We start from the raw sequence: 45,900 nt of genomic DNA, 5'->3' as shown, positions 1-45,900 counted from the left end.
GGGGACCCTGTGGGAGAGTAGGACGCCGCCGAACAATCATTCACAGAGAACCCCCATCCGGGAAACCGGATGGGGGTTCTCTGCATTTCCGGGGCTTTGGGACTTCAAGGCCTCAGATCGGATCGAGTCGGAAGATCGAAGGCGCCCCCTCGCCGTTTACCGGGTGGGCGGGGTGACGATGGGGAACTTCGGGTCGGGGAGGGTCAGGGTGGCGAAGACGGCGTCGGCCGCCTGCTGGGCGTTCGCGCCCGTCAGCGCGATGTGCCGGTCCTCGACGGCCTGGTCGAAGTTGTGTCGGAAGCCGGGGGTCTGGGCGAGGTCGTCGAGGGTTTGGCGGCTGAGCGTGATGGTGGCGTCCGGCACGTCGACGAGGCGGTCGCCGCCGGCCACGAACACCAGCACGCCGTTGCGCAGGGTGGTGGTGCAGGTGTCGCCGGTGTCGGTGAACACCCAGTTCAGGGTGATCGGGAGGCGGTTCCGCTCGGCGGCCGTCGGCCCGTCCACGCTGCGGGCGAGGGCGGAGAAGTACTGGTCCAGAGTGGTGCTGCGGATCAGGTCGGCGGAGGTCTGGCTGGTGATCAGCGGCTGCGGGCCGTCGACGACCTCCCGGGCGCCGGTCAGGTAGGCGTTGCGCCAGGTCCCGTTGGCGCTGCCGTAGCCGAGCTGGGTGAAGACCTTGGCCTGGAGCTCCTTGGCCCGGGTGACCTGCGGCTCGGCGAGCGGGCTGCCCGAGTCGGCGGCGGCGCCGAAGATGACGTGGTCGAGGAGTTCGGCGGCCCAGCGGAAGCCGTCCGTGGTGTCGGTGTCGTAGGCCCGCTGGGCCGCCGTGACGACGGCCTCGGCGCCGCCCATCGCCTCGACGTACGCCGCGCCGGCCTTGACGGGCGGGAGTTGCCACAGGTGGGCCGGGTTGGCGTCGTACCAGCCCATGTACCGCTGGTAGACCGCCTTGAGGTTGTGGCTCATCGAGCCGTAGTAGCCCTGGTTGTACCAGTGGTCGTCCAGGCCCGGCGGGAGGGTCTCCAGCTCCTCGGCGATCTCGATGCCGGTGCGGCCGGCGTTGATCAGCCGCAGCGACTGGTCGTTGAGGTAGCCGTACATGTCGCGCTGGGTGTTGAGGAATTCGAGGATGCGGGCGTTGCCGGGCGCGCTGCCCTCGCCCGCCTCGCTCCACATCGGCCAGTGGTGCGAGGCGAACAGGACGTCGGTCTCCTTGCCGAAGGTCTGGATCGCCTCGGTCAGGTACTTCGACCACGCGTGCGCGTCCCGCACCTGCGCGCCCCGCAGGCTGAGGATGTTGTGCATGGTGTGGGTGGCGTTCTCCGCGATGCACAGGGTCCGGGCGTCCGGGAAGTAGATGTTCATCTCCGCCGGGGCCTCGGTGCCCGGCGTGAGCTGGAACACCATCTGCACGCCGGCCAGGTTGAACTGGTACAGCCCCGGCCGCCAGGGGATGACGTACGTGCTGTCGCTCCACTGGTCCTTGGGGACCGGCTGGTGACGGGGCCCGCCGATGTAGTCGGTCGGCGGGATGAGGGTCACCTCGCCGGTGGAGATGGTCGTGCCCAGGCCCGAACCGACCTGCCCCGTCGGGCTCTTGTCCAGCTGCGCCGCGTACATGTACTGCGCGCGCCGCGCCATCGCGGGGCCCGCGTAGACGTTCTCGCTGATCGCGTGCTCCAGGAAGCCCTCCGGCGCGACCACGGGGACGCCCGGCTCCAGCGGGTCGCCCTGCTCGGCGAACAGGCCCCGGGAACCGCCGAAGTGGTCGACGTGGCAGTGGGTGTAGACGACGCCCAGGACGGGCCGCTGCTCCCGGGTGAGCTCGGTCCTGTCCCGGAACAGCCGGAGCGCGGCCTGCGCGGTCTCGTAGCAGGCCAGCGGGTCGATGATGACCAGGCCCGCGTCGCTCTCGATGATCGTCATGTTCGACAGGTCGTAGCCGCGTACCTGGTAGATCCGGTACGCGGGACAGCTCGTGACGTGGAACAGCCCGGCGATGGCGGTGAGTTCGCCCTGCCGGTGCAGGCTGCCGTTGACCGTGGGCATCTCGGTGCGCAGGTCCGGCTGGAGGAACTCGTACGCGGTGAAGTCCCAGACCACCTCCGACGGGTTCTTGCGGGACATGATGACGGGCACGTCCGGCGGGGCGATCATGAACCGGCTGGCGTCGGCGAAGTCCCGGCCGTCCTTCTCGTCGGCGATCCTGGCCGCCTCGGCGGCCTTCCGGTTCGCTTCGGCGGTGGCGGGCGTGGGCTCGATGGGCTCGGTGTACGAGGACGTTCCGGACATGGCGAAGCCACCTCCATGGGTAGGTGAGGGAACCGCCGCACCGCGGCAGGGCAGTCACGCTATGTGTGTATACGACTACAGACAAGGGGGTGATCTAGCCATCGCCCTGACCTGAACCTGTCGGCAAAATGTTCGATGGGCGTGCTGCCCTCGGGCTCCCACGCCCCCTGACGTGCACTGTCGTGCCCGCCGTTCGAACCCGGGAGGGGGTGCCGGCCGTGATACCGGCCGAGGCCGGTCGGCGGTCGGCGGCCGGCACGAGGACGGATGGAGGAGGACAGCGATGGCCTGGTATCAGGGGCGGAGCCGGATCACGGTGACGGCGGTGGAGGGGCAGTGGCCGCAGCGGGCGGTGGTGACGGTGCGCGGTGGCCGTCCGGTCGAGATTCCCGGGACGGTCGGGGCGAGCCACCTGGTGGACGCCGAGCGCTGGGAGCTCGACCTGGAGCACCGGCGCGAGGGCGAGTGGTGCCCCAACATCCGCGCGGTGCAGGGGCGCTGGCAGGAGGTCCGGGGTGTGCTGACGCAGCTGGTGCACAGCCGCAACCGGGACGGGGGCGGTGACCGCAGCGACCGGAACCTGGTGCTGCGGATCGAGCGCGTCGAACCGGGCGACGGCGCGCCCGTGGGCGTGGCCGCGCAGGGCCGCGCGACCGCGCCGCGCACCTCGACGGGCCAGTCGGCGGGGTCCGGGGCGTCGGCCCCGCGGACTTCGGCCGCGCCGGTGCGCGGGACGTCGACCACCTCGTCGGCGCCGACCGTGCGGACCAGCGGTTCGGGGACCGGGTCGGCCGGGCCGGGACCGTCCGCTCCGTCGCGCGCGGTGACGTCCACCGGGGGTACGGCGACCCGGCCCTCGACCGGCAGCTCCTGGCGGGACTGATGGGCGTTCTGAGCTGACGGATTTCCTGAGCTGACGGATTTCCTGAGCCCTGAGTCCGCCCGCGTTCCGGCGCGTGGCGGATCCGCTCGGCCGCCCCGCGCCCCGGGGCGGCCGATGTGAACCAGAGCATGCGTGAACCAGAGCATGCGTGAAACAGGGCACACGCGCACCACGGCACAAGCGCATCGGGGCACACGCGCATCAGAGCCCTCATTGATTCACTCACAACGCACCTGATCTATTCCGTCGCATTCCTGCACAACCGCCCCAGGCGTCAGGGGAATCACTCGGATATTCCCCGCGGAAACCCGGCCGGGTGGCCAGGGGGATCGGGGTGTCACAGTTTCGGCCAAAGAATTCACACCCGTCATCAGGCGTTCCGGGCGTGGCCGGGAGTCACACCAGCGATTTTGCGGGTCCGATTCCGGGGAGAGTTGCTTTCCGTTCAATCGCCAGGGGTTGCGAGCGGGTGACCCGCCGTGAAGACTGTTCCGCGTTCGTCGTTCCGAGTGTTCGGGCCGTCAAGGTATTGCCCGGTCCTCGCGACGGTTGTGGCAGGTTCCGCACGGTGGCTGCGGGGAGGGATCGCAGGGGGGATAGGCATGCCGGGCGCAACGATCGCGCAGGTCAGGGCCGTCGGAGCGGCCGACTGGAGCGTTCGGGATTCCTGTCCGGCCCCGCCTGCGGGGTGAGGTCATTCGGCGGTCGGCCGTTCGCCGCCCTCCGTTCCCGCTCACCGTTCCCCTGTTCGCCGTTCCGGGGTGGCGTGGAATTCGGGTCGCATTCGCACCGTCCGGTCGGGGAGCGCCGAAGCGGCCGGGAACGGTTCCCCTCGGGCGGGTGCGGCGCCTTGCCGGGAGCGGTCGGGGATTCCCGTTCACACCCAGCCGGCCGTCATCGGCAGACTTCCGTCGATTCCCGTTGTTCCCGCGAGTCTTGAGTCGAGGAGCGCAGGTGGCAGGAAATTTCACGGTGTGCTCCACAGTAATCCGGAATTCATCCGCGGACGCTTGCCGCGCCCGCATCTGAGAACCAGTCAACGGGAGCGTCCGCCCATGCCGTACCCCAGCTCCGCGCCCGTCCGCGAGCGCGCGCCGTTCCTCTTACGCCGCTCACGCCGCGAACTGCAGCACCGGCTCGACACGCTCGCGCGCACCCACCGGGTGCCCGGCGCCCAGGTGGTGCTGGACACCGGCTCGGAGGTCGTGGCCCTGCACACCGGTGTGGCCGACGCCGCCACCGGTGCGCCCTTCACCGGGGACACCGTCGTGCCGGTGGGGTCGCTCACCAAGCCCTACACGGCCGCCCTGGTGATGCTCCTGGCCGACGACGGCGACCTCGACCTCGACGATCGGGTCGCCGATCACCTGCCTGAGCTCCGCCGGATGCCAGCAGTAACGATTCGCCAACTCCTCAGCCACACCGGCGGACTGCCCACCGGGCCGGACTCCGACGCCGCCGCCCGGACCACCGCGGCGCACTACCTGTCGTCCGTGTGCACGGCCGGGGACGCGCTCTTCCCGCCCGGGACGGACTTCTCCTACTCCAACGCCGGCTACATCGCCGCCGGGCGCCTGGTGGAGACGGTGACCGGGATGCCCTGGCACGAGGCCGTGGCCGCCCTGCTGCTCGAACCGCTCGGTACCGTGCCCGTGTTCGTCGACGCGAGCGCACCCGCACGCCCGGTCGCCGCCGGGCACGCGCTCAACGCCGCGACCGGCCGGGCCCGGCCGGTCCGGCAGAACCTGGCCCCGCTGGAGGCCCCGGCCGGCGCCCTGCTGGCGAGCGCCGCGGACCTCGCCGCGCTCGGCGGCGCCCTGGTCGGCCGGGCCAAGGCCCTGCCCCCCGCCGTCGCCGAGGAGATGCGCCGCCCGCAGCCCGGCGCCCGGCCGGGTGCGCTCGCGGACGGCTGGGGCCCGGGGCTCGCCCTCTACCAGCAGGACGGCCGGCTGTGGTGCGGCCACGACGGCAACGCCATGGGGACCTCCTGCCACCTGCGGGCCGACCCGGACAGCGGCGTGGTGGTCGCCTTCGCGGGCAACTCCGGCACCGCCACCGCGCTCTGGCGCGAGCTCGCGGCCGATCTGGCCGAGCTGGCGGGTGTCCGGGTGCCCGCCGCGATCGCGCCCGTGGGCGCGGGCGAGCCCGCCCCCCTGCCCGAGTGCGCGGGCACCTACCGCAACGGGTCGATCCGGTACCGCGTCGAGCCCGCGGGCGACGGATCGTCCACGCTCTCCGTGGACGGCGACCTGCCGCTGCCCCTGCGCTGTTTCGCCGACCTCTCCTACGACCTGCTCGCCCCCGACACCGGCCGCCCCGAGCCGGGCGGGCGCTTCCACCGCGATCCCGCCACGGGCGTGATCGACCGGGTGCAGGTGTCCGGGCGCACGGCGCGTCGCGCCGACCCCGCCTGAGGCGCCCGGCCTCGTCCTGGCCGCCTGCGGCCCCCCGCCGGCGTCGCTCCACCGGGCTCACCCCCGGCTCGTTCCGTTCCTCCGGCCCGGTTCCCCCGGGCCCGAGGGCCGGCCCCCGCCTGCCCCGGCGCCCGCATCGCCTCCTCCCCGTCCGGAAGGACCTTCCGCCATGACCGACCGGCCTGCCCAGCCCGTGCGTTCGTCCGCTCCGCCGCAGGCCGGCGACACCCCTGGCGCCCCGGGGACCGGTGCCGCCCCGGGGACCGATGCCGCCCCGCCGCCGGCGCACCGGACGCTCGACGCGCTGTTCGCCGCCCAGGTGGCCCGCGCGCCGCACGCGCCTGCGGTGACGGACGGCCGGCGCAGCTGGACGTACCGGGAACTGGCCGACCGGGTCGGGCGCCTGGCCCGCGACCTCGCGCGGCACGGTGCCGGGACGGACCGGACGGTGGCGCTGGTCCTGCCGCGCTCGATGGAACTGGTCGCGGCGGAGCTGGCCGTCGCCCGGACGGGCGCCGCCTTCCTGCCCGTGGATCCGGCCTACCCCGCCGGGAGACGGGCGCTGATGCTCGCCGACGCCGCCCCCGCCGTCGTCCTGGACGATCCGGCCCGGATCCGCGCGCTGCTGGAGACGGACCGGGCCGACACCACGGACCGGGCCGACAGCACGGACACGCCCGGCGCCGCAGACACGCCCGACACCGGCCTGCCGGGCCCGAGCGGCATCGACCACGCGGCGTACGTGATCTACACCTCGGGCTCCACCGGGACGCCCAAGGGCGTGGTCGTCACCCACCGGGGCATCGGCGGCTTCGCGGAGGCGGCCCGCGCGCACTACGCGGTGCGCCCCGGCGACCGGGTGCTGCAGTTCTCCTCGCCCAGCTTCGACGCCTCCGTCCTCGAACTGTTCATCTCCGTCCTGGCCGGCGCCACGCTGGTGATCCCCCCGCACGGCCCCTGGCTGGGCGAGGAACTCGCCGCCGTGCTCGACGAGCACCGCATCACCCACGCCCTCATCCCGCCGGCCGCCCTGGCCACCGTGCCCGGCGGCGCGGGCCGCCACCTGCGCACGCTGATCGTCGGAGCCGAGGCCTGCCCCGCCGACCTGGTCGACCGCTGGGCACCCGGCCGGCGCATGATCAACTCCTACGGCCCGACCGAGGCGACCATCGTCGCCACCTGGACCGGCCCGCTGACCGCAGGCAGCGGCGCACCCCCCATCGGCGGCGCGCTGCCGCACGCCCGGGCGTACGTGCTCGACGCGGCCATGCGGCCCCAACAGCCTGGCACCGACGGCGAGTTGTACGTCGGCGGCGAGGGCGTGGCCCGCGGCTACCTGGGCCGCCCCGGCCTGACCGCCGGGCGCTTCGTCGCCGACCCCTTCGGCCCGCCCGGCGCCCGGCTCTACCGCACCGGCGACCGGGCCCGGTGGACGGCCGACGGGGAGCTGGAGTTCCTCGGCAGGCTCGACCGGCAGGTGAAGATCCGCGGCTTCCGGATCGAGCCGGGGGAGATCGAGGCCGCCCTGCGGGCGCACCCCGCCGTCGACCAGGCCGTCGTCGTGGTCCGGGAGGACGAACCGGGCCGCGAACGCCTGGTCGGCTACGCCACGCCCGCCGACCACGAGCACGCCCCGGATCCGGCGGAGCTGCGCGCGGCACTGGCCGCCGCCCTGCCGGCCCACCTGGTGCCGTCCGCCGTCGTCGTCCTGGCCGCGCTGCCGCTCACCCCGCAGCACAAGATCGACCAGCAGGCGCTGCCCGCGCCCGCCCGCCCCGGGGCGGCCGGATCCGTCGCCCCGAGCACCGAGCGCGAACGCGCCCTGGCCGCCATCTGGGCCGAGGTCCTCGGCGTCGACGCGGTGGGCGCGACGGACGACTTCTTCGACCTGGGCGGCGACTCGATCCTCGCCGCCCGGACCTTGGCCCGGGTCGCCGAACGGCTGGGCGTCCGGCTCACACTCCGGGACGTCTTCACCGCGCGGACGGTCGCCGCCCTGGCCCCGCTGGTGGACGAACGGCACACCGCCGCGCCGCCGGAGCCGATCCCGCCCGCCCCGCGCGAGGAGCCGCTGCCGCTGTCCAGCGCCCAGCGCCGCCTGTGGTTCCTCGACGACCTCACCGTCGGGGGGACGGAGTACAACACCGGCGTCGCCCTGCGGCTGCACGGAACGCCGGACCCGGAGGCCCTTCGCCGGGCCCTCGGCCGGCTCGCCGCCCGTCACGACTCGCTGCGCACCACCTTCGCCACCGTCGACGGGCAGCTCGTGCAGCGCGTCGCGGCGGCGGGCACCCTGCCGCTGCGCACCGCGGACGTCGGCGACCGGCGGGCCGGGGAGCGCGCCGAGGCGGCCGAACGGCTGCTGACCGAGGAGCTGAACCGGCCCTACGACCTGACGGACGGCCCGCTCGCCCGGGCGCTGCTGGTCCGGCTCGCCGCCGACGAGCACCTGCTGCTGCTGGCGCAGCACCACATCATCACCGACGGCTGGTCGGTGGGCGTCCTCACCCGTGAACTGGCCGCGCTCTACCGGGCGGAGGTCTCCGGCGAACCGGACGCGCTCGCCGCCCCCGCCCTCCAGTACCCCGACTTCGCGCGCTGGGAGCAGCGCCGGCGGACCGAGGGCGCCGGGGCGGAGGACGCGCCGGACCTCGCCTACTGGAAGCGGAACCTGGCGGAGCTGCAACCCCTGCAACTGCCCACCGACCGGCCCCGGCCCGCCCAGCGCACGACGAACGGCGCGGCGCACCGCCACCGCCTCCCGGCCGAACTGGTGGCCCGGCTGCGGCACCTCGCCGCGGGCCGCGGCACGACGCTGTTCACCCTGTTCGCGGGGGCGTCCGCGCTGCTGTTCTCGCGCTACTCCGGCCAGCGGGACGTGGCGTTCGGCACCGTCACCACCGGGCGCGACCGGCGGGAGCTGGAGGAGGTGACCGGCTTCTTCGTCAACACCGTGGTGCTGCGCGGCGACGTGGACGAGCGGGCCACCGTCGACCGGTTCGTGGAGAGCGTGCGCACCACCCTGCTGGACGCCTTCGCCCACGCGGCGGTGCCCTTCGACCGGGTGGTCGAGGAACTGGCCCCGCCCCGGGACCCGAGCCGCACCCCGCTGGTCCAGGTCATGGTCGTCCAGCAGAGCCCCACCACCCCGCCGCCCGCCGGAGGCCTGCGCTTCGAGGACCACCCGCTGCCCCGCCCGGCCGCCCGGTTCGACCTGGTGCTGGAGTTCACCCCGGAGGACACCGACGGCTGCGCGCTGACGGTGGAGTACAACACGGACCTGTTCGACGCCCGGACGGTGGCCCGGATGGCGCGCCACCTGCACCGCCTACTGGCGGGCATGGCGGACGGCCCGCAGCGCATCCTCGCCGAACTGCCCATGCTCTCCGAGGAGGAGCAGCGCACGCTGCTCGACTCCTGGAACCCGCCCGCGCGCGGCGCCCGCGACCTCCCGGACACCGTGCTGCCCGTGCTGCCAGTGCTGCCCGCGCTGTTCGAGGCGCAGGCGGCCCGCACGCCCGGGCGGACCGCCGTCGGCTGCGGCCCGGTGCGGCGGGACTACGCGGAGGTCAACCGGCGGGCCAACCGCCTCGCCCGGCTGCTGGTCGCCCGGGGCGCGGGCCCCGAGCGGCTGGTCGCGCTGTGCCTGCCGCGCTCCGCCGACCTGCCGTCGGTGCTGTGGGCGGTGCTCAAGTCGGGTGCGGCGTACCTGCCGGTGGACCCGGGCTACCCGGCCGAGCGGATCCGCTTCATGCTGGCGGACGCCGGGCCCACGCTGGTCCTCGCCACCCGGGAGACGGCGGCCGCGCTGCCCGAGGGGTGGCCCGTCCTGCTGCTGGAGGACGGCGCCGGCCTGGTCGCCGACGCCGACCCGGAGGACGCTGATTCGGCGGACGCCGATCTCACGGACGCCGACCGCCTCCGGCCGCTGCTGCCGGAGCACCCCGCCTACGTCATCTACACCTCGGGGTCGACCGGCCGCCCCAAGGGCGTCGTGATCACCCACCGCAGCGTCGTCGCCCTCGCCCGCTGGGCGGCCGAGCGGTTCGGGCCCGGCGGGCTGGACCACGTGCTCGCCGCCACCTCGCTCAACTTCGACGTGTCGGTCTTCGAACTGCTCTGCCCGCTGCTGGCGGGCGGCAGCGTCGAGGTGGTCGCCGACCTCGCCGCCCTCGCCGAGGAGCCGGCCCCGCGCCGCGTCGGCCTGGTCAGCGGCGTGCCCTCGGTGATCTCCCGACTGCTCGCCGGGGGCGCCGCCCCGGTCGACGCGGGCACCGTCGTGCTGGCCGGCGAGGCCCTCTCCGCCCAGGCGGTGGGCGACCTGCGGCGCGCCCTGCCCGGCAGCGCGATCGCCAACATCTACGGCCCCACCGAGGCCACCGTCTACGCCACCGCCTGGTTCGCCGGTGACCGGCTGCCGGAGCAGGCGCCGCCGATCGGCAGGCCGCTCGCGCTGACCCGGACGTACGTCCTCGACCCCGGGCTGCGCCCGCAACCACCGGGCGTGGTCGGCGAGTTGTACCTCGGGGGCGGCGGCCTGGCGCGCGGCTACCTGGGCCGCCCCGGGCTGACCGCCGCCCGGTTCGTCGCCGACCCGTACGGCGCGCCGGGGGAGCGGATGTACCGCACCGGAGACCGGGTGCGGTGGAACGCCGACGGCGAGCTGGAGTACCTCGGCCGGATCGACCAGCAGGTCAAGGTGCGCGGCTTCCGGATCGAACTGGGCGAGGTGGAGGAGGCGCTGCGGCGCTGCGAGGGCGTGGCGGAGGCGGCCGCCACCGTCGCCGACGGCGAGGGAAACCGGCGCCTGGTCGGCTACGTGGTCCCCGTCCCGGGCGGCCGGGTGGAGCCCGAGGCCGTGCGCCGGGCGCTCGGCCTGGCCCTGCCCGACTACCTGGTGCCCTCGGTCGTCGTGCCGCTGCCCGCGCTGCCGCTCAACCCCAACGGCAAGCTCGACCGGAGCCGGCTGCCCGACCCGGGGCCGGCCGTGCCCGCCGTACGCCACGTCGCCCCCCGCACCCCCGCCGAACAGGCGCTCGCCACCATCTGGGCGGAGGTGCTGCGGCTGGAACGGGTCGGCGCGGACGACAACTTCTTCGACCTCGGCGGCGACTCCATCCTCGGCATCCAGGTGGTGGCCCGCTCCCGGCAGGTGGGGCTGGCGGTGACGTCCGGGGACCTCTACCGGCACCAGACGGTCGCCGCGCTGGCCCGGTGCGCGGACGACGCCGAACGGCCGGCCGTGACCGCCCGGGTGGCCGCCACCGGGGCGGGCGTCCTGACCCCGATCCAGCGCTGGTGGCTCGACCGGGCCGCCGGGCGCGCCGGGCACTTCAACCAGGCGCTCTCCCTCCTGCTGGGCGCCGACGTGGACCGGGCGGCGCTGGAGGACGCCCTGAACGACGTGGTCGCCCACCACGACGCGCTGCGCTCGGCCTTCACGGCCGAGGTTGGAGAGCCCGACGCCGGAGAGCCCGAGGTCGGAGAGCCCGAGGTCGGAGAGCCCGGTACCGGCCCCGGCGTGCGCTGGCGGATCGACGACCGGGCGCCCCGGATCCGCCTGGGCCGGCACACCGGCCCGGACGGCGACACCCCGCACTTCGGCCCCTTCGACCTGGGCGGCGGCGACGGCCCGCTGCTGCGCGCCGTGCTGCACGAGCGCGGTGCGGGGCAGCCGCCGGTCCTGCACCTGGCCGTCCACCACCTGGTGGTCGACGGGGTCTCCTGGCGGGTGCTGGCGGAGGACCTCGACACGGCCTACCGCGCCCGCCGCGACGGCCGGGACGGGGCGGCGGCCCTGCCGGCGAAGTCCTCGCCGCTGCGGCAGTGGGGGCAGCGGCTCGGCGCGTACGCGGCGGCCGGCGGCTTCGAGGACGAGACGGAGTACTGGGCGCGGGCCGTCCCCGCGCAGGACGGTGACGCCCCGGTGGACCCGTTCCCGGCCGACCTCGCGGGGGCCGACACCCACGCCTCGGCCCGCTCCGTCACCGTGCGCCTCGACGCCGCCGACACCGCCGCCCTCCTGCGCACCCTGCCCGACACCTACCGCACCCAGGCCAACGACGTGCTGCTGAGCGCCCTCGGCCGGGCCCTGTGCGGGGCGAGCGGGCTGGAGCGGGTCGTGGTGGACGTCGAGGGGCACGGGCGCGAGGAGCTGTTCGCCGACCTCGACCTGAGCCGCACGGTCGGCTGGTTCACCACCCGGCACCCGGTGGCGCTGGCCGTGCCCGCCGGGGCCGACTGGGACGGCGTCCTCAAGCGGGTCAAGGAGCAGCTGCGCGCCGTCCCCCGACGGGGTCTCGGTTTCGACGTCCTGCGCCACCTGGGGCGCCCCGGCACGGCCCCCGACGCCCCGGCCGCGCGGATCAGCTTCAACTACCTCGGCCGGATGTCCTTCCCGCAGGACGCGGCCGGGCTCTACCGCGGCACCTTCCGGCCCCTGGAACTGGACGCCGACCCGCACGTCGAGCGCCCGCACGCCCTGGAGGTGGTCGGCCGGCTCGACGGCGACGCGCTGGAGTTCAGCTGGTTCTACTCCGGTGCCGTGCACCGGCGCGACACCGTCGAGGCCCTGGCCCGGCGCTTCGCCGCCGAGCTGGCCGACCTCGCGCGGTACGCGGCCCGCCCGGGCGCCGCCGGGCGCACCCCGTCCGACTTCCCGCTGGCCCGGCTCGACCAGGCGGCCGTGGACCTGATCACCGGCGACGACCCGGGCGCGGTGGAGGACGTCCTCCCGCTGACGCCGACCCAGTCCGGGATGCTCTTCCACGGCCTCGCCGAGGAGGACAGCGGCGCCTACTTCCAGCAGCTGGACTTCGTCCTGGACGGCGTGCCCGACCCGGGGCGGCTCGCCGCCGCCTGGCAGTGGGTCACCGACCGCACCCCGGTGCTGCGCGCCCACGTCCGCTGGCAGGAGGTGCCCGAGCCGCTGCTGGTGGTGCGGCGGCGGGCGGCCGTGCCGGTCACCCACCTGGACTGGCGCGAGCTGCCCGAGCCCGAGCGCGGGGGCCGGCTGGCCGAGCTCCTGGACCGCGACCGGGCCCGCGGCCTGGACCTGGCCCGGGCCCCGCTCCAGCGCCTGCTGCTCATCCGCCTCTCCGACACCCGGGTGCGCGTGCTGTGGTCCTTCCACCACCTCGTCCTGGACGGCTGGAGCCTCTTCCAGGTGCTGTCCGACGTGTTCGCCGTGCACGCCGCGCTGACCCGCTCCGGGCCGGAGACGGGAGAAGTCCCGTCCGGCACCCTGCCCTCCGGCACCGAGTCCTTCGGCACCGTGCCGTACGGCACGGTGCCGGAGCGCCGGCCCTACCGCGACTTCGTGGCCTGGCTGCGCGAGCGCGACCCGGCGGAGGCCGAGCGGCACTGGCGTGGGCGCCTGGCCGGGCTGGCCGAGCCGACGCCGCTGCCGTACGACCGCGAGCCGCGCCAGAGCCACCGCGCGGAATCCACCCGGGCCGTGCCGTTCACCCTGCCCGCCGCCGCGACCCGGGCGCTGGAAGGCCTCGCGCGCAGCTCCGGCCTGACCCTGAACACCCTGGTCCAGGGCGCCTGGGCGATCCTGCTGGGCCGTCAGGCGAACCGGGACGAGGTGGTGTTCGGCACCACCTCGTCCGGGCGGCCGCCCGAGCTGCCCGGCGTCGAGACGATGACCGGCCTGTTCATCACCACCCTGCCCACCCGGACGGCCGTGCCCGCCGACGGCACCCTGCTCGACTGGCTCCGCACGCTGCAACGGGAACAGGGCGAGGACCGGCGCCACGGCTTCGTCCCGCTCACCCGCCTGCGGGCCGCCACCGTCCTCCCCGAGCAGACCGCCCTGTTCGACAGCATCGTCGTCTTCGAGAACTACCCGGTCGAGGACGATGCGGCCGCCGCGCACGGCCTGCGCCTGCGCGACCTGGACGGCATCGAGACCACCAACTACCCGCTCGCCCTGCTGGCCTATCCGGGGCCGGAGCTGGCCCTGCGGCTGTGCTACGACCCGCGGCTGTTCGACGAGGCCACCGTCCGGCGGATGGCCGGGCAGCTCACGGCCGTCCTGACGGGACTGCCCGGGGGCGCCGGGGGCCCGCCCGCGCGCGTGCCGCTGCTGACCGCCGGGGAGCGCCGACGGATCCTCGTCGACTGGAACGCCACCGCCGTCGAACGGACCGAGCGCGACATCGCGGACCTGTTCGCCGAGCAGGTGCGCCGCCGCCCGGACGCCGTCGCCGTGGAGGCGGGCCACGAGCGCCTCGGCTACCGCGACCTCGACGCCCGCGCCGCCGCCCTGGCGGGCCGGCTGGCCGCGCTCGGTGTCGGCGCCGAACGCCCGGTCGGCGTGCTCATGGACCGCTCCGTCGACCTGGTCGTCGCCCAGCTGGCGCTGGTCCGGACCGGCGGGGTCTACGTGCCGCTGGACGGCAGGGCGCCGCGCGAGCGGCTGCACCTGATGCTGGCCGAGGCCGGCGCGGACCTGCTGCTCACCGACGCGCACGGGGACCGGATGGCCCGCGAACTGCGGCCGGACGGGCAAGTGCTTCGCGTCGACGGGCAGACCTTCGCGGCCCGGCCGGCCCCGGCCCCGGCGCTCCACCCCGACAACGTTCAGTACCTGATGTTCACCTCGGGCTCCACCGGCACCCCCAAGGGCGTCGCGGTGCGCCGGCGCGACGTCGCCGCGCTCGCCCTGGACCGCGCCTTCACCGGCCACGACCGGGTGCTCGTGCACTCCCCGCACGCCTTCGACGCCGCCACCTACGAGCTGTGGGTGCCGCTGCTGCGCGGCGGTACCGCCGTGCTGGCCCCGCCGGAGGACCTGGACGCCGCCGCCGTCCGCCGCGCCGTCACCGAGCAGGGCGTGCAGTGCCTGTGGCTGACCGCCGGCCTGTTCCGGCTCCTCGCCCAGGAGGACCCGGGCTGCCTGCGCGGCGCCCGGGAGGTGTGGACCGGCGGCGAGGCGGTGCCCGGCGCGGTCGTGCGCCGCGTCCTGGAGGCCTGCCCCGACCTCACCGTGGTCGACGGCTACGGCCCGACCGAGACCACCACCTTCGCCACCCGTCGGGCCTTCCGCCCCGGTGACCGGCTGCCCGCCGTGCTGCCGATCGGACGCCCGCTGGACGACACCCGGGTGTACGTGCTGGACGGCGCCCTCCAGCCGCAACCGCCCGGCATCACCGGCGAGTTGTACATCGCCGGCGCCGGAGTCGCGCGCGGCTACGCGGGCCGGCCCGGCGAGACCGCCGCCCGCTACCTCGCCGATCCCTTCGGGCCGCCCGGCGGCCGGATGTACCGCACCGGCGACACCGCCCGGTGGAGTGAGGACGGCGAACTGCACTTCGTGGGCCGCGCGGACGACCAGATCAAGATCCGCGGCTTCCGCATCGAACCCGCCGAGATCGAGGCGCGGCTCACCGCCCACCCGGCCGTCGCGGAGGCCGTCGTCTCGCTCCACGAGGACGCGGGGCGCAAGCGGCTGGCCGCCCACCTGGTGCCGGCCGGCGGCGCCGAGCCGCCCTCCGCCACGGCGCTGCGCGCCCACCTGGCGGCCGACCTGCCCGACTACATGCTGCCCGCGGCCTTCGTCACGGTCTCCGAACTGCCGCTGACGGCCAACGGCAAGGTGGACCGCCGGCGGCTGCCCGCCCCCGACTGGTCGGCGGCGGGCGACCGCGCCCACCGCGCCCCGACCACCGACACCGAACGCGTCCTCACCGCGATCTGGGCGGAACTGCTGGGCGTGGAGCGGGTCGGGGTCGACGACGACTTCTTCCTGCTCGGCGGCGACTCGATCCTGAGCATCCAGGTCGTCTCCCGCGCCCGCGCCGCCGGTCTCGCGCTGTCCCCCCGCGACCTGTTCCGGCACCCCACCGTCGCCGCGCTGGCCGCCGTCGCCGGCACCGCCGCCACCGTCGCCGGCACCGAACCGGTCAGCGGCGAGGTGGGCCTGACGCCCATCCAGCACTGGTTCCTCGACCCGCACCCGCCGTACGCCGCGTCCTTCGACCAGTCCGTCGTGGTGGAGGCGCCGGCCGAGGTCGACCCGCAGGCCCTGCGCCGCGCCCTGACCGCCCTGTGGGCCCACCACGACGCCCTGCGCTCCCGCTTCACCACCGGGGCGGACGGCGCCTGGCAGCAGCACTGCGCCCCCGCGGACGCCGCCGCGCCCGAGCTGCTGGAGGTCGTCGACCTCGGCGCCCTGGACGGGGCGGCGGCCGAGGCCGCCGAGGCCCGGGCCACCGAGGCCGCGCACGCCGCGTTCCGGCTGGACACCCTCCCGCTGCTCACCGCCCGCCTGTTCACCACCGACGGCACCCGGCCCGCCCGGCTGCTGCTGGCCGTCCACCACCTGGTCGTCGACGGCGTCTCCTGGCGGATCCTGCTGGAGGACCTGGAGACCGCCTACCGGCAGGCCGTGGAGGGCCGGCCGCTGCGCCTGCCCGCCCGCACCACCTCCGTGCGGGAGTGGACCCGCCGCCTGCGCGAGCACACCGCGGCCGGCGGCTTCGCGGGCCGGCGCGCCCACTGGGCGGCGGCGGCCCGGCACTGCGCGGCCGCGCTGCCGGTGGACGGCGACGGCGGCAACACCGCCGCCGACCTGCGCGCCGTCACCGTCCGGCTGGACCGCGAGCGCACCGGGAGCCTGCTGCGCAAGGTCCCCGGGGTCTACCGCACCCGGATCGACGACGTCCTGCTCACCGCCCTGGGCCGGGTGCTCGCCGAGTGGACCGGGCGGAGCACCGTCGCGATCGGCCTGGAGGGGCACGGCCGCGAGGACCAGCTGTTCGAGGACGTCGACCTGTCCCGCACGGTCGGCTGGTTCACCTCGCTCTTCCCCGTCGCCCTCGACGTCCCGGACGGGGACTGGGGCACCGCGCTGAAGGCCGTCAAGGAGCAGCTGCGGGCGGTGCCGGAGCGCGGCCTCGGCTACGGCGCGCTGCGCCACCTCGCCCGGGACGAACAGCTCGCCGACGCCCCGGCCCCCGGGATCAGCTTCAACTACCTGGGCCGCTTCGACTGGTCCGCCGACGGCGCCGCCCTGGTGCGCGCCGTCCCCGGCGGCCTCGGCGGCGCGGAGGCGCCCGGCACCGAGCGCCCGCACCTGCTGGACGTCGTCGCCCGGGTCGAGGACGACCGGCTGGAGATCGGCTGGTACTACAGCGCCGGCCGGCACCACGAACGGACCGTCACCGCGCTCGCGGACGCCATGCTGCGCGCCCTGGAGGACCTCGTCGCCCACTGCGCCGAGCCCGGCGCCGGCGGCCGCACCCCCGCCGACTTCCCGCTGGCCCGGCTGGACCAGGCGGCGGTGGACCGGATCGCCGGGGACGGCCGCTCCGTCGCGGACGTGTACCCGCTGACGGCGATGCAGGCGGGCATGCTCTTCCACAGCCTGCTGGACCCGGACGCCCACACCTACGTCAACCAGGTCCAGCTGGTCCTCTCCGGGGTCACCGACCCGCACGCCCTGGCCGCCGCCTGGCAGCAGACCGTGGACGCCAACGCGGTGCTGCGCACCCGGCTCGCCTGGCAGGACACCGCCGAGCCGCTCCAGGTCGTGCAGCACCGGGCCGCCGTCCCGGTGACCCACCACGACTGGACGGGCCGCCCGGCCGACCGGATCGAGCGGGACACCGCCCGGCTGCTCGCCGAGGACCGCGCGGCCGGCCTCGACCTGGCCGCCGCACCGCTGATGCGGCTGTCCCTGGTCCGGCTGTCGCCGACCCGGGTGCGGGTGGTGTGGACCTTCCACCACGTCCTGCTCGACGGGTGGAGCGCGGCCCAGGTCTTCGACGAGGTGTGCGAGCGCTACGCCGCCCTGGCCGCCGGGCGCCGGCCGAACCCGGTCGTGCGCGCCCCCTTCGCCGACTACCTGCGCTGGCTGTCCGGGCAGGACCCGGCGCGGGTCGAGCGGTACTGGCGCGACACCCTGGCCGGGTTCCCCGCCCCCACCGAACTGCCCCGCGACCGGCGCCCGGCCGAGGCGCACCGCGCCTCCTCCTCGGCATCGGTGCGGGTGACCCTCGACAACGACCTGTCGGAGCGGCTGCGGACCACCGCCCGGCAGGCCGGGTTGACCGTCAACACCGTGCTCCAGGGCGCCTGGGCGCTGCTGCTCTCCCGCTACGGCGGCGGGGACGACGTGGTCTTCGGCACGATCGTCTCCGGCCGGCCCGCCGAACTCCCGGGCGTCACCTCGATGGTGGGGCTGTTCATCAACGCCCTGCCCACCCGGGTGCGGATCGACGTCGGTCGCTCGCTGCTGGAGTGGCTGCGGGAGCTCCAGGACGCCCAGTCGGAGGCCCGCCGGTACGACGCCGTCTCCCTGGCGCAGCTCCAGAACTGGAGCGAACTGCCGGGCGGCACAGCCCTGTTCGACAGCATCGTGGTCTTCGAGAACTACCCGTTCGACGCGCAGGCGCTGACCCGGCACGGCCTGGGCGTCGAGACCGAGTACGTCCTGGAGCCGACCAACTACCCGCTCGGCGTGGTGGTCGCCCCCGGTGACGCCATCGCGGTCAGCCTCGACCACGACCCGGCCGTCTTCGACACCGCGACCGTCGAGGCGCTCGGGGCGGGCCTGCACACCCTGCTGACGGCGATGGCGGCCGGCCTCGACCGGCCGGCGGCGCAGCTGCCGCTGCTCGACCCGCTGCGAGGACGCGAACTCGTCGACCGCTTCGGCGGGGCGGTGGTCGAGGCACCGCAGGACACCGTGCCCGAGGCCTTCGCCCGGCAGGCCGCCCGCACGCCCGACGCCCCGGCCGTCCGCTGCGGCGACGTGCTGCTGACCTACCGGGAGCTCGACGAAAGGGCCAACCGGCTGGCCCGGCTGCTGATCGCGGCCGGCGCCGGGCCCGAGCGGTTCGTCGCGCTCGCGCTGCCCCGCACCGCCGACCTGGCCGTGGCGCTGCTGGCGGTGCTCAAGAGCGGCGCCGCCTACCTGCCGGTCGACCCCGGGTACCCGGCCGAGCGGATCGCGTTCCTCTTCGCGGACGTCCGCCCCGACGCCGTGGTCACCGACACGCAGACCGGAGGGCGGCTGCCGGCGGGCCCGTTCACCCGGATCGTGCTCGACGACCCCGGGTGCGCCGAACGGCTCGCCGCCGCCCGCCCCGACGCCGTGCGCGACGACGAACGGCTCGGCGCCCTGCTGCCACAGCACCCCGCGTACGTCATCCACACCTCCGGCTCGACCGGCCGCCCCAAGGGCGTCGTGGTCGCCCACGCCTCGGTGCTGGCCCTGACCGACTGGGCCGCCGCCGAGTTCGCCGACCACGGCCTGGCCCACGTGGTGGCCGCCACCTCGCTCAACTTCGACGTGTCGGTGTTCGAGATCTTCTCGCCCCTGCTCGCCGGCGGCTGCGTGGAGCTCGTCCGGGACCTGCTGGCCCTGGCCGAGCGCCCCGGGCCGTGGCGGGCCGGCCTGCTCAGCGCGGTGCCCTCCGCCCTGGGCGGCCTCCTCGCGGAGGACGCCGTGCACCTCGGCGCGGACACCGTCGTCCTGGCCGGCGAGGCCCTGCCCGCCCGGACCGTGCGCCGGCTGCGCGAGGCCGTCCCCGGCTGCCGGGTGCTGAACATCTACGGCCCCACCGAGGCCACCGTCTACGCCACCGCCTTCGCCTGCGACCCCGCCGACCCCGACCGGGACCCGCCGATCGGCCGCCCGGTCGGCGGCGCCCGGGCCTACGTCCTGGACGACCGGCTGCGCCCGGTGCCCGTCGGCGCGCCGGGGGAGCTGTACCTGGCCGGCACCGGCGTCGCCCGCGGCTACCTGCGCCGCCCGGGCCTGACCGCCGCCCGGTTCCTGCCCGACCCCTTCGGCCCGCCCGGGCGCCGGATGTACCGCACCGGGGACCTGGTGCGCTGGACGGCCGACGGCGACCTCGGCTACCTCGGCCGCGCGGACGACCAGGTCAAGGTGCGCGGCTTCCGGATCGAACTCGGCGAGGTCGAGGCCGCCCTGGCCCGCCACCCGCAGGTGTCGGCCGCCGCCGCCCGGGTCGTCGACCACGACGGCCACCGGCGCCTGGTGGGCTACGCGGTGGCCCGCGACGGCGCACTGCCCGACCCCGTCGAGTGGCGCGCCTTCCTCGGGAGCACCCTCCCCGACCACCTGGTGCCCGCGCTGGTGGTGCCGCTGGAGCGGCTGCCGCTCGGCGCCACCGGCAAACTCGACCGCCGCGCGCTGCCCGCCCCGGTGTGGGCCACCCCGGCCGCACGCGGCGACCGACCGCCGCGCACCGCGACCGAACGCACCCTCGCCGCGATCTGGCGCGAGGTGCTCGGCGTGCCCGAGGTGGGCGCGGACGACAACTACTTCGCGCTCGGCGGCGACTCGATCCTGGGCATCCAGATCGTCTCCGCGGCCCGCCGGGCCGGCCTCGCGCTCACCCCCCGGCACCTGTTCGCCCACCAGACCCTGGCCGAACTCGCCCTCGCCGCCGAGGAGTCGCCGAGCCCGGCGGTCGCCGCCGAACAGGGCGCCGTGGTCGGCGACGCCCCGCTCACCCCCGTTCAGCACTGGCTGCTGGACACCCTCGGCGGGGACACCGCCCAGTTCACCCAGTCGGTCTCCTTCACCCTCGCCCCCGACACCGAGGAGCCCCTGCTGCGGGCCGCGCTCGCCGCCGTCCTGGACCGCCACGACGCGCTGCGCCTGCGGTTCCAGCCGCTCGGCGACGGGCGGTGGCGCCAGCACGGCACCGCGCCCGGCGACCTGCCGGAGCTGCGCACGCATCAACTGCCCGCCGCCCCGGCGCAGGAGCGCGAGGCGACGCTGCGCGAGCTGGGCGAGCGCCTGGCCGCAGGCTTCGACCTGGCCGAAGGGCCGCTGCTGCGGGCCGCGCTGTGCCGCTTCGACGGCGAGCGGCACCCCGTCCTGCTGCTGGCCGCGCACCACCTGGTGGTCGACGCGGTGTCCTGGCGCGTCCTCCTGGAGGACCTGGACACCGCCCACCGCGCGCTGAGCGCGGGCGGGCGGCCCGACCTCGGCCCCAAGACCACCTCCTTCCGGGCCTGGGCCGAACGGCTCGCCGAGCACACCGCGGCCGGCGGCTTCGACGACGAGCACGCCCACTGGTACGGGCTGGACGACGGCGCCGCGACCGCCTTGCCGACCGACCTGGACGGCGCCAACACGGCCGCCACCGAGGAGTCGCTGGACCTCGCCCTCGACGCCGAGGACACCCGCCGGCTGCTCCAGGACGTCCCGGAGGTCTACCGCACCCGGGTCAACGACGTCCTGCTCTGCGCCCTGGGCCGGGTGCTGGCCCGCTGGACCGGCCGGGACCGGGTCACGGTCGCCCTGGAGGGCCACGGCCGCGAGGAACTGTTCGACGGGGTCGACCTCTCCCGGACCGTCGGCTGGTTCACCACGCTGTACCCGGTGGCCCTGGACGTGCCCCGGGACGCCGACACCGGCACCGCCCTGAAGACCGTCAAGGAGAACCTGCGCGCCGTACCGCGCGGCGGGCTCGGCTACGGCGCCCTGCGCCACCTGCGGCCCGCCGCCGACCCCCGGCTGCCCGACCCGCCGCAGCAACTGCCCGGCCTGCCGCAGATCGGCTTCAACTACCTGGGCCGGCAGGACCGGACCCTTACCCCCGGCGGCCTGCTGCACGCCCCGGCCGGCCCGCTCACCGGCGGCATGGACCGGGCCGCGGACCGGCCGCACCTGCTGGACGTGCTCGGCCGGGTGAGCGACGGGAAGCTGGCGTTCACCTGGTCGTACTCCCGCGCGGTGCACCACCGCGCCACCGTCGCCCGGCTCGCCGCCGAACTGCTGGACGAGCTGCGGGAGATCGTCCGCCACTGCGCCCAACCCGGCGCGGGCGGACGCACCCCCGCCGACTACCCGCTGGCCAACCTGGACCAGGCCGCCGTCGACCGACTGGCCGGCACCGGACGGGACGTGACGGAGATCCAGCCGCTCACCCCCACCCAGACCGGCATGGTGCTGCACGGCCTGGACGAGGCCGAACACGGCCTGTACGTCGAGCAGATCACCTTCGTGCTGGACGGCGCCCGCGACCTGCGGCCGCTGGCCGCCGCCTGGCAGCACGTCGTCGACCGCACCCCCGTGCTGCGCACCGCCGTCGTCCTGCGCGACGTGCCCGTACCCCTCCAGGTGGTCCACCGGGAGGCGACGCTGCCGGTCACCGAACACGACTGGAGCGCACTGCCAGAAGCCGAGCGCGAAGCCCGCCTGGAGCGGCTGCTCGCCGACCAGCGGGCCCGCCCGCCGGCCCTGGACCGGGCCCCGCTGCTGCGGCTCGACCTGATCCGGCTCGGCCCGGACGCGGCGCGCGTGGTGTGGACCTTCCACCATGTGCTGCTCGACGGGTGGAGCGTCTTCCACGTCCTGTCCGACGTCCTGGCCGCCCACGCCGCGCTCGCCCGCGGCGACCGGCCGGGCCTGCCCGAGCGCCGGCCCTTCGCGGACTACGTCGGCTGGCTCGCCGCCCGCGACACCGCCGCCGCCGTGGAGCACTGGCGCGGCGTCCTGGCGGACCTCACCACCACCGCGCTGCCCTACGACCGCAGGCCCGCCCAGGGCGACACGGCCCGCTCCGGCGCCTGGCTCTCGCACCGCCTGGCCGAGGCCGAGACGGACCGGCTCCAGGAGTTCGCCCGCCGGCACCGCCTCACCCTCAACACCCTGGTGCAGGGCGCCTGGGCGCTGCTGCTGTCGCGGTGGAGCGGGGAGCAGCGGGTGTGCTTCGGCACCACCGTCTCCGGGCGCCCGGCCGACCTGGCCGGCTCCGACGCCATCGTCGGCCTGTTCATCACCACCCTGCCCGCCCGCGTCACCGTCGACGGCGCCCAGCCCTGCGCCGCCTGGCTGCGCGCGCTCCAGGAGGAGCAGGCCGAGGACCGCCGCTTCGACCACCTGCCGCTGGCCGCGATGCACGGCCTGAGCGGGCTGGCGCCCGGGACGGCGCTGTTCGACAGCCTGGTGGTCTTCGAGAACTACCCGGTCGGCGACGCGACGGCCGGCGCCCACGGCCTGCTGATCCGCGAACTGGACGCCAGGGAGGCCACCAACTACCCGCTCACCGTGGTCGTCTCGCCCGGCGACCGGCTCGCCGTCGAACTCGGCCACGACCCCCGGTACATCGACCGGGACACTGCGGAGAAACTGGCCGCCCAACTGCTGCACACCCTCGCCGCGCTGGCCGGCTCGGACGGCGCCGCCCGCCTGGACGACCTCGACCTGCTGCCGCCCGGGGAACGCGAGCGGCTGCTGCGCGGCCCGGCCCGCCCGGCGGGCGCCCCGGTGCCCCCGGCGGCCCTGCCCGCCCTGGTCGAGGCCGCCGTGGACCGCCGGCCGCACGCCCCGGCGCTGAGCGCCCCCGGACTGGAGCTGACCTTCGCCGAGGCCGAGGCGCACGCCAACCGCCTGGCGCACCGGCTCATCGCGCGCGGCGCCGGCCCCGGCGAGGTGGTCGCCCTCCTGCTGCCGCGCTCGGCGGACATGGTGCTCGCCCAGCTGGCGGTGGCGAAGACCGGCGCCGCGTTCCTGCCGGTCGACCCCCACTACCCCGACGAGCGCGTCGAGTTCATGCTGCGCGACGCGGCGCCCGCGCTCACCCTGGACGCCAAGGAGGTCGCGGCGCTGCTGGCCGCCCCGCCGGACGGCGCCCCCGACCACCGCCCCGCCGACCCCGACCGGATCCGCCCGCTCGACCTGGACGACCCCGCCTACGTCATCTACACCTCCGGCTCCACCGGCACCCCGAAGGGCGTCGTCCTCACCCACCGCGGGCTGGCCGCCTTCGCCGCCGCCGAGGCCGAGCACTACCAAGTCGCCCCGGGGGACCGGGTGCTGGCCTTCGCCACCCCCAGCTTCGACGCCTCCGTGCTCGAACTGTGCATGTCCCTGCCGCACGGCGCCCGGCTGGTGGTGCCCGCACCCGGACCGCTGCTCGGCGCCCAACTGGCCGAGGTGCTCCGGACGGAGGCGATCACCCACACCTTGCTGCCGCCGGCCGCCCTCGCCACCCTGCCCGCCGACACCCCCGGCACGCTGCCCGCGCTCAGGACCCTGGTGGTCGGCGCCGACGCGTGCGGCGCCGACCTGGTGGCCCGCTGGGCCCCGCACCACCGCATGGTCAACTCCTACGGCCCCACCGAGGCCACCGTGGTCGCCGCCTGGTCCGCGCCGCTGGCCCCGGACGGCGCCGCGCCGCCGATCGGCCGCCCGCTGCCCGGCACCGGCGCCTACGTCCTGGACGCCCGCCTGCGGCCGGTGCCCGACGGCGTCACCGGCGAACTGTGGCTGAGCGGACCGGCCCTGGCCCGCGGCTACCTCGGCCGGCCGGGCCTGACCGCCGCCCGCTTCACCGCCGACCCGTACGGGCCGCCCGGCACCCGGATGTACCGCACCGGCGACCTGGTGCGCCGCGACCACCGGGGCGAACTGCACTACCTGGGCCGCACCGACCACCAGCTCAAGCTGCGCGGCCACCGCATCGAGGCGGGCGAGGTCGAGGCCGTCCTGGTGCGCCACCCGGCCGTGCTGGACGCCGTGGTGACGGTGCGGGAGGACGAGCCCGGGCTGCCCCGCCTGGTCGCCCACCTGCTCGCGGCCCCCGGCGCCGAACCGCCGACCGGCGCCGAACTGCGGGCCCTGGCCGCCCGCTCCCTGCCCGGCCACCTCGTCCCCTCGGCCTTCGCCGTCCTCGACCGCTTCCCGCTCACCGCGAGCGGCAAGACCGACCGCGCCGCGCTGCCCGCCCCCGCACCCGAGGAGGAGCAGCGGCCCGGCCGGCTGGCGCCCCGCACGCCCACCGAGGAGGCCGTGGCCGAGATCTGGGCCGAGACCCTGCGGACGGCCGTGGGCGTGACGGACGACTTCTTCCAACTGGGCGGCGACTCCATGCGGGCCCTGCTGATCGCCTCCCGCGCCAACGATGCCTTCGGCGTCATGCTCACCCCCCGCGACGTCCTGGTCTCCCGCACCGTGGCCGCCCTGGCGGAACTGGTGGAGGACCAGGTGCTGAGCGAACTCGAGGACGCCGCGTCCGGCGGCCCGGACGATGACGAACGATGACGAACGGTGAGGATCCGACGACCATGACGCCTTCGAAGCGAGACCGCGCCGAGGCCCTGCCCGCCGACCTGCGCGAAGCGCTGCGCCTGCGGCTGGCCGGGCGCTCCGGCGGCGCCCGGGCCGCCGCCGACCGGTCCATCCCGCACGCCGACCGCAGCCGACCGCTGCCGCCCTCCTTCGTCCAGCAGCGCCTGTGGTTCCTGGACCGGCTGCGCCCCGGCGACCCCCGCTACAACAGCGCGGTCGCCGTACGGTTCACCGGCCCGCTGGACCGCGCGGCGCTCGCCGGGGCGCTGGCCGCCGTCGTGGCCCGCCACGAGGGGCTGCGGACCACCTTCGACGAGGCCGACGGCCGCCCGGTGCAGACCGTGCGGCCGGCCGGTCCGGTGCCGCTGCCCGTCCGGGAGCCGGCCGACGGGGAGAGCCTCGACGCGATCCTGCTCCAGGAGTACTCCCGCCCCTTCGACCTCCGGCAGGGGCCGCTGCTGCGCGCCCTGCTGGTGCCCGAGTCGGACCGCTCGCACGTCCTGCAAGTGACGGCGCACCACATCGTCACCGACGGCTGGTCGATGGGCGTCGTCCTGGACGAACTGTGCACCGGCTACGAGGCCCTGGCCCGCGGCGCCGCCCCGGACCTGCCCCCGGTGGCCGTCCAGTACCCGGACTTCGCGGTGTGGCAGCGCGAACAGCTCTCCGGAGCCCGGCTGGAGGGCCAACTGGCCCACTGGAAGGCGAAACTGGCCGGTGCGGTGCCGCCGGAACTGCCGCTGGACCACCCGCGGCGCGGCGAGGAGGCCGGCCCCGGCGCCGTCCACGCCTTCACCGTCCCCGCGCCGCTCGCCGCCCGGCTGCGCGAGCTCGCGGCCGAGCGGCACGGCACCCTGCACACCGCCCTGGTCGCCGCCACCCAGGCGCTGCTGGCCCGCTGGTCCGGCCAACAGGACGTCACCGTCGGCTCCCTGACGCCCGGGCGCTCCCGCACCGAGCTGGAACGGGCCGTCGGCTGCTTCGTCAACACCGTCGTCCTGCGCACCCGGGTGGAGCCCGCCGGATCCTTCCGCGACCTGCTCGCGGCCGCCACCGAGACCGGCAACGACGCGCTCGCGCACGGCGACACGCCCTTCGAACGGCTCGTCGAGGCGGTCGGCGCGCCCCGCCAGGCGGGCCGCAACCCGCTGTTCGACGTGCTGGTCCTGCTGCACCCCGCGCCGCCCGAGGCCACCACCCCGCACGGGCCGGCAGCCGCCCCGGTCGCCGTACCCCGGCAGGCCGCCACCTTCGACCTCAGCGTCGAGTTCGTCCCGGACGGCGAGGCGCTCACCGGCCTGCTGGAGTACCGCGCCGACCTCTTCGACGCGCCCACCGCCCGCCGGATGGCCGACCAGCTCCTGCTGCTGCTGGCCGGCGCCGCCGCCGAACCCGACCGCCCGCTCGGCACCCTGCCGCTGCTCTCGCCCCGGGAGACCCGGCAGGTCACCCGGGACTGGAACGCCACCGCGCTGCCCGTCGAGGACACCGGCTACCCCGAGCTGTTCGAGCGCAGGGCCGCCCTGACCCCGCACGCCCCGGCCCTGGTCGCCGGAGCCGAACGGCTCGACTACGCGACCCTCAACACCCGCGCCAACCGGCTCGCCCACCAGCTCATCGCCCGCGGCGCCGGCCCCGAACGGCTGGTCGCGCTGCGGCTGCCGCGTGCCGCCGACATGATCGTGGCGATCCTCGCCGTCTGGAAGGCCGGCGCCGGCTACCTGCCCCTGGACCCGGCCCTGCCGGCCGAGCGCCAGCGTTACCTGCTCGACGACGCCCGCCCGGCCCTGGTCCTGGACGAGCAGACGCTCCGGGCAATGCCCGACACCGGCCCGGACACCGACCCCGGCGACGCCGACCGGACCGCCCCGCTGCACCCCGCCAACACCGCGTACGTGCTCTACACCTCCGGCTCCACCGGCCGCCCCAAGGGCGTCGCCGTCCCGCACCGCGCGGTGGTGAACCTGCTCGCCGCCCACCGGGCGGGCTTCGTCGCCGACGCGGGCGGCGGGCCGCTGCGCGTGGCGCTGACCGCCTCGTTCTCCTTCGACACCTCCCTGGAGGGCGTGCTGCTGATGGCCGACGGCCACCCGCTGCACCTGGTCGACGAGACCACCAGGATGGACCCGGCCGCCCTGGTCGAGTACGTCGTGCGCCACCGCGTCGACTTCCTCGACCTGACGCCCTCCTACCTGCGCCAACTGCTGCCCGCCGGACTGCTCGACGACCCGCGCCACCGCCCCCGGGTGCTGATGCTCGGCGGCGAGGCCGTCGGGCCCCGGCTCTGGCGCGAACTCGCCGGGCACCCGGACGTCGCCGCCTACAACTACTACGGCCCCACCGAGTGCACCGTCGACGCGCTCGCCTGCCGCATCGCGGGCGGTGACCGGCCCCTGGTGGGCCGCCCGCTGCCCAACCTGCGCGCCTACGTCCTCGACGACCGGCTCCAGCCGGTGCCGCCCGGGGTGAGCGGCGAACTCCACCTCGCCGGCGCCCAGGTCGCCCGCGGCTACGCCGGCCGACCGGGGCTGACCGCCGCCCGCTTCACCGCCGACCCGTACGGGCCGCCCGGCGCCCGGATGTACCGCACCGGCGACCTGGCCCGCTGGACGGCCGACGGAAGCCTGGAGTACCTCGGGCGCGCCGACGACCAGGTCAAGGTGCGCGGCCACCGGATCGAACCCGGCGAGATCGAGGCGGCGCTGCTCGACCTGCCGCAGGTCGCCGCGGCCGCCGTCGCCGCCGTGCCCGACGCGCGCGGCCACACCCGGCTGGCGGCCTACCTGGTCTTCGCCGACGGCGCGGCCCGCCCGTCCGCCGACCTTCGCGCCGCCCTGCGGCGGGTGCTGCCCGACCACCTGGTGCCGTCCTCGTTCACCGCGCTCGACACCCTGCCGCTCACCACCAGCGGGAAGCTGGACCGCCGCGCACTGCCCGCCCCCGACCCCGAAGGCGAAGGGCGGGAAGGGGAGTTCGTCGCCCCGCGCACCCCCGAGGAGGAGACCCTCGCCGGGATCTGGGCCGAGGTGCTGGGCGTGGCGCGGGTCGGCGTCACCGACAACTTCTTCGAACTCGGCGGCGACTCGATCCTGAGCATCCAGGCCGTCTCCCGGGCCCGCGCCGCCGGCCTGCGGATCGGCTCCCAGGACGTCTTCCGCCACCAGACCGTCGCCGACCTGGTCGCCGCCGCCCGCCCGGCCGCCGCGGCCGTCGCCCGGCCGCGCCGCGCGGACGGACCGGCCCCGCTCACCCCGGTCCAGGAGTGGTTCTTCGCCGCCCACGGCCCGCTGCGCCACTTCACCATGTCGATGCTGCTCGACCTGCCGCGCGACCTCGACGAGCCGGCCCTGGACCAGGCGCTGCGGGCGGTCCTGGCCGCCCACCCGGCGCTGCGCACCCGCTTCACCCGCGCCGGGGACACCTGGCGCCAGGAGCCGGTCGCGGACCCGGGCACCGGGCTGCTGACCAGACTCGACCCGCCCGCCCCCGGCGCCGACACCGGCCCTGAAGCAGCCCGGGCCGAGGCCGCCGATGCCGCCCGCGCCGCCCTGGACCCGGCCACCGGCACCCTGCTGCGCGCCGTCCTGTTCCGGGCCCGCGGCGACGCCCGGCCCCAACTCGTCCTGACCGCCCACCACCTGGCCGTCGACGGCGTCTCCTGGCGGGTGCTGCTCGCCGACCTGGAACAGGCCTACCGGCAGGCGGCGGCCGGGGACGCCCCGCACCTGGAGCCCGAGCCCACCCCGTTCACCGACTGGGCCCACCACCTCGCCGAACTGGTCCGGGCCGGAGGCCTCGACGACGACCTGCCCTACTGGAGCGCCGAGACCAGGGCCCCGGCCGCCCCGCTGCCCGTCGACCACCCCGGCACCCCCACGGCCGGCTCCGTGCGCACCCTGCGCACCCGGCTCGACCGCGCCACCACCGAGGCCCTGCTGCGCAGCGTCCCCGAGGCCTACCGGACCCAGGTCAACGACGTGCTGCTCAGCGCGCTGGGCCGGGCCCTCGCCGACTGGACGGGCACCGAGCGGGTGACCATCGCCCTGGAGGGCCACGGCCGCGAGGAGCTCGTCGACGGCGTCGACCTCTCCCGGACCGTCGGCTGGTTCACCACCCAGTACCCCGTCACCCTCGCCCCGGCCGGCCCGGCCGGCGCCCCGGACTGGGCCGCCACCCTCAAGCAGGTCAAGGAGCAGCTGCGCGCCGTACCCCGCCGGGGCCTGAGCTACGAGGCCCTGGCCCGGCTCGGCCAGCCCGCCGCCGGCGCCCTGAAGGGCCGTCCGCTGCCACAGGTCTGCTTCACCTACCACGGCCAGTGGACCGCCCCCGGGACCGGCGACTTCGCGCCCGCCGGCCAGGTACCGGGCCGGGAGCTCGCCGCCGACGAGCCCCTGGACCACCTGCTCGACGTCTCCGCCGTCGTCGCCGACGGCGAGCTGGAGCTCACCTGGCACTACAGCGACCAGGCGCACGAAACGGCCACCGTCCGCGCGCTGGCGCAGGCCACCGCCTCGGCACTGACCGGCATCGTCGAGCACTGCGCCCGCCCCGACGCCGGTGGCCGCACCCCCTCCGACTACCCGCTGGCCGGACTGGACCAGGCCGGGGTGGACCGGATCGCCGGCGCCGGGCGGGACGTCGAGGACCTGCTGCCGCTCACCCCGCTCCAGGAGGGCATGCTCTTCCACCGCCTGGTCGGCGGCCCCGACGACGTCTACGTGGACCAGGCCGGCCTGCTGCTGGAGGGCGTGGGCGACCCGCACGCCTTCGCCCTGGCCTGGCAGCGGGTCGCCGACCGCACGCCCGCGCTGCGCACCTCGGTGGTGTGGGAGGGCGTCCCCGCCCCCCTCCAGGTCGTGCGCCGCGGCGTCCGGCTGCCGGTGACCCACCTGGACCTGCGGGCGGTCGACCCGGGCGAGCGCGCCGACCGGCTGGCCCGGCTGCGCGCGGACGACCTCGCCCACGGGCTGGACCTCGCCACGGCGCCGCTCACCCGGCTCACCCTGGTCCGGCTGCCCGAGGCCCGCCTGCACCTGCTGTGGACCTCCCACCACCTGATCCTGGACGGCTGGAGCCTGGCCCAGGTGCTCACCGACGTGTTCGAGGAGTACGCGGCCCTCACCACCGGGGGCGTGCCGGCACCGGCGGTGCGCCGGCCCTTCGCCGACTACGTGCACTGGCTGGCCGGTCAGGACGCCGCGGCCGCCCGCGCGCACTGGCGGGGCGTCCTGGACGGCTTCGCCACCGCCACCCCGCTGCCCGCCGACCGCGTCCGGCGCGAGGCCCACCGGGCCCGCTCGGCGCTCGCGCACACCGCGGGCCTGTCGCCGGAGGCCTCCGAGCGGCTGGCCCGCACCGCCCGGCGGGCCGGGCTCACCCTCGGCACCGTGGTGCAGGGCGCCTGGGCCCTGCTGCTGTCCCGCTACAGCGGCGAGCCGGACGTGCTGTTCGGGACGACCGTCTCCGGGCGCCCCGACGAACTGCCCGGCGTCGAGTCGATGATCGGCATGTTCATCAACACCCTGCCCACCAGAGTCCTGGTCGACGGCGGCCGCACCGCCGCCGACTGGCTGCGCGAGCTCCAGGAGGCCCAGGCCGAGGCCCGGCGCCACGCCGCCGTGTCCCTCGCCGAACTCACCGCCTTCAGTGGCGTGCCGTCCGGCGGGACGCTGTTCGACAGCATCGTCGCCTTCGAGAACTACCCCTTCGACGACGCCCGCACGGCCGGCAGCGGGGTGCGCCTGGTGGAGGTCACCTCCCGGGACGCCACCAACTACCCGCTCGTCCTGCGCGCCTACCAGGGCGGGCACTTCGGATTCGACCTCGCCTACGACCCGGAGCTGTTCGACGCCGCGACGGTCCGCACCCTCGCCGAGCGGCTCTGCCTGCTGCTCACCGAACTGGCAGCCGGACTGGACCGGCCGCTGCGCGCCCTGGAGTGGACGACCGCGCAGGAGCGGCGGCTGCTGACCGACTGGGACGGCACCGTGAAGGGCCGCCCCGACCGGACCCTGGTCGACCTCTTCGAGGCGCAGGCCGCCCGCACCCCGCACGCCGAGGCCGTCACCTGCGGCGACGAGCACCTCGACTACGCCGCCCTGGACGCGCGGGCCGGCCGCCTCGCCCACCGGCTGGCCGAACTCGGCGCCGGGCCCGAGCGGTTCGTGGCCCTCGCGCTGCCCCGCACGGCCGACCTGGTCGTGGCCGTCCTCGCCGTCCTCAAGACGGGCGCGGCCTACCTGCCGCTCGACCCGGGCCTGCCCGCCGAGCGCCGCGCCCAACTGCTGGGCGACGCCGCACCGGTGGCCCTGGTGACCCACGGACCCGGCGGGCCGCCCGAGAGCTTCGAGCACGGGGTGCCCGTCCTCTCCCTCGCCGACCCGCAACTGCGCGCCGACCTGGCCCGGGGCCCGGCCGCCCCGCTCGCCGCCCGGCACCGCCCGCTGCCCGACAGCCCCGCCTACGCCATCTTCACCTCCGGCTCCACCGGCCGCCCCAAGGGCGTCGTGGTGCCGCACGCCAACGTGGTGCGGCTGTTCGAGCAGACCAGCGGCGTGTTCGGCTTCGGCGCCGAGGACGTCTGGACGCTGTTCCACTCCTACACCTTCGACTTCTCGGTCTGGGAGCTGTGGGGCCCGCTGCTGCACGGCGGCCGGCTCGTCGTCGTGCCCGAGGACACCGCCCGCTCCCCGGAGGACTTCCTGCGGCTGCTCGTGGACGAAGGCGTCACCGTCCTCAACCAGACCCCGTCCGCCTTCCACCCGCTGGCCCGCGCCGACGCCGAACACCCCGAGCTCTCCCGCCGGCTGGCGCTGCGCACGGTGGTCTTCGGCGGCGAGGCCCTGGACGCCGGCCGCCTCGCCGACTGGTACGACCGCCACCCGCAGGACGCGCCGCGCCTGGTGAACATGTACGGCATCACCGAGACGACCGTGCACGTCACCCAGGCCCCGCTGGAGCGCGCGACCGCCGCCGCCGGCGGCCCCGCACCGATCGGCACCGGCCTCCCGGACCTGCGGCTGTACGTCCTCGACGCCCACCTGGCCCCGGTGCCCCCGGGCGCCGTGGGCGAGCTGTACGTGGCCGGGGAGGGCCTGGCCCGCGGCTACCTCAACCGGCCCGGCCTGACCGCCACCCGCTTCCTCGCCGACCCCTTCGGCGCCCCGGGCACCCGGATGTACCGCACCGGCGACCGGGCCAGCCGGCAGGCCGACGGCACCCTGCGCTACCTGGGCCGCGCCGACCAGCAGGTCAAGATCCGCGGCTACCGGATCGAACCCGGCGAGATCGAGGCCGCCCTCCAGACCCACCCGGGCGTGGGCGCCGCCACCGTGGGCGTGTACCAGGACGCCTCCGGCACCCGCCGGCTGGTCGCCCACGTCGTCGCCGGTCCGGGCGCGGCCCACCCCCCGGCCGCCGCCGACCTGCGCGCCCACCTCGAACGGCTGCTGCCCGCCTACCTGGTGCCCGCCGCGTACGTCCCGCTGGCGGCCCTGCCGCTCACCCCCAACGGCAAGCTCGACCGGCGCGCGCTGCCCGTGCCCGGCCCGGCGGGCTTCGCCGCCGGCCGGCAGCGCACCGCGCCCCGCACCCGTGCCGAGCGGCTGGTCGCCGCGGCCTGGACGGAGGTCCTGGACACCGGGGAGATCGGCGCCGAGGACGACTTCTTCGCCCTGGGCGGCGACTCCATCCTCGCCGTCCGGGTCACCGCCCGGCTGCGCGCGGCCTTCGGGTCGGCGGAGCTCTCGCCCCGGCTGCTGTTCACCCACCCGGTTCTGGCGGACCTGGCCGAGGCCCTCGGCTCGCCCGGCTCCCTCGGCTCGCTCGGCGAGCCGGGCGGGGCGTCCCCTGGACGAACCGTCATCCCGGCCGCGGACCCGGCGGCCGAGCCGCCGCTGTCGTACGCCCAGCAGCGGCTCTGGTTCCTCGACCGGTTCGAGCCGGGCAGCACCGAGTACACCTCGCTGTCCGTGCTGCGCCTGCGCGGAGCGCTCGACCGGGCCGCGCTGGGCACCGCCCTGGACGCCCTGGTCGCCCGGCACGAGGCGCTGCGGACCACCTTCGCCGAGCGGGACGGCCGCGCCCGGCAGGTGGTGCGCCCGCCGCAGCCGGTCGAGCTGCCGTGCGAGGACCTCGCCGGGGCGCCCCCGGCGGCCCTGGACGCGCTGCTGGAGCGGATCGCCGCCACCCCGTTCGACCTGGCCGCCGGGCCCCTGCTGCGGGCCCGGCTGGTCCGGACGGCCGCGGACGAGCACGTGCTCGCGCTGGCCGTGCACCACATCGCCACCGACGGCTGGTCGATGGGCGTCCTGGGCCGTGACCTGGGCGAGCTGTACGCGGCGGCCCGCGAGGGGCGCCCGCCACGGCTGCCCGTGCTGCCCGTGCGCTACACCGACTACGCGGCCTGGCAGCGCGCGCGCACCGACCTCGCCGAGGCGGACCTCGCCCACTGGCGCCGGGCCCTGGACGGCCTGACCCCGCTGGAGCTGCCCACCGACCGGCCGCGCCCGGCCGTGCGCACCCGGGACGGCGCGCTGGTCGCCTTCACCCTGCCCGCAGGGCTGACCGCGCGGCTGCGCGAACGGGGCCGGGAGGCCGACGGCACCCTCTACACCACGCTCCTGGCGGCCTGCCAGGTCCTGCTCGCCCGCTGGTCCGGGCAGCAGGACATCGCGGTCGGCACCGTCACCTCGGGCCGCGAGCAGGGCGAACTCCACGACGTGGTCGGCATGTTCGTCAACACCCTGGTGCTGCGCGGCGCCGTCCGGCCGGAGCTGTCGTTCCGCGAACTGCTGGCCGCCGCCCACGGCACCGTCCTGGAGGCGCTCGCCCACCAGGAGGTGCCCTTCGAACGGCTGGTGGACGCCCTCCAGCCGGAGCGCGACACCAGCCGCACGCCGCTCTTCCAGGTCATGGTGGCCCTGCACAACCTCGGCGCCGAGGTGCCGAACCTGCCGGGCCTGACGGTGGAGCCGGTCACCCCGCCCGTCCACGGCGCCACCTTCGACCTCTCCTTCGACTTCGTCGAGCGCGACGGCGGCCTGACCGGCTACCTGGAGTACAACACCGGGCTGTTCGACGCGCGGACCGCCGAGCAGCTGGCCGGCAGGCTGGGCACCCTGCTGGAGGCCGTGGCCGAGGCGCCGGACACGGCCGTCGGGGCGCTGCCGCTGATGACGGCCGACGAACGCCGCCGGGTGCTGCGGCAGGGGCGGGGCGCGCCGCTGCTTGCGCCGGACACCACCTTCCCCGCCCTGTTCGAGGCGCAGGCCGCCCGCACCCCGGACGCCACCGCCCTGGTCGCCCGGGACGCCACCCTCGACTTCGCCGCCCTCAACGCGCGGGCCAACCGGCTCGCCCGCCACCTCGCCGCCCTCGGCGCCGGCCCGGAACAGGTGGTCGCGGTCCGGCTGCCGCGCACCTCGGACCTGCTGGTCGCGCTGTTCGCGGTGCTCAAGGCGGGCGCCGCCCTGCTCTTCGTCGACCCTGACCTGCCCGAGGAGCGGGCCGCCCTCCTCCTCGACGACACCCGGCCCCGGGTGGTGCTGACCGGGCAGGCCCTGCGCGAGGTGCCGTGGGCGGCGCTGCCCGCCCACGACCTGACCGACGCCGAGCGGACCGCCCCCCTGCTGCCGCAGCACGCCGCCTACCTCGTCCACACCTCCGGCTCGACCGGCCGCCCCAAGGGCGTCGTCGTCGAACACCGCCAGCTGGTCAACCTCTGCCGGGACCACCAGGAAGGCCTGGTCGCGCCGCACACCGCCGACGGGACGCGGCTGCGGGCCGCGCTCAGCGCCTCCTTCTCCTTCGACACCAGCTGGGAGGGCCCGCTGCTGCTCGCACTGGGCCAGGAGCTCCACCTGATCGACGAGGACGTCCGGCTGGACCCGCAGGCCTTCTGCGCCCAGGTCGTCGACCGCCGCCTGGACCTGGTCAACGTCACCCCCTCCTTCCTGCGCGAACTCACCGCCGCCGGACTGCTCGCCCCCGGCCCGCACCACCCGCGCCTGCTGCTGGTCGGCGGCGAGGCCGTCCCCGCCGCCACCTGGCGGGAGCTGTGCGCGGCGCACGCGGACCTCGGCGTCACCGCCTACAACATGTACGGGCCCACCGAGTGCACCGTCGACGCCGCCTACGCCCGGTGCGCGGACCACCCCGAGCGCCCCGTCATCGGCCGCCCCGGCCGCAACCTGGGCGCCTACCTGCTCGACGGCGCCCTGCGGCCGGTGCCGCCCGGCATGCCGGGGGAGCTGTACCTGGCGGGGGAGCAGGTCGCCCGCGGCTACCTGAACCGGCCCGGACTGACGGCCGCCCGCTTCCTCGCCGACCCCTACGGCCCGCCCGGGGCCCGGATGTACCGCACCGGCGACCTGGCCCGCTGGGACGCGAACGGGCAACTGGAGTTCCGGGGCCGCGCCGACGAACAGGTCAAGGTCCGCGGGTTCCGGATCGAGCCCGGGGAGGTGGAGGCCGCCCTGCTCGCCCACCCGGACGTCGCCGACTGCGCGGTCGCCGCACGCGAGCACGCCGGCCGTACGGTGCTCGTCGGCTACCCGGTGCCCGCCGGCCGCCGCGTGCCGACCGCCGAGGAACTGCGGACCTGGCTGCGGCGGACGCTGCCCGACCACCTGGTGCCCGCCGCGTTCGTCCCGCTGGCCCGAATACCCCGGACCACCGGCGGCAAGACCGACCGGCGCGCGCTGCCCGCGCCGCCCGCCCAGCCCGACCGCACCACCCCGTACGTCGCGCCGCGGCCCGGTGCCGAGGAACGGCTCGCCGCGATCTGGGCCGAGGTGCTGGGCGTGGAGCGCGTCGGCACCCGGGACAACTTCTTCGCGCTCGGCGGCGACTCCATCCTCAGCATCCAGATCGTCTCCCGCGCCCGCGCCGCCGGGCTCGCCCTCACCACCAAGGACGTCTTCCGCCACCAGAACATCGCCGAACTCGCGCTGTGCGCAGGAGATCCGGCAGAGCATCAGATAGTCGGCGAAGCCGAGCCCGGCGAGGCGCCGCTCACCCCGATCCAGCACTGGTACCTCGACGGCCGCCGCCCCGGCGACACCCTGCGCTTCACCATGACCCAGCGCCTGGAGCTGGCCCCCGGCGCCGATCCGGCGGCCCTGCGCCGGGCGGTGCTGGCCCTGGTGGAGCACCACGCGGCCCTGCGCACCCGCTTCCACCGCACCGAGGCCGGCTGGCGCCAGGAGGTGCTTCCCCAGGGGGCGGACGGCGTCTTCACCCGGCACGACGTCAGCCACCCGGACCTCACCGGCCAGGACCTGGAGGCGCAGGTCCAGCGCGCCACCGACGAGGCCCAGCGTTCCCTCGACCCCGTCGAGGGCCGCGTGTTGCGCGCCCTGTTCTTCGACCGCGGCCCCCGGCAGCCGGGCCAACTCGTCCTCACCGTCCACCACCTGGCCGTGGACGGCGTCTCCTGGCGCATCCTGCTGGCCGACCTCGAAGCGGCGTACCGCACGGCCCGCGCCGGAGCCCCCGTCGCCCTGCCGTCGACCGGCACGTCCTACGGCCGCTGGGCCACCCGGCTGGAGCGGCACACCCGCGCCGGCGCCCTGGACGGCGACCTCGGCCACTGGACGCGCACCGGCGCGGCCCCGGCCGACCTGCCCGCCGGCCGCCCCGCCCCTGACACCGACGCCCCCAACACCCCTGCCCCGAACACCAACGCCCCCAACACCCACGCCACCGCTGCCACCGTCCAGGTGACGCTGGACGAGCGGACCACCGAGGCACTGCTGCGCCGCGTCCCCGAGGTCTACCGCACCCAGGTCAACGACGTCCTGCTCAGCGCCCTGGGCCGCACCCTGGCCCGCTGGTGCGGCCGGGACACCGTGCTGGTCGGAGTGGAGGGGCACGGCCGCGAGGACCTCTTCGAGGACCTGGACCTCTCCCGGACGGTGGGCTGGTTCACCGCCGAGTTCCCGCTCGCCCTGCGCGTCGACCCCGACGCCGGGTGGCACGACACCCTGCGCTCGGTCAAGGAGCAGCTGCGCGCCGTCCCGCTGCGCGGACTCAGCCACGGCGCGCTGCGCCACCTGCGGCCGGACGGCCCGCTGACCGGCGCGGCGGCGCCGCAGATCGGCTTCAACTACCACGGCCAGTGGGACACCCGCGGCGGCGCCGACGGCCTGGTCCGCGGCGCGCTGCCCCCGGCCGGTCGCGACACCGACCCCGACGAGCCCCGCCCCTACCTGCTGGACATCATCGGCGCGGTCCAGGACGGCCGCCTCGAACTGGCGTGGACCTACCCCGCCGCCGTCTACGACGAGGCGACCGTCCGCGGGCTCGCCGAGGAGATGGGCGCCGCGCTGCACGAGCTGGCCGCGCACTGCGCCCGCCCGGACGCCGGCGGCCGCACCCCGTCGGACTTCCCGCTCGCCGGCCTCGACCAGGACCGGCTGGACCGGCTCGTCGGCGACGGGCGCGAGACCGACGACGTGCTGCCGCTGACGCCGCTGCAGTCCGGCATGCTCTTCCACGGGCTCGTCGACGCCGACGGCGCCTACGTCGACCGGATCGCGGTGCGCCTGGCCGGCGTCGCCGACCCGCGGGCCTTCGCCGAGGCCTGGCAACTGGTCGCCGACCGTACCCCGGCACTGCGTTCCAGCGTTCACTGGCGCGGCCTGCCGCACCCCGTCCAGGTGGTCGCCCGGCACGCCGCACTGCCCGTCCGCCACCTCGACTGGCGCGACCTGGCGCCCGGGCAGCGCGCCGACCGGACGGAGCGGCTGCTCGCCGAGGAGCGCGCCGCCGGGATGGACCTCGCCACCGCGCCGCTCACCCGGCTGACCCTGGCCGCGCTGCCCGGCGACGAGGTCCTGCTGCTGTGGTCCACCCACCACCTGATCCTGGACGGCTGGAGCACCGGGCAGCTGCTCACCGAGGTGTGCGAGGAGTACGCCGCGCTGACCGGCGGCCCGCAGGCGCCCCGGCCGGTCCGACGGCCGTTCGCCGACTTCCTGGGCTGGCTGCACGACCAGGACGAGGAGGCGGCCGAGGCCCACTGGCGCGGCCTGCTGGCCGGATTCACCGGCCGGACCCCGCTGCCGTACGACCGCCCGCCGACCCGGGCCCACCGCGCCCGCTCCAGCGCCGCCGCCCACCGCGAACTGGACGAGACGCTCTCCCGGCGGCTGCGCGAGAACGCCGCCGCTGCCGGACTGACCGTCAACACCGTGGTGGAGGGCGCCTGGGCGCTGCTGCTGGCCCGCTACAGCGGCGGCGACGACGTGGTCTTCGGCACCACCGTGTCAGGGCGCCCGGCCGAACTGCCCGGCGTCGAGTCGATGATCGGCCTGTTCATCAACACCGTGCCGACCAGGGTCCCGATCCCCTCGGGCGGTGTGCTGCCCTGGCTGCGGGAGCTCCAGGAACGCCAGAGCGACGGCCGCCGCTTCGACCACCTGGCCCTGCCGCGCGTCCAGGCCCTGAGCGACCTGCCCACCGGGGAGCCGCTGTTCGACAGCATGGCGGTCTTCGAGAACTACCCCGTCGACGAGTCGGCCGCCGACCGGACCGGGGTGCGGGTGGTCGAGGTGCGCGCCGACGACGCCACCACCTTCCCCTGGTGCCTGCGCGCCCACCTGGCCGAGCGGCTCGGCTTCGACCTGGCCTACGACCCCGCGCTCTTCGACCACCGGACGGCCCACGGCGCGGCCGACCGCCTGGTCCTGCTGCTCACCGCCCTCGCCGACGGCCTCGACGGCGACCTCGCCGAGCTGGACCAGCTCACCCCCGCCGACCGGGAGCAGCTGGCCTCCTGGCACGGCACCGCCCGCCCGGCGGCGCCGCGCAGCCCGCTCCAGGTCTTCGCCGAGCAGGCCAGGCGCACCCCGGGCGCGCCCGCCGTGCGCGACGGCGACCGCGAACTGACCTACCGCCAGCTCGACGACTGGTCCGACCGCCTGGCGGCCCGGCTGCTGGCCGACGGCCTGGCCCCCGAAGGCCGGGTGGCGCTGCTGATGGACCGCTCCGCCGAACTCGTCGCCGCCCAGCTGGCCGTCCTCAAGGCGGGCGGCGCCTACCTGCCCGTCGACCTCCGGGCCCCCGAGGAGCGCCGCCGCGCGCTGCTCGACCAGGTCGGCGCCGCCCTGCGGCTCACCGCCGAGCAGGTCGCCGCCGCGCGCACCGGCGCGGCCGCGCCGGTGGCGGCCCTGCCGCCCGCCGACCCCGACCGGCTGGCGTACGTGATGTTCACCTCGGGCTCCACCGGGGTGCCCAAGGCGGTGGCGGTACGGCACCGCGACGTGGCCTCGCTCGCCACCGACAGCCGCTTCGCCGACGGCCGCTGCGCCCGGGTGCTGCTGCACTCGCCGGTCGCCTTCGACGCCGCCACCTTCGAGGTCTGGGCGCCGCTGCTGGGCGGCGGCTGCGTGCTCGTCGCCCCCGCCGGGCCGGTGGACGCCGCCCTGTTGCGGCGGCTCGCCGGACCGGACGGGCCGACGGCGCTGTGGCTCACCGCCGGGCTCTTCCGGCTGCTCGCCCAGGACGCGCCGGACTGCTTCGCGGGCCTGCGCACGCTGTGGACCGGCGGGGACGTGGTGCCCGCCGCCGCGGTGCGCCGCGTCCTGGCGGCCTGCCCCGGGCTGACCGTGGTGGACGGCTACGGGCCCACCGAGACCACGACCTTCGCCACCGCCCACGCCGTCGCGGAGGCGGCGGCGGTGCCCGACACCCTGCCGATCGGCCACCCCCTGGACGACCGCCGCGTGCACGTCCTCGACCGGCTCCTGCGGCCCGTCCCGCCGGGCTGCGCGGGCGAGCTGTACGTGGCCGGCGAGGGCGTGGCCCGCGGCTACCTGGGCCGGCCCGGCGAGACCGCGGCCCGCTTCCTCGCCGACCCCTCCGGACCGCCCGGCGCCCGGATGTACCGCACCGGCGACCTGGCCAGGCGGCGCCCGGACGGCACCGTCGAGTTCCTGGGCCGCGCGGACGACCAGGTGAAGATCCGCGGCTTCCGGGTCGAACCCGGCGAGGTGGAGGCCGCGCTCGCCCGCCACCCCCAGGTCACCGACGTCGCCGTGGTCACCCGCGAGGACCGGCCCGGCGCCCGGCGCCTGGTGGCCTACCTGGTCGGCCCGGCGGGCGACGAACCCGAGGAACTGCGGGCCTTCGCCGCCCGCGCGCTGCCCGACTACCTCGTCCCCGCCGCCTTCGTCCCGCTCGCCGCCCTCCCGCTGAGCCGCAACGGCAAGGTCGACCGGGCGGCCCTCCCGGCGCCGGACGAGGAGCACGGGAGCGGACGCCGCGCGCGGGTCGAGCCGCGCACCGACGCCGAACGCCGCACCGCCGAGGTCTTCGGCGACGTCCTGGGCATCCGGCCGCCCGGCGTGGAGGACGGCTTCTTCGAACTGGGCGGCGACTCCATCCTCAGCATCCGGCTCGCCGCCCGCCTGGCCGAGGCCTTCGGCGCCGACCTCACCCCCCGCGCCGTCTTCGACCACCCCACCCCGGCCGGCCTGGCCCGCCTGCTCACCGAGGAGCAGGGCCGCCCGGGCGGCCAGGGGCGCCCGCCCGTCCTCCCGGTCGCCCGCGACGGCGCCGCGCCGATGTCGTACGCCCAGCAACGCCTGTGGTTCCTGGAGGAGTTCGCGCCCGGCGGTGCCGAGTACGTCACCGCGCTCGCGCTGCGCCTGCGCGGCGCCCTGGACACCGACGCCCTCGGCGCGGCCCTGCGCGCCCTCGCGGCCCGGCACGAGTCGCTGCGCACCACCTTCGACAGCGTCGATGGTCACGGCGTCCAGCTCGTCCACCCGCCGCAGGACGTGCCGCTGCCGCTGCACGACCTGTCCGGCCTGCCGGCGCAGCCGCGGGCGGCGGCCCTGCGCGGCCTGCTCGCCGCCGAGCGGGCCCGCCCCTTCGACCTGCGCCGCGGACCGCTGCTGCGCACCGCCCTGGTGCGGCTGGCCGAGGGCGACCACGTGCTGGCCCTGACCCTGCACCACATCGTCACCGACGGCTGGTCGACCGCCGTCCTGCTCACCGATCTGGCCCACCTCTACCGCGTCGAACTCGGCTCCGGGGAAAGCCGGTTGGCGCCGCTGCCGGTGCAGTACGCCGACTACGCGCACTGGCAGCGCACGGTCGGCGCCTCCGGGGCCGACCAACTCGCCTACTGGAAGGAGCAGTTGGCCGACGTCTCGACGCTGCGCCTGCCCACCGACCGGCCCCGGCCCGCCGTGCGCACCACCAACGGGGCCACCGCCCGCCTGGAGCTGCCCGCCGACACGGCCCGCCGACTGGCCCGGGTCGGCCGGGAGCGCGGCGCCACCCTGTTCACCACCCTGGTCGCCGCCGCGCAGGCCTACCTCGCCCGGCTCGGCGGCGACCAGGACATCGCCGTCGGCACCGTCACCTCCGGCCGCGAGCAGGCGGAGACCCAGCGGCTCGTCGGCTTCTTCGTCAACACCCTGGTGCTGCGCTCGCGGGTGGAGCCCGGGCAGCCCTTCGGCGACTTCCTCGGCGAGGTCCGGCAGACCGTCCGGGACGCCTTCGCCCACCAGGACGTGCCGTTCGAGCGCGTGGTCGACGAGGTGCAGCCGGTGCGCGACACCAGCCGCAGCCCGCTCTTCCAGGCCCTGGTCGTCCTCCAGAACACCCCGGCCGCCGACCTCGACCTCCCGGGCCTGCACGTGACCGACGTCGAGACCGACACCACGCAGGCGGCCTTCGACCTCGCGCTGGAGTTCGCGGAGGCCGACTCCGGCGCGCTGCACGGCCTGATCACCTACAACACCGACCTGTTCGACCCGGCCACGGCCGAGCGGATGGCCGGCCAGCTCGCCACCCTGCTGACCGCCGTCGCCGAGGACCCGGATCGCGCCATCGGCGCGCTGCCGCTGGCCGGCGGCGACCAGCTGGCCGCCGAACTCGACCGGGCGCGCGGCACCTTCCGGCCCGTCCCCGAGGCGACCCTGGCCGAACTCTTCGAGCGCCAGGCCGCCCGCAACCCCGACGCGGTGGCGCTGCTCGACGGCGGTCGCGAGCTGAGCTACGCCGAGGTGGAGCGGGCGGCCAACCGGCTGGCCCACCGGCTCATCCGGCGCGGCGTGGGGCCGGAGCGGCTGGTCGCCCTCGCCCTGCCCCGCTCGGCGGCGGCGGTGGTGGCCCAGCTCGCCGTGGCCAAGGCCGGCGGCGCCTTCCTTCCGGTGGACCCGGACTACCCGGCGCCCAGGCGGGAGTTCATGGTGCGCGACGCGGGCGCCCACCTGGTGCTCGACGACCCGGCCGAGGTGTGGTCCGCCGACGGGCCGCAGACCCCGCCCACCGACGCCGACCGCGCCACCGACCGCTCCACCGACCGCGCCACCGACACCGACCGCGCCACCGCGCCGACCGACGCCGACCGCGCCACCCCGCTCACCCCCGGACACCCGGCCTACGTCATCTACACCTCCGGATCGACCGGCACGCCCAAGGGCGTCCTGGTGACCCACGCCGGACTCGCCGCCTTCGCGGCGGCCGCCGCCGAGCAGTACGCCGCCGGCCCCGGGGCCAGGGTGCTCCAGTTCGCCTCGCCCAGCTTCGACGCCTCCGTCCTGGAGCTGTGCGTCTCCCTGCTCAGCGGGGCCACCCTGGTCACGGGGGAGGAGGGGCCGCTCGTCGGCGAGCGCTTGGCCGAGGTCTTGGCCGAACGGCGCATCACCCACGCCCTGATCCCCCCGGCGGCCCTGGCCACCGTGGACCCGGAGACGGCCGCGACCCTGCCCGCCCTGCGCACCCTGGTCGTCGGGGCGGAGGCCTGCCCGGCCGACCTGGTCGACACCTGGGCCCCCGGCCGCCGGATGATCAACGCCTACGGCCCCACCGAGGCCACCGTGGTCGCCACCTGGACGGGCCCGCTGTCGCCCGGCACCGGCACACCCGCGATCGGCCGCCCCGGCGGCGCCGCCCGCAGCTACGTCCTGGACGCCGCCCTGCGGCCGGTGCCGCCCGGCGTGACCGGAGAGCTCTGGCTGGCCGGCCCCGGCCTCGCCCGCGGCTACCTCGGCCGCCCGGGGCTGACGGCCGGGCGGTTCCTCGCCGACCCCTTCGGCGCGCCGGGCGAGCGGATGTACCGTACCGGCGACCTCGCCCACCGGGACGCCGACGGCGAACTGCGCTTCGCCGGCCGCGTCGACGACCAGATCAAGCTGCGCGGCTTCCGGATCGAACCGGGCGAGATCGAGAGCGCGCTGCGCCGCAGCCCCCTGGTGCGCGACGCCGTCGTCACCGTGCGCGCCGACGCCCCCGGGAGCGGTACGGGCTCCGGAGCCGGCCGGCTGGTCGCCTACGTCGTCCCGGCGGGCGGTGCCGCACCGGGCGGTGCCGCACCGGAGGACGACGGCGACGGCGGGGCCGCTGCGGGCCTGCCCGCCGCCGAACTGCGCGCCCACCTGGCCGGGTTGCTGCCGCCGCACCTCGTCCCGTCGGTGTTCGTACCGCTGGAACGGCTGCCGCTCACCCCGAACGGCAAGCTCGACCGCCGGGCCCTGCCCGAACCCGGGCCCGCGCAGGCCGCGGCCGGTCCGCGCCGGGAGCCGGGCACCGACACCGAACGCCGGATCGCCCGGATCTGGGCCGACGTCCTGGGCATCGAGGAGGTCGGCGCCGACGACAACTTCTTCCTGCTCGGCGGCGACTCCATCCTCAGCATGCAGGTGGTGTCCAGGCTGCGCCGGGACGGCCTGTACCTCGCCACCCGGGAGCTGTTCACCCACCAGACGGTGGCCGAACTGGCCACCGTGGTGCGCACCGCCCCCGACCGCGAGGACGACGGCCCGGTCACCGGGGACGTGCCGCTCACCCCCATCCAGGAGTGGTTCCTGACCACCCCGCGCGCCGCCCACCACCACTTCAACCAGTCGACCCTGCTCGAACTCGGCGCCGACCCCGACCCGCGGGCACTGCGGGCCGCGCTGGACGCCCTGCTCGAACACCACGACGCCCTGCGCCTGCGCTTCACCCACGACGAGACGGGCTGGCACCAGTTCAACCCGCCGCCCGCTCCCGCCGAGGACGTCCTCGTCCGGTACGACCTGGCCGGGCAGAGCGCCGATGCCGCCGACGCGGCGATGTCCAAGGCGGCCGACGAACTGCACGGCGGCTTCGACCTGGCCCGGGGCCCGCTGCTGCGGGCGGCCCTGTTCACCGGCGCCCCGGACCGCCCGGCGCTCCTGCTGCTGGTCGCCCACCACCTGGTCGTCGACGCCGTCTCCTGGCGCCTGCTGCGCGACGACCTGGAGAGCGCCTACCGGCAGGCCGCCCTGGGCACGCCGATCACGCTGGGGGAGCGCGGCACCTCCTACCGGGACTGGGCGCTCCGGCTCGCGGCCCATGTCGCCGACGGCGGCCTGGACCACGAACTGCCCTACTGGGACGAGGCGGTGAGCGCCGCCGAGGCCCTGCCCGGCCGACCCGCCGAGCCCGGTGCCGCCGAGACCGCGACGGTCACCGTCGAACTGGACGAGGAGGACACCGAGGCACTGCTGCGCGCAGCCCCGGCGGCCTACCGCACCCGCGTCAACGACGTGCTGCTGACCGCCCTCGCCCTGGCACTGGCCCGCTGGACCGGCCACGAGCGGATCCGGCTGGACCTGGAGGGGCACGGCCGGGAGGACGTCGTGGAGGGCGTGGACCTGTCCCGCACGGTCGGTTGGTTCACCACCATGCACCCGGTCACCTTCCACGTCCCCGACCCCGAGGACCTCGGCCCGGACCGCGACTGGCGCGCCCTGGTGAAGTCGATCCGCCGCCAGCTGCGCGCCGTGCCGGGCAACGGGCTGGGCTTCGGCGCCCTGCGCACCTTCGGCCCGCCCGAGGTCCGCGAGCGCCTCGCCGCCGGCGCGCACGGCCAGGTGGTCTTCAACTACCTCGGCCAGTGGGACGCACGGCCCGAGACCGCCGGCGACGGCCTGGTCCGCGCCGAGCACGGCTCCTTCGGGCAGGACCACGACCCCCGCGACGGCGGCTCGCACCCGGTGGAGGTGGTGGGCGCGGCGCAGCACGGGCGCCTCGCCTTCACCTGGCACCACCGCCCCGCCCTCCACGACACGGCGACCGTGCGCCGGGTGGCCGAGGAGTTCGCCGTGGCGCTGCGGCACATCGCCCGGCACGCCCGGGGAGGGCGGTGACGGCCGCCCACCCGCCGCTGAAAAGACCACCGCCGCAAGACCACCGCTGCATGACCACCGCCGGAAACCCGACAACGACGAAGGAGCACGACATGGACGAGAACACCCGCTACCAGGTGCTGCGCAACGACGAGGAGCAGTACTCCCTCTGGCCGGTCGACCTCGACGTGCCCGCCGGCTGGCAGCCCGTCGGCCAGGAGGGCACCGAGGCGGAGTGCACCGCCTACGTCGACGAGGTGTGGACCGACATGCGGCCGCGGAGCCTGCGCGAGCGCATGGAGAACGCCGGATCCTGACCGGCCGCAGTACTTCCGTCCCACGACAACCCCGAGGAGCTGACCGTGACCCCTTCGCTGCGCACCGAACACCTGGAGTTCATCCCCTACCGGGCCGAGGACGAGGACGCCTTCGTCTCCCTCCTCCGCAACGCTGACGTGTGCAGCTGGATGGGCCAGGACCTGGTGCCCGAGCCGCAGATCCGCGCGCTGTTCCGCGCGATCCTGACCGACGTGTACCCGCAGCAGCTCTTCGACGTGTGGGGCCTGTGGCTGGACGGGAGGTACGCGGGCCACGCCGAGGTGAAGAAGACCGGGAACGTCGACGGCCACGAGCTGGTCACCGCCCTCGCCCCGGAGTTCTGGGGCCGGGGCCTGGGCACCGAGGTGGTCCGCGGCCTGATCCGGTACGCCGCCGACGAGTTGGGCCTCAAGGAGGTCTACGGCATGGTGGGCGCGGAGAACGCCCCGAGCCTGGCGATGTCCCGACGGCTGGGCTTCCGGCACCTGCGCGACGTCGTCGGGGACGACGGCTCGGTGACGAAGGTGGTGGCGCTCTCGACGACCGACCAGGCCTGACCGGGCCCGGCCGGGTATGACCGCGGCCCGCGGCGCGTCCGGTCGCGCCGCGGGCCGCTGACGTGCGTGCCCGCTCAGCGGGCCGGTACCGCTCCGTTCGGCGCTCCCGGCCCGCTCGGCGTCCCCACCGTGCTGCGGCCCAGCAGCAGGGCGAGGTCGTCGGCCTGGCAGCGGATCTCCGGGATGGCGGTCGTCTCCAGCAGGTTGCCGCGCCGCAGCGACCCCAGCGTCCACAGCGGCGCCGGCGCCCGGCCGCCGGTGGGGAGGT

General features: G+C 76.4%; 7 protein-coding genes and 1 pseudogene. 6 read left to right on the top strand and 2 right to left on the bottom strand.

The annotated features are described in order from the left end of the window. Positions 1-156 precede the first annotated feature (156 nt). Positions 157-2,292 carry an alkyl/aryl-sulfatase gene (locus ACFVHI_RS28390; RefSeq protein WP_380344075.1) on the bottom strand — a complete coding sequence of 712 codons (2,136 nt, stop codon included), beginning with the start codon at positions 2,290-2,292 and terminating at the stop codon, positions 157-159. Between the two features lie 283 nt (positions 2,293-2,575). Between ACFVHI_RS28390 and ACFVHI_RS28385 the strand changes: the two genes are divergently transcribed. The 6 genes from ACFVHI_RS28385 (at position 2,576) to ACFVHI_RS28360 (ending at position 45,632) form a co-directional block, all read left to right on the top strand. Further along, positions 2,576-3,175, top strand: a complete 600-nt coding sequence (locus tag ACFVHI_RS28385) for a hypothetical protein (protein WP_380344072.1) — start codon at positions 2,576-2,578, stop codon at positions 3,173-3,175. 1,055 nt (positions 3,176-4,230) lie between these two features. Further along, entirely contained in the window at positions 4,231-5,589 is a 1,359-nt protein-coding gene (locus ACFVHI_RS28380; protein WP_380344070.1) for a serine hydrolase domain-containing protein, read from the top strand. 169 nt (positions 5,590-5,758) lie between these two features. Beyond that, positions 5,759-24,622 carry a non-ribosomal peptide synthase/polyketide synthase gene (locus ACFVHI_RS28375; RefSeq protein ID WP_380344068.1) on the top strand — a complete coding sequence of 6,288 codons (18,864 nt, stop codon included), beginning with the start codon at positions 5,759-5,761 and terminating at the stop codon, positions 24,620-24,622. Between the two features lie 23 nt (positions 24,623-24,645). Next, on the top strand, positions 24,646-44,778 hold the full coding sequence (locus tag ACFVHI_RS28370) for a non-ribosomal peptide synthase/polyketide synthase (RefSeq protein WP_380344065.1): 20,133 nt from the start codon (positions 24,646-24,648) through the stop codon (positions 44,776-44,778). 92 nt (positions 44,779-44,870) lie between these two features. Further along, on the top strand, positions 44,871-45,074 hold the full coding sequence (locus ACFVHI_RS28365; RefSeq protein WP_063350451.1) for an MbtH family NRPS accessory protein: 204 nt from the start codon (positions 44,871-44,873) through the stop codon (positions 45,072-45,074). 45 nt (positions 45,075-45,119) lie between these two features. Next, on the top strand, positions 45,120-45,632 hold the full coding sequence (locus ACFVHI_RS28360) for a GNAT family N-acetyltransferase (protein ID WP_063350452.1): 513 nt from the start codon (positions 45,120-45,122) through the stop codon (positions 45,630-45,632). A 74-nt stretch (positions 45,633-45,706) separates the two neighbouring features. Here the strand turns inward: ACFVHI_RS28360 and ACFVHI_RS28355 are convergent. After that, positions 45,707-45,900: pseudogene (locus ACFVHI_RS28355) on the bottom strand (hypothetical protein); the annotation flags it as partial.

It is taken from the genome of Kitasatospora sp. NPDC127121 (assembly GCF_042677305.1).
GTDB lineage: Bacteria > Actinomycetota > Actinomycetes > Streptomycetales > Streptomycetaceae > Kitasatospora.
This window is presented reverse-complemented; position numbering and strand designations above follow the sequence as displayed.

Bases quoted from the DNA above. Each gene is read 5' to 3' on its own strand.
- ACFVHI_RS28390 (WP_380344075.1), bottom strand. From the start codon at position 2,292: ATGTCCGGAACGTCCTCGTACACCGAGCCCATCGAGCCCACGCCCGCC.
- ACFVHI_RS28380 (WP_380344070.1), top strand. From the start codon at position 4,231: ATGCCGTACCCCAGCTCCGCGCCCGTCCGCGAGCGCGCGCCGTTCCTC.
- ACFVHI_RS28365 (WP_063350451.1), top strand. From the start codon at position 44,871: ATGGACGAGAACACCCGCTACCAGGTGCTGCGCAACGACGAGGAGCAG.
- ACFVHI_RS28370 (WP_380344065.1), top strand. From the start codon at position 24,646: ATGACGCCTTCGAAGCGAGACCGCGCCGAGGCCCTGCCCGCCGACCTG.
- ACFVHI_RS28375 (WP_380344068.1), top strand. From the start codon at position 5,759: ATGACCGACCGGCCTGCCCAGCCCGTGCGTTCGTCCGCTCCGCCGCAG.
- ACFVHI_RS28385 (WP_380344072.1), top strand. From the start codon at position 2,576: ATGGCCTGGTATCAGGGGCGGAGCCGGATCACGGTGACGGCGGTGGAG.